This window comes from Nonomuraea sp. NPDC050328 (assembly GCF_044459405.1).
Classification (GTDB): domain Bacteria; phylum Actinomycetota; class Actinomycetes; order Streptosporangiales; family Streptosporangiaceae; genus Nonomuraea.
The window spans coordinates 1,240,606-1,282,495 of the sequence record NZ_JBITIW010000001.1 but is presented as its reverse complement, the minus strand read 5'-3'; the positions used below and the strand labels follow the sequence as shown (position 1 = coordinate 1,282,495).

General features: G+C 69.5%; 46 protein-coding genes, 1 tRNA gene and 2 pseudogenes (1 of these 49 cut by a window edge). 23 read left to right on the top strand and 26 right to left on the bottom strand.

The annotated features are described in order from the left end of the window. Positions 1–150: 150 nt before the first annotated feature. From ACIBG7_RS06085 to ACIBG7_RS06075, 3 genes and pseudogenes are all read left to right on the top strand, one after another. Positions 151–243 (top strand): annotated as a pseudogene (locus tag ACIBG7_RS06085) (hypothetical protein); the annotation flags it as partial. Between the two features lie 111 nt (positions 244–354). After that, positions 355–588: a hypothetical protein gene (locus tag ACIBG7_RS06080; protein ID WP_357915008.1), complete on the top strand. Its 234-nt coding sequence runs from the start codon at positions 355–357 to the stop codon at positions 586–588. Between the two features lie 204 nt (positions 589–792). Continuing rightward, entirely contained in the window at positions 793–1,632 is an 840-nt protein-coding gene (locus ACIBG7_RS06075; RefSeq protein ID WP_397335332.1) for a type II CAAX prenyl endopeptidase Rce1 family protein, read from the top strand. Here ACIBG7_RS06075 and ACIBG7_RS06070 read toward each other — a convergent pair. Beyond that, complete coding sequence (locus tag ACIBG7_RS06070) at positions 1,592–1,930, bottom strand: hypothetical protein (RefSeq protein WP_357915011.1); 339 nt, start codon at positions 1,928–1,930, stop codon at positions 1,592–1,594. The two genes, ACIBG7_RS06075 and ACIBG7_RS06070, sit on opposite strands and share 41 nt — an antisense overlap. Positions 1,931–2,019: 89 nt before the next feature. On the opposite strand from ACIBG7_RS06070, the gene ACIBG7_RS06065 reads away from it, so the two are divergent. The 3 genes from ACIBG7_RS06065 to ACIBG7_RS06055 all read left to right on the top strand — a co-directional run bounded on the left by ACIBG7_RS06065 (position 2,020) and on the right by ACIBG7_RS06055 (position 5,005). Continuing rightward, the gene (locus tag ACIBG7_RS06065; protein ID WP_397335331.1) at positions 2,020–2,421 is read left to right on the top strand and encodes a GNAT family N-acetyltransferase; all 402 of its coding nucleotides are present in this window, start codon (positions 2,020–2,022) and stop codon (positions 2,419–2,421) included. An 883-nt stretch (positions 2,422–3,304) separates the two neighbouring features. Next, positions 3,305–3,784: a hypothetical protein gene (locus ACIBG7_RS06060; protein WP_397335330.1), complete on the top strand. Its 480-nt coding sequence runs from the start codon at positions 3,305–3,307 to the stop codon at positions 3,782–3,784. Positions 3,785–4,366: 582 nt separating this feature from the next. Further along, positions 4,367–5,005 carry a DUF1963 domain-containing protein gene (locus tag ACIBG7_RS06055; RefSeq protein ID WP_397335329.1) on the top strand — a complete coding sequence of 213 codons (639 nt, stop codon included), beginning with the start codon at positions 4,367–4,369 and terminating at the stop codon, positions 5,003–5,005. A 381-nt stretch (positions 5,006–5,386) separates the two neighbouring features. Here the strand turns inward: ACIBG7_RS06055 and ACIBG7_RS06050 are convergent, their stop codons facing one another. After that, on the bottom strand, positions 5,387–5,974 hold the full coding sequence (locus tag ACIBG7_RS06050) for a GNAT family N-acetyltransferase (protein ID WP_397335328.1): 588 nt from the start codon (positions 5,972–5,974) through the stop codon (positions 5,387–5,389). 307 nt (positions 5,975–6,281) lie between these two features. Between ACIBG7_RS06050 and ACIBG7_RS06045 the strand changes: the two genes are divergently transcribed. Together ACIBG7_RS06045 and ACIBG7_RS06040 are read left to right on the top strand one after the other, a co-directional pair. Further along, positions 6,282–6,470, top strand: a complete 189-nt coding sequence (locus ACIBG7_RS06045) for a hypothetical protein (RefSeq protein ID WP_397335327.1) — start codon at positions 6,282–6,284, stop codon at positions 6,468–6,470. Positions 6,471–7,656: 1,186 nt separating this feature from the next. Then, positions 7,657–8,079 carry a hypothetical protein gene (locus ACIBG7_RS06040; protein WP_397335326.1) on the top strand — a complete coding sequence of 141 codons (423 nt, stop codon included), beginning with the start codon at positions 7,657–7,659 and terminating at the stop codon, positions 8,077–8,079. A 132-nt stretch (positions 8,080–8,211) separates the two neighbouring features. On the opposite strand, the gene ACIBG7_RS06035 is transcribed toward ACIBG7_RS06040, so the two are convergent. Both ACIBG7_RS06035 and ACIBG7_RS06030 read right to left on the bottom strand, forming a co-directional pair. After that, positions 8,212–9,009: an inositol monophosphatase family protein gene (locus tag ACIBG7_RS06035; RefSeq protein WP_397335325.1), complete on the bottom strand. Its 798-nt coding sequence runs from the start codon at positions 9,007–9,009 to the stop codon at positions 8,212–8,214. Next, the gene (locus ACIBG7_RS06030; RefSeq protein WP_397335324.1) at positions 9,006–9,875 is read right to left on the bottom strand and encodes a DUF5919 domain-containing protein; all 870 of its coding nucleotides are present in this window, start codon (positions 9,873–9,875) and stop codon (positions 9,006–9,008) included. The genes ACIBG7_RS06035 and ACIBG7_RS06030 overlap by 4 nt, the downstream gene beginning before the upstream one ends. Before the next feature lie 905 nt (positions 9,876–10,780). Between ACIBG7_RS06030 and ACIBG7_RS06025 the strand changes: the two genes are divergently transcribed. From ACIBG7_RS06025 to ACIBG7_RS05985, 9 genes and pseudogenes are all read left to right on the top strand, one after another. Then, positions 10,781–11,506, top strand: a complete 726-nt coding sequence (locus ACIBG7_RS06025; protein ID WP_397335323.1) for a GntR family transcriptional regulator — start codon at positions 10,781–10,783, stop codon at positions 11,504–11,506. A gap of 102 nt (positions 11,507–11,608) precedes the next feature. After that, on the top strand, positions 11,609–12,001 hold the full coding sequence (locus ACIBG7_RS06020; protein ID WP_397335322.1) for a plasmid replication, integration and excision activator: 393 nt from the start codon (positions 11,609–11,611) through the stop codon (positions 11,999–12,001). After that, positions 12,001–12,261, top strand: a complete 261-nt coding sequence (locus ACIBG7_RS06015) for a hypothetical protein (protein WP_397335321.1) — start codon at positions 12,001–12,003, stop codon at positions 12,259–12,261. Before ACIBG7_RS06020 ends, ACIBG7_RS06015 begins: the two co-directional genes overlap by 1 nt. Next, on the top strand, positions 12,258–12,551 hold the full coding sequence (locus tag ACIBG7_RS06010; RefSeq protein WP_397335320.1) for a hypothetical protein: 294 nt from the start codon (positions 12,258–12,260) through the stop codon (positions 12,549–12,551). The genes ACIBG7_RS06015 and ACIBG7_RS06010 overlap by 4 nt, the downstream gene beginning before the upstream one ends. Positions 12,552–12,578: 27 nt before the next feature. Further along, positions 12,579–13,997 carry an FtsK/SpoIIIE domain-containing protein gene (locus tag ACIBG7_RS06005; protein WP_397335318.1) on the top strand — a complete coding sequence of 473 codons (1,419 nt, stop codon included), beginning with the start codon at positions 12,579–12,581 and terminating at the stop codon, positions 13,995–13,997. Next, positions 13,994–15,523: pseudogene (locus ACIBG7_RS06000) on the top strand (replication initiator). Before ACIBG7_RS06005 ends, ACIBG7_RS06000 begins: the two are co-directional and overlap by 4 nt. Next, on the top strand, positions 15,520–15,744 hold the full coding sequence (locus ACIBG7_RS05995) for an excisionase family DNA-binding protein (protein ID WP_397335317.1): 225 nt from the start codon (positions 15,520–15,522) through the stop codon (positions 15,742–15,744). The pseudogene ACIBG7_RS06000 and the gene ACIBG7_RS05995 overlap by 4 nt, the downstream one beginning before the upstream one ends. Beyond that, a complete protein-coding gene (locus tag ACIBG7_RS05990) occupies positions 15,741–15,911 on the top strand; it encodes a hypothetical protein (protein ID WP_397335316.1) in 171 nt (56 codons plus the stop codon). The genes ACIBG7_RS05995 and ACIBG7_RS05990 overlap by 4 nt, the downstream gene beginning before the upstream one ends. Beyond that, positions 15,912–16,868, top strand: coding sequence for a tyrosine-type recombinase/integrase (locus tag ACIBG7_RS05985; protein ID WP_397335348.1), 957 nt, complete (start codon positions 15,912–15,914; stop codon positions 16,866–16,868). Positions 16,869–16,950: 82 nt separating this feature from the next. Here the strand turns inward: ACIBG7_RS05985 and ACIBG7_RS05980 are convergent. Beyond that, positions 16,951–17,021, bottom strand: a tRNA-Gly gene (locus ACIBG7_RS05980). Between the two features lie 83 nt (positions 17,022–17,104). Between ACIBG7_RS05980 and dcd the strand changes: the two genes are divergently transcribed. From dcd to ACIBG7_RS05965, 3 genes are all read left to right on the top strand, one after another. Then, a complete protein-coding gene (gene dcd, locus ACIBG7_RS05975; RefSeq protein ID WP_357915078.1) occupies positions 17,105–17,680 on the top strand; it encodes a dCTP deaminase in 576 nt (191 codons plus the stop codon). Between the two features lie 221 nt (positions 17,681–17,901). After that, complete coding sequence (locus tag ACIBG7_RS05970) at positions 17,902–18,519, top strand: DUF47 family protein (protein ID WP_357915081.1); 618 nt, start codon at positions 17,902–17,904, stop codon at positions 18,517–18,519. Beyond that, complete coding sequence (locus ACIBG7_RS05965; protein ID WP_357915084.1) at positions 18,520–19,551, top strand: inorganic phosphate transporter; 1,032 nt, start codon at positions 18,520–18,522, stop codon at positions 19,549–19,551. A gap of 34 nt (positions 19,552–19,585) precedes the next feature. Here ACIBG7_RS05965 and mshD read toward each other — a convergent pair whose 3' ends face one another. Next, entirely contained in the window at positions 19,586–20,494 is a 909-nt protein-coding gene (gene mshD, locus ACIBG7_RS05960; protein WP_357915087.1) for a mycothiol synthase, read from the bottom strand. 107 nt (positions 20,495–20,601) lie between these two features. On the opposite strand from mshD, the gene ACIBG7_RS05955 reads away from it, so the two are divergent. Further along, a complete protein-coding gene (locus tag ACIBG7_RS05955; protein WP_397335314.1) occupies positions 20,602–22,347 on the top strand; it encodes a bifunctional metallophosphatase/5'-nucleotidase in 1,746 nt (581 codons plus the stop codon). A 47-nt stretch (positions 22,348–22,394) separates the two neighbouring features. Here ACIBG7_RS05955 and ACIBG7_RS05950 read toward each other — a convergent pair whose 3' ends face one another. After that, entirely contained in the window at positions 22,395–22,877 is a 483-nt protein-coding gene (locus tag ACIBG7_RS05950; RefSeq protein ID WP_357915093.1) for a hypothetical protein, read from the bottom strand. Positions 22,878–22,914: 37 nt separating this feature from the next. After that, positions 22,915–23,742, bottom strand: coding sequence for a nitroreductase/quinone reductase family protein (locus ACIBG7_RS05945; RefSeq protein WP_397335313.1), 828 nt, complete (start codon positions 23,740–23,742; stop codon positions 22,915–22,917). Positions 23,743–23,918: 176 nt separating this feature from the next. On the opposite strand from ACIBG7_RS05945, the gene ACIBG7_RS05940 reads away from it, so the two are divergent. After that, entirely contained in the window at positions 23,919–24,854 is a 936-nt protein-coding gene (locus ACIBG7_RS05940) for a DNA polymerase domain-containing protein (RefSeq protein ID WP_397335312.1), read from the top strand. A 108-nt stretch (positions 24,855–24,962) separates the two neighbouring features. On the opposite strand, the gene ACIBG7_RS05935 is transcribed toward ACIBG7_RS05940, so the two are convergent. The 3 genes from ACIBG7_RS05935 to ACIBG7_RS05925 are packed head-to-tail and all read right to left on the bottom strand — an operon-like array spanning position 24,963 to position 27,644. Beyond that, positions 24,963–26,186, bottom strand: a complete 1,224-nt coding sequence (locus ACIBG7_RS05935) for a hypothetical protein (RefSeq protein ID WP_357915102.1) — start codon at positions 26,184–26,186, stop codon at positions 24,963–24,965. 49 nt (positions 26,187–26,235) lie between these two features. Continuing rightward, positions 26,236–26,721 carry a potassium channel family protein gene (locus ACIBG7_RS05930; RefSeq protein ID WP_397335311.1) on the bottom strand — a complete coding sequence of 162 codons (486 nt, stop codon included), beginning with the start codon at positions 26,719–26,721 and terminating at the stop codon, positions 26,236–26,238. Then, positions 26,718–27,644 (bottom strand): DUF5996 family protein, encoded by a 927-nt coding sequence (locus ACIBG7_RS05925; protein WP_397335310.1) that lies wholly within the window; start codon positions 27,642–27,644, stop codon positions 26,718–26,720. Before ACIBG7_RS05925 ends, ACIBG7_RS05930 begins: the two co-directional genes overlap by 4 nt. A 94-nt stretch (positions 27,645–27,738) precedes the next feature. Here ACIBG7_RS05925 and ACIBG7_RS05920 point away from each other — a divergent pair, with 94 nt between their 5' ends. Further along, positions 27,739–28,320, top strand: a complete 582-nt coding sequence (locus ACIBG7_RS05920; RefSeq protein ID WP_397335309.1) for a hypothetical protein — start codon at positions 27,739–27,741, stop codon at positions 28,318–28,320. Here ACIBG7_RS05920 and ACIBG7_RS05915 read toward each other — a convergent pair. The 15 genes from ACIBG7_RS05915 to ACIBG7_RS05845 form a co-directional block, all read right to left on the bottom strand. Continuing rightward, positions 28,295–30,133, bottom strand: coding sequence for an ABC transporter ATP-binding protein (locus ACIBG7_RS05915; RefSeq protein WP_397335307.1), 1,839 nt, complete (start codon positions 30,131–30,133; stop codon positions 28,295–28,297). The genes ACIBG7_RS05920 and ACIBG7_RS05915 overlap by 26 nt on opposite strands. After that, positions 30,126–31,919 (bottom strand): ABC transporter ATP-binding protein, encoded by a 1,794-nt coding sequence (locus tag ACIBG7_RS05910; protein ID WP_397335306.1) that lies wholly within the window; start codon positions 31,917–31,919, stop codon positions 30,126–30,128. Before ACIBG7_RS05910 ends, ACIBG7_RS05915 begins: the two co-directional genes overlap by 8 nt. Continuing rightward, complete coding sequence (locus ACIBG7_RS05905; protein WP_397335305.1) at positions 31,916–33,022, bottom strand: lanthionine synthetase LanC family protein; 1,107 nt, start codon at positions 33,020–33,022, stop codon at positions 31,916–31,918. The genes ACIBG7_RS05910 and ACIBG7_RS05905 overlap by 4 nt, the downstream gene beginning before the upstream one ends. Before the next feature lie 120 nt (positions 33,023–33,142). After that, on the bottom strand, positions 33,143–33,286 hold the full coding sequence (locus ACIBG7_RS05900; RefSeq protein ID WP_397335304.1) for a hypothetical protein: 144 nt from the start codon (positions 33,284–33,286) through the stop codon (positions 33,143–33,145). Positions 33,287–33,300: 14 nt separating this feature from the next. Further along, positions 33,301–33,429 carry a hypothetical protein gene (locus tag ACIBG7_RS05895; RefSeq protein WP_357915126.1) on the bottom strand — a complete coding sequence of 43 codons (129 nt, stop codon included), beginning with the start codon at positions 33,427–33,429 and terminating at the stop codon, positions 33,301–33,303. A gap of 16 nt (positions 33,430–33,445) precedes the next feature. Then, positions 33,446–33,580, bottom strand: a complete 135-nt coding sequence (locus ACIBG7_RS05890; protein WP_357915129.1) for a hypothetical protein — start codon at positions 33,578–33,580, stop codon at positions 33,446–33,448. 18 nt (positions 33,581–33,598) lie between these two features. Beyond that, positions 33,599–33,733: a hypothetical protein gene (locus ACIBG7_RS05885; protein ID WP_357915132.1), complete on the bottom strand. Its 135-nt coding sequence runs from the start codon at positions 33,731–33,733 to the stop codon at positions 33,599–33,601. A gap of 44 nt (positions 33,734–33,777) precedes the next feature. Beyond that, positions 33,778–33,909 carry a hypothetical protein gene (locus ACIBG7_RS05880; RefSeq protein WP_357915135.1) on the bottom strand — a complete coding sequence of 44 codons (132 nt, stop codon included), beginning with the start codon at positions 33,907–33,909 and terminating at the stop codon, positions 33,778–33,780. 14 nt (positions 33,910–33,923) lie between these two features. Beyond that, positions 33,924–34,061, bottom strand: coding sequence for a hypothetical protein (locus tag ACIBG7_RS05875; protein ID WP_357915138.1), 138 nt, complete (start codon positions 34,059–34,061; stop codon positions 33,924–33,926). A 17-nt stretch (positions 34,062–34,078) separates the two neighbouring features. After that, a complete protein-coding gene (locus tag ACIBG7_RS05870; RefSeq protein ID WP_397335303.1) occupies positions 34,079–36,559 on the bottom strand; it encodes a lantibiotic dehydratase in 2,481 nt (826 codons plus the stop codon). A 31-nt stretch (positions 36,560–36,590) separates the two neighbouring features. Beyond that, on the bottom strand, positions 36,591–37,394 hold the full coding sequence (locus tag ACIBG7_RS05865; RefSeq protein ID WP_357915144.1) for a thiopeptide-type bacteriocin biosynthesis protein: 804 nt from the start codon (positions 37,392–37,394) through the stop codon (positions 36,591–36,593). A 45-nt stretch (positions 37,395–37,439) separates the two neighbouring features. Then, positions 37,440–38,456: a hypothetical protein gene (locus tag ACIBG7_RS05860; RefSeq protein WP_397335302.1), complete on the bottom strand. Its 1,017-nt coding sequence runs from the start codon at positions 38,454–38,456 to the stop codon at positions 37,440–37,442. Then, positions 38,453–41,323, bottom strand: a complete 2,871-nt coding sequence (locus tag ACIBG7_RS05855) for an AAA family ATPase (protein ID WP_397335301.1) — start codon at positions 41,321–41,323, stop codon at positions 38,453–38,455. The genes ACIBG7_RS05860 and ACIBG7_RS05855 overlap by 4 nt, the downstream gene beginning before the upstream one ends. Continuing rightward, positions 41,323–41,508: an aroma-sacti cluster domain-containing protein gene (locus tag ACIBG7_RS05850; RefSeq protein ID WP_357915153.1), complete on the bottom strand. Its 186-nt coding sequence runs from the start codon at positions 41,506–41,508 to the stop codon at positions 41,323–41,325. The genes ACIBG7_RS05855 and ACIBG7_RS05850 overlap by 1 nt, the downstream gene beginning before the upstream one ends. Before the next feature lie 12 nt (positions 41,509–41,520). Further along, on the bottom strand, positions 41,521–41,890 hold the 3' portion of the coding sequence (locus ACIBG7_RS05845; RefSeq protein ID WP_357915155.1) for a GAF domain-containing protein. The gene runs 257 nt beyond the window's last position; 370 of the gene's 627 nt are visible here — the last part of the coding sequence; its start codon lies beyond the right edge, outside the window; its stop codon occupies positions 41,521–41,523.

The window sequence follows — 41,890 nt, the reverse complement described above, 5'->3', positions numbered from 1 at the left end:
CCGCAGCCGCTCCCACTCTTCATCACTGAGCTCATGACGCCGGATCACCTCACGATGATCCACCATCTAGATCACCTTTGAAGACAGGCCCTAGGCCTCCTAGCCACCGCCGGCCCCCAGACCTCCTACGAACTCCAACGCAACGTCGAACTCTCCGTCGAGTTCTTCTGGCAGGTCCCCCGCTCACAGCTCTACGCCGAACCCCAGCGCCTGGCCACCCTCGGCCTGGTCACCGCAACGCAGGAGGAAACCGGCCGCCGCCGCCGCACCTTCGCGATCACCGACGAAGGCCGCACCGCCCTGGTCCACTGGCTGGGCCAACCACCCGAACCATCCCAACCACGCGACCCCGCCATGCTCAAGCTCTTCTTCATGGACGCCGCCCCCGAGCTGATCGAACCCCTAGCCCGCCGCCGCACCGCCGAACTCGCCGCCACCGCCCGCTTCCTCGACCACCCCGGCCTGGGCGGCGACCAGCCCAGCCACCGCCGCGTCCTCACCTGGGGCCGAGCCACCGTCCGCGCCAACCTCGCCTTCTGGCAATCCGTCCTGGACGACCTCTCCGCCCCCAACGACCCCTTGCCCTAGCAACGCCCGCGACGACCAGGCCACCGACGCCCACGACGTCCAAGAGCCCCGACGCCCGCCACGACCGGGAGTTGCGCGCCCCTGACGACCTCTCCTCCCACAACACCCGGGACGACCGCGCTCCCGACGCCCCTTTCGCCCGCACGCCCCCGACAACCTGGGCCCCGAGACACCCAAAGGCCCCGCCGACCGAGAAGGACACCCATGACCGCCTGGATTCGCCGCCACCCCTTAGTCGCCTTCTTATCCCTGGCCTACCTGGGCTCCTGGATCGGCTGGAGCCCCTGGTGGCTCTCGGCGAGCGGCCTGGCCGCCCTGCCGTACCAACTCCCCCTCCCAGCCATCGCAGCGATCAATCAACTAGGCCTGTTCGCCGGCCCCTTCGCCGCGGCCCTCCTCGTCACCCACCTGACCGCCGGCCCCGCCGGCCGCCGAGCCCTCCTCCGCCGACTGGTCCACTGGCGAGCCCACCCCGGCTGGTACGCCCTAGCCCTCCTCGCCATCCCAGTCGCAACCGCCCTCGGCTACCTCCTGACCACCCCCACTGCCCCCACCGCAGCCGCCGCCCTCCTACCGATCACCTACGCCACCTACCTCATCGGCGGCCCCATCCAGGAAGAACCCGGCTGGCGCGGCGTCGCCCTCCCGCACCTCCAGCGCCGCCTCCACCCCCTCCCGGCCGCCCTCCTCCTCGGCGTCGTCCACTGCTTCTGGCACGCCCCCCTGTTCCTGATCCGCGAATGGGACACCGCTCGCAGCGACCCCGGCCAACTCCTCGCCTACCTGGTGCTCACCGTCTCCCTGTCCGTGGTGCTGTCGTGGCTCACCAACGGCTCCGGCGGCAGCCTGCTCCTCGCGATCCTCGGCCACAACAGCGTGAACTGGGCCCTCTTCGCAGTAGCCACCCTCACCGGCCACCCCGTCGCAACCACCTGGCCGGCCGCCCTGGGCCTCACCCTGCTAGCCGTGGTAGCCGCCCGTTTCCTTCCAGGTACGGCAAGCGCTACTTCCACAGATAGTCGTAGCGAGACGAAGCAGGCGTGACGAAGACCTCACCGTCCCGCACCTGCCACTCCTCCTGCCCGCCCGCCTCGTGAAACGCGAAGAACAGGCCACACACCCGATCCCCGTCCGCATCCACGGCCGGCAACGCCGCGATCTCCCGCAGCGGACCGAGGACCTCACCGGCATCCCGAACGCCGCGGGCATAACAAACTGCGTCCAGCCACCCACCTTCAGGAAAAGCCCACCCCTTGGTTTCCCCCCGCCGAATGATGCGCTCAGCCGCGGCCCGCTGCCCGTAGAACTCCAGCCACCCGCGCACATAGATCCAGGCACCCATGCCCCCGACCCCTTTCAGCCCAGCAACGGCTCCCATGGCCACTTGATACCTTCGCTCGCTAGATCCGCAGACCGGGAGAACGGCAAGAAATGATCAGCTACACGGACGACATGAGCACCCTCGAAGCCAGCCAGTTGCGCGGCTTCTTCGTCGGCTGGCCCGCACCACCCTCGCCGGAGCAGCACCTCGCCGTATTGCGGGGAAGCTACTACGCCGTCGTAGCCATGGAGGGCGACGGCCGCGCCGTCGGCTTCATCAACATGATCAGCGACGGCGTGCTGACGGCCTTCATCCCCTGGCTCGAGGTCCTCCCGGAACACCAGGGCCAGGGCATTGGCCGCGAGCTGGTGAACCGGGCACTGAAGGCCGCCGAGAGCTTCTATTCGGTCGACCTCCTGTGCGACCCGCAGCTCCAGCCGTACTACGAGAAGCTCGGCATGCGCCCCGTTCCAGGCATGGGCCTGCGTAACTGGTCGGCCCTTCGAGGCTGATCCGGTCCTTCGCCACGTCCAGCCGCCTGCCGTCCTGCTCTATGAGCCGGACGCAGGTCCGTGCCACACCCGGTTCAGGTGCCATATCCCGCTTCCCAGCAAGCGTGGGACTCCAGGCGCAGGATCCCTCGCTCGGCGATCAGAGCTCCACCAAATGAGGAGCTGGTCATGGCGACCAGACAGCAAGAACCGCAGACCGCCCCTTGAGGACTCGCCTTGGCGGAGCGTTTCGGGCCCGACGGCGTCCGGTTGGTGGTCTGGTTCGATTGATGGATCGAGAACGCCATGGGCGTGCGTCTGGGGTGGCTGCTCAGCGGAATTCTCAGCCGGCCACGAGCTGCCACAACGAATGTTCATCATTGGATTGAATCGCGCGCGACGATCAGGGGTTGGACGTGGGGCTCGATAAGGAGATCGCGACCCGAATCGCGAACGAGCATATGGCTGACTGGATGCGACGAGCCACCTACGCGGAGCTCGCTGCGATGGAGGCCGATGGCCAATCCGAGCTCCGGCAGGAAATGGCCGAGGACGGCCGAACGTACAATGTGAGGTCCCACATCCTCCCCCATGGAGACGGCACTCTCCGCCTCGCTGTAGAGGTCGACGATGGTGGCTGGTCGGCCATTCGCCCACTCAGCAGACACGAAATCATGCGCCCCGATGGCTCCTACCTGGAGCGCTGAAGTGCGACCACGCGCGCCTTCCTGCCTGATCGTCCCGCCCGAAGCTGCCGGGACCTGTCCGACTCGGCTTAACCCAGGGCGACGATGGCACGATGGTCAAGCTCCCTCGACCACCTGCGGGCCTCTCACCCAGCTCGGCGATGACCCGGCATTTGGAGTATCCCGTCGGAGGCATGTAATAGGTGATGATGAACCTCATGCCTGACCTGCGTTGGGAAGACGTGAAGTCCCTGTTTGATCTCAAGACGAACGGCGCCTTGCCGGACGTGGTCATCGAGAGAACGACTGTGGACGACTGGCAGACGCTGATTGACCTCGTTCGGACTCGAGGCTGGCGGCATGCATACTCGCTCAGCGGTAAACCGAAAAGGCTTCCCGCGGCTGCCGAAATGGTGGCGGCTGCGGCCGAGGGCAAAGCGTCGGAACTGAGAGTTTGGCCCGTTCCCGACGTGCTGGCAATCTTCAGGGTTTATCGAGCAGTCTCCATCGATTTCGACGTTGATCTGCGGGAGTTGCAGGGTCAGGAGCGTCTGGACATCCTGGTGGCGTTCCTCAAGGCAATCGGGCGCGCCCTTGGGAAGTCGGTGTTGATGACGCCGGAGGGCTGCGGGAGGCCTGATCTGGGTTTCGACGTCGCGGCGGATCGAGCGGTGCGTATGAGCGATCCAAGGGGCTAGATGGTCAGCGAGGACGACCCAAGGATGACGATGGCCTTCTTCCACGGCGGCCCTGACCCAAGCGTCCAACGATCCGAGCAAGTGCGAAGGACGGGAGTATGCACACCCCAAGCAGTGAGCGGGTGGGCCGTGGAAACAACCCGCGCCGCCAGCGCCGGGGATGAATGGATCTTGGCTCGTAGAGGCGTCGGCCTGCGACGGAGGCCGGTCGTGAGTGACGGCGGTTGACCTCTCATAACTCCGGCTGATGGCGCGACGATCTCAATGTGGAGCAAGGCTTCATTCTGTCGGTGGTCTGCTCTACGGTGTGCCGTTACGACGTTCTCCGTTGTGATCGGAGTGGTGAGCATGGGGTTGACGACTCCCTCGGAACCGTTCGACGTAGCGGCTTTCTTTCCTGAGCTGGCAGGGCAACGCAGGACTGCAGTTCGTCTGCATCCGCGTCGAGGAAAGCCTGCTATCATGGACAGCTCGATCGGAGGGCCGTTGTTGTGGCCTGCGGCTGAACCGTGGCCTGTCTGCCCCGTCCCCCAGACTCATGACCCTTCAGAAGGATGGGACCCGCTTCCGCTCGTTTCCGTCATGCAGCTCTTCGCTCGAGATGTTCCCGAGCTGCCCTTCCCGGGTGACGCCGACGCCCTTCAAGTTCTGTGGTGCCCGCTCGATCATGAGCCGTACTTCCAGCCGCACCCGATCGTGCGCTGGCGGAGGGCGGAAACGGTCGGTAATCCTCTCGTCGATGCCCCCGCGCCGGATTCAGACAGCGACGCCTCCTACCTCCCTACGGCTTGCGTGCTATCGCCGGAGCGTGTGCAGGAGTACCCCGCGGGCTGGGAACTCCCCGCTGACCTCGCAAAGCGGATCTGGGCCTGGGAGGACGAATCTCCCAACTCTGACGGCTGGAGCTACTTCTCGCACCTCTCGAGCGCTCCAGGCAGCAAGGTCGGGGGTTGGGTGTCCTGGATCCAAGATCCTGCGCACGTCGAATGCGGTGAAGGTCATGAGATGGCGCATCTGCTGACGATTGCTACTCAGGAGTTCGACATTGAAAGCGGGAAGCGCTGGGCTCCCATCGAGGAGCGTTCTCTGCTTGCTCCACACGCTCCGCTGGAGCTACAGGAGCCCACGGGTCTCATGATCCAGGACGCTGGATCGCTCTACCTGTTCGTCTGCCTGGAATGCCCGGAGCGCCCCGTGGACTCTCTCAGCCAAGGGTCATAAACGTGGCCCGGCGACGCGCATACTGCCGTCTGTCCGCGCCTGTCCGATCTGTGGTCAGCCACCCCTGAAGGGAAGCGGGCCACAGCCCGGGTCCCGCTTGGCTTTGCTCGAGGCGATGGAAAGCGGAGCGACCACGCTTCCACCTAAGCCACCGTGTACTCCCTGCCGGATGCGGTCATCAAACAACGACGGTTCGATGACCGGCCGGCGCTGATGATGTCGTTCCGGCTCAAGGCTGACACCCGGGATCATGGGGATAAGGTGGAGTGCCCACCGGACGAAAGACCGTGGCGCCGTGGCTCCGTTCCGCTCGCCTTGTCTCGGGATGATGGCGGACGGGGTGATCAGGCTTCCACCTCAGCCGTTGACCGGCCCCCTCGGTCAGGCTCGGCGAGCATCTCGGAGCCGGAGTGCCCCCGCCGGAGGCGTCGCCTCCCAGGTGTCTCTGAGCAGTTCGTACTCCACTACTTCCTGCTGTGAGCGGGGAATCTCGGGTTGGTCGATGTGGAACGTGCGCACGTACTGGAGCCCTGCCTTCTCCATCACCCGGCGCGATCCGATGTTGGCTGCCAGGGTCTCCGCGTACACGCGACGGGCTCCCAGCTCGGTGAAAGCCTTCGTGATCAGCGCAACCGATCCTTCGGTGGCATAGCCCTTCCCCCAAGCGATCTTGCGCAACCGGTAACCCAGCTCCGGTTCGTCCTCGGGCTCGCCATGCTTGGCACGCAGGAGAAACCAGCCTAGGAAGTCCCCGGTCGATTTCTCGATCGCGGCGAAGAACCCTTGGTCGCCGGTGTAGCTCAAGATGCGGGGGAGGACCTCGCCGACGATCTTTTCTCGTGATGTCGGCACACCTCCGCTCAGATGGCGCATGACCTCGGGATCACTGTCCAGCTCCACCAGATGGTCAACGTCGTCTGCGGTGATGCGGCGCAGCAGCAACCGCTCGGTCTCAATGTGATTTAGCACTGCGTCACCCTATCCGTATGTCTGACGCCTCTTACCTGCGGATACTGGATGGAAGGGGGCCCCTTGTACGGACCTCACGGGCGAAGATCCGGGAGTCGAAGGGGTGGGCCGGTGCGCGAAGCTCCTTACCCTTTCTGTGGATCTCGGGACCAACGGTCGGGGACGACCCCAACGCCCTCGTCTTCCCAGCAGCCAGGGCGGCCCGATGCGGCGAAGTGGGTTCGACCGAGCGTCCGCCTGGCCGGAAGCCGTCCGGGCCATCGGCGTCCCGAATCTCCACTTCCATGATCTATGTCACACCGGCAACATGTTCGCCGCCGCTTCGGGAGTGGGCCTAAAGGACCTTATGGGCCGGATGGGGCACGACAACATCCGCGCCGCGATGATCTATCAGCATGCCGTTCGCGGGGTGGACCAGGTGATCACGGACGCGATCGACCGCCACATCACCGGCCCCGACGAGGAAGACCCGCCTGCGGCCCTAATTGCACGCTAATTGCACGGAAGATCATCCGACCCCAGGAACAACGAAAGCCCAGTCTCAGGACCATCACCCTGAGCTGGGCTTTCAACATGAGAGCGGGTGACGGGAATCGAACCCGCGCTGTCAGCTTGGGAAGCCGCTAACGATCTTGGCCGCTGAGCTGGGAAAACGTTGACCTGCGGGGGAGCGCTTCGGCTACCCGTGATTCCCCGCGAGTCCCCTTTGATCACTCTTCTAACGGGCACGCAACGGGCACGACGGCCGAGCTCGGACCGCTTCCTAATCAGCACGATCATTCACCGTGTAGTACCGCTCCCATCCCACTCGACAGTCGAGTGTGGGTGCTGTTGTTTGGGACCGCTGCCGTCAACGGACGACCTCTCTCGAAGAGGTTGCTGCTAGCTCTGGGGTGGCTTCGAAATGAGAATGGCCCACTTGGCCCCCTTGGGCACCTCCACCTGGATGCTTCGGACAGCCGGCTTGTCAGGGACCGTACTGATCCGAATGCTGTTGGGCCCGCCAGAGCATTGGTGAGGCAATCGAGACTGATCAATGAGGACAGTCATCGCCCCACTTGCTTCTACGCAGTCGACGGAGAGGAGAAACGACGTCCCCATCTTGAGCTTCGTGCTCCAGGCGGTGTTCTGCCCCTCCCTATCGACGTGATGAAGGAGCACCTTTCCTTTGACTCCTCGCGCAAGATCTGTGAGGGCACGAGTGACTGCGGGTGGGTCAATCAGGCCGCGAGACATCGATTCGGAACCCGAACCATGGTGGTCACGGATCGAAACTGCGCAACCGCCCAAGAGCGAGATCGCGACGATGGCCACGATAAATATGCGCACATCGAACCCTTCAGTGATCAAGTCTGGACAAGGTTATGGCAGCGATATCTCCCGCACCAGTCCACCGACGCCTGATCTTCCCGTCTGCCTCGTCCACCCGTACGGCAAGCGGGCCAAGGCCATGGGGTCAAGGTGGAGCTCCCCCGTTGGAAGAACGACCTTGGCCCCATGGCCCTGGGCTGCTCGGCTTGTCCCGGGACGATGGCGGACGGCATGATCAGGCTTCCACCTCAGCCCTCTACGGACCCCAGACTCAGCACGGCGATCATCCCGGAGCCGGAGTACCCCCGCCGGAGGCGTAGTGCCTGTACCGCTGCCCCGCTAGCCGGAAACCTTAAGGAGTAGGTCAGCCGATGGACAGGCTTGAAAGGACTGGTGCTGCTCTCGCGGCAGGACTCGTCTTATCCGTGTTGATGACTGGTTGTCGGCCCGGATGCGAGGCAGCGGCCAACGCGGACATCAGAGATCTCAAGGAGATCGTGTCGGGGCTTCTCCCCGAGGCTGTTGCCGTCACTCTCGAAGAGGGGAATGACTGCGACTCTGGGTCCGGTGGCTTTATCTCATTCACGGCGAGTGTACGGATGGATAGTGAACAGATCTTCCAGAAGTTCCTAGTCAAGGGGTGGAGCCGGATCGACGAGCCGCACGATGAGCAGTGCGTCATCTGCGTTGATGGCCTCGACGGCGTGTCCACCGATTGGGAGGGCGAAGTCGTTTACCTCATGGCCAGCAAGCGTGACGACTCGACCATGGATATCTTGGCAGCCTTCCAGTAGGTCGCGGCCCGAGTGGCGGACCGTGCGCGAGAACGGCCCCCAGGCCGCACGCGCAGTGTGCGGGCCGCAAGCTCGGACCGCGTGGTGGCGCGCAGCGCCGCCCTTGATCTCTACAAGAACAATTCGGCAGTGCTAGGCGCCTGCTTCGTTGAGTACGGCGATGACTTGGGCAAGGACTGCGGGTGCTGCGGCGATCGTGGCTCCTGACCGCATGGTGTGGGATCGTCCGGAAGCGTCGGTGACGAGGGCGCCGGCTTCGCGGGCGATGGTCACGCCTGCAGCGGTGTCCCAGGGGTTGTTGGAGAGCATGATGCAGGCGTCGGTCTTGCCTTCGGCGACCCAGGCCAGGTCCACGGCTGCTGAGCCGTACATGCGTACGCGTTGGACGCGGGCGGCGAGCTGGTGGTTCAGTGGGATGCGGACGCGGTTCTTCTCCTCGGCGTCGATCCCGACGGCGTAGTCGCCGATGGCGACGATGGCGGCGTCCAGGTCGGTGGTCTTGCTGGCCTCGATGGGATGGCCGTTGCAGGTGGCGCCGTCGCCGTCGACGGCCGCGTAGAGCATGTCGAGGAAGGGGAGGTCGATCACGCCGAGGATGGAGCGGTCGCCGTCGACCAGGCCGAGGGAGATGCCGCACAGTGGGATGCCGTGCATGAAGTTGGCGGTGCCGTCGATGGGGTCGAGCGCCCACATCAGGCCGCTGCCCTCACGGATGACGGGGCCTTCCTCTTCGCCGAGGAAGCCAATTTCGGGGGTCTCCTTGGCGAGGAAGTCGCGTACCGCGTGCTCGACCGCAAGGTCCACCTCGGTGACCATGTCCCGGTGTCCCTTGAACGAGATCGTCTGAGGAACCCGTGTGCACACCAGCTCGTGGGCGATGGCCACGGCGCGTTGCGCGATCGGCAGAAGTGCTTTGGTGTCGGTGGTCATGCCGGTCGGCTCCGCTCCCATAGTGACGTGAAGACCTGGTCGAAGACGGGGAAGAGGCCGGTGGACGCGGTGTTGTCGTCGATGACGAAGGTGGGCGAGTCCACGCCTCGGGCCTGGGGGAGGTACGGCTGAACGACACAGGTCGTGCGATCCACGATGAGGATGTTGAACCGGATCGTCTCGTCGTAGACCGCGATCTCCAGACGCTTGGACGCGTCCGGAGTGAGTTGCCCGCGGAGCCGGGTCAGCAAGTTGATGTTGAGCGCGGTCAGGGCGGTGAGGGTGGAGTCGGTGTAGCCTTCCTCCGCCTCACGAGCCTTGATCGCGAGACCGTTGGGATCGAGGAAGAGGCACTGGATGCGTGTCCCGCCTTCCAGCAGCCGCTTGAGCTGGTGGTCGGGGTAGCTCTGGCAGATCAGGTTGAGCGAGAGTCCCGCGGCCTGGATCTCCGAGGCGTCGTCGAACAGCTTCGAGGGCGGGTAGGTCGCAGCGAAGGCGGATCGGCTGCTGAACACCGCTGTCACGTCAGCGAGTTGCCCGACGCCGGCAGTGGGAGCGGGAACCGGGGCTGCGGCCGCCGGCTCGGCCCGGACCGGGGAGAACAGTTCCTCGGTGCTCCGGCCAGGGAACATCGCCTCAAGCACACGGCAGTGATCCCCGTACGGCAGGCCCTTGAGTTCCCCCGACAGCCACCGATGGAGCTGCGTCCGGCTGGGTGGTCGCCCGACCAAGGACGCGTCGACCTTCTGCGCCGCCTTGTCGTACTCCTTGCAGAAGGTGTTGTACGTCTGCCAATGCTGCTGCCGCAGTAGCACCTTCAACAAAAGCGGCTGCTCGCCCGTCGTTAACTGCGCCTGTCCAGCCATCGTTTCCAGAGTAAACACCAAGACGGCACAGGGACGAAACAAGGCGGAACAATCCGCAAGAAGGCGGCACGCACAAGCCGTCGAGACGGGACAACACCCGGCGCGATTCTCTCCTCATGGCTGATGGTTGCGAGCACTGTCAGGGCCGGTCGTGGAAATACGTGAGTTCCCGGCGCGGCCTCATCGCCGATGCGCCCCCGCAGGGCGGACGGGTGAAGGCGCCCTGCCTCCACTGTCGCGGCACCGGTCGTGCGCTGGGAGACCGCTGATGGCCCGGTCCGCGGCCGATGCCGCAGAGCAGCTCAGGGCGGAGTTGGGACGACGTGGGCTGCCGGCCAGCGTGCACACCGGATATGGGCTCGCCGTCCTGTCCCTTCGGGAGGAACTTCTCGTCTGGACGAACGGGTGCTGGTTCCGCTGGCGCTCCATGACGGCGCTCGGCGAGCCTCGCCTGGTCTTCGCGTTCTCTCCCGCTGACGACGTGGTGACGACCGCTCGCCGGATTTCGGACGCTCAGCCGAGAAGGGATTAGAGCGGATGTACTCGGTGCCCATTCTGTTCTGTCTGCACCCGCCGGCCAGCGAACAACACATCCGCGCCTGCATCGATTCATATTTCGGCTCGATAGAGCAGGCAATGAATACCGAGGACGGTCGGGCCGTAATTGCCCGCTACCTCGCCCCCCACAGTCGGGGTGAAGTGGTGGTGACGTCCGCGCAGGCGCAGGTGCGCGAGAGCACGCCACTTCACCCTTAGGAGTACGGCAGCGCGGTGATTCTCCAGCCTTCCGGGTGTGCAGGAGAGAGCCCGCATCCCGCGCTGCCGTACCCCTCCCGCACTCCAAGGGAGACAGACGACCAACCCGCGGCTAGTCTTAACGACAAGTCGAGTTGTTAAGAGGAACGATGTCGTCTGACGAGTACGCGCCCCCGAAGTACGCCCAGATCGTCCAGGCGATCAGGCGGAAGATCGACGACGGCACCTTCCCGCCCGGCTCGCTGCTCCCGTCCGAGACCCAGTTGGTCAGGGAGTTCAGCGTCTCCCGGCCCACGGTCGTCCGTGCCCTCCAGGTGTTGCAGCTCCGCGGCATCATCGAACGCGAGCACGGCAAGGGCTCGTTCGTGAAAGCCGTCCCGCCCTCGGCGGAGGAGGTGAGCCGTCCAAGCCGTGCTGTCCTCGACCGCATCGAAGCCGACGAACCGTGCACGGTGGTCGAAGCCACCCTTCACGAGGCGCCGGCAGTGGTGGCCGACCTGCTCGACCTTCCGGAGAAGGTTGAGGCCCTCATGCGCCGGCTGCTCTTCACCGCCGACGGCCGGCCAAGTGAGTTGGTGACGCTCTGGCTTCCGGCCGACCTCGCCGACGACAGCAGCCTGACCGCCCCCGCCCCGTTGTCGACCGGCGTCCGTCGCGCGCTGGAGGCGAGAGGCGTCAGGCTGACGCACGTGGTCGAGCGTATGACCGCCCGCCACCCCCGCCGCGAGGAGGTCCGCCTCCTCGGCCTCAAGCCCTCGGCGCCCGTGCTGAACATCGTCGCCAAGGTCTCCGACTCCGCCGGCCGCCCCGCAGTGATCGTCGATCTCGTCATGCCCGGCAGCCTCCACGAGCTGGAAGACGCCTACGCTCTGTAGTGTGATCTGAGTCACAGCAACTCGACTTGTCAAGCAAGCGAATCGCGGGTTACCTTCCTAGCAACTCGACAATACGAGTTATCGAGAAGACAAGGATCGATCATGGCACTCCAAGGCCCCATCCCCGTCCACTTCCACCAGCTCTTCCCGCACGGCTGCTACGCCGTCGGCGACATCGAGCCCGTCAAGGACTTCGACGCCTCCACCCCCGATCGCTTCGTCCAGTCCCGCGACAAGCAGACCGGCGAACCGGTCTGGCAGATCCCTGTCATGGACGGGGACCCGAGCCTCAAGGCCGCGCAGAAGACCGTCGCGGTCAAGCTCATCGCCCCGACCCAGCCGGCCGCGCCCGCGCCGATGCCCGGACTGCCGTTCACCCCGGTCGAGTTCGACGGCGTGACCGTCACTCCGTACGTCAACGCCTCCGGTCGCCTGGCGTACTCGATCAAAGCCCGCGAGATCCGCCCACCCCGTGCAGGAAAGGACACCGCTTGATGTCGCGCCGCCGTACGCCGCGCACCAACGCCCTCCGCTTCGTCACCGGCCGGTCGGCGCGCACCCTGTCCCACCCGTACGCTCTGCACCCGCCGGTCCTCGGGCTCGACTTCGGAGCCGTCTCCGTCCTGATCACGACCGACTCGGTGATCACCACGGCCGACCTCTGCTTCGCCCGCCAGCTCGCCCGGCAGGCGGCGCTGTACGTCCTGGCGCTCGAACGCCACCTCTCTGCCACCCGCAAGGAGAGCGCCGCGTGAGCACGAGAAAGGCCCCGTACACCTACGCCACCCTTTCGGCAACCTCCGGCCGGCCGCCGGCCCTGTCGATCTCCTTCTACGACAACGACCTGATGTGCCTGGCAGACGTCCTGACCGGAACGCGTCCTTGCCTGATGATCACCAACCGCGAAGCCACGGTCGCCATCTCCACCACCGGCGCCGGTCCGGTCACCGAGGCCGACGTCGCCGCCGCCCGACTACTCCACGAGGCCGCGGTGCGCTACCTGGCCGACTGCGAACGCCTGCTCAAGGCCGAGAAGGCCGCCTGACCGACCCACTCGTCACAAGAGGTGCCCATGTTCCGCAAGCTCCCCGGCGACGAGACCAGAAACCTCGTCTCCACCACCCCCGAAACCGCCGTCGTCTTCCGCCCCGCGATCATCAGGACCCCGGCCGCCGTCACGCTCGTCATCTGGGCGTGGCGGACGCTGATCGCCCTGATCCGCACCCTCTACCGCCACCCGATCGCCTGCCTGCTCCCGCTCGCCCTGGGCTTCCTCTGCGTGCAGTACGGCTGGCGCACCACGCTCCTCCTGACCGCCCCGGCGCTGACCGGGCTCACCGCCTGGGCGATTCTCGACCCGGCCGGCTTCAACCGGTTGCTCGGCCGCCGTCTGCTGGCCTGGTGGCGCCTCATGGCCAACTACCGCCGCCACTGGAACGCGGTCATGGACGTCTCCGGCCTTGCCCGCCGCATCCACGGTCGCGACTACCAGCCCCGGCTCCTGCGCGTCCGCTGCGACGACTGGGCCGACCTGGTGACCGTCCGCATGCTCAAGGGCCAGACCGCCCGCGACTGGTCCGACCGCGCCGACAACCTCGCCCAGGGCTTCGGAGCACCCACCTGCCGCATCACCCACCAACGCGGCGACCGCCTCTTACTCACCTTCTCGCGTACCGACCCGCTCGCCACCCCCATCCCGGCCCGCGCCCTCCCGCCTATCCCCACAGTCGGCCCGATCGACATCGGCATCCGGGAGGACGGCCACCCCTGGACCCTCGACCTCCACGGCACCCACGTCCTCATCGCGGGCGCCACCGGAGCCGGCAAGGGCTCCGTTCTCTGGTCCGCGATTCGAGGCCTGCTGCCTGCCGTACACGCCGGTCTGGCCGAGATCTGGGCGCTAGACCCGAAGCTCATGGAGCTGTCGTACGGCAGGCCGCTCTTCGGCCCGCGCTACGCCGCTGACCCGGCCGACTGCGCCGACCTGCTCGACGACGCGGTCAAGGTCATGCAGGCCCGCGCCGCCCGCTTCGCCGGCCACAGCCGCACCCACATCGCCACCGTCGACGACCCCTTCGTCCTGGTCGTCGTCGACGAGATCGCCTTCCTGACCGCCTACCAGGCCGACCGGGACCTCAAGCGCCGCATCTCCGCCGCGCTCGCCACCCTCACCACCCAGGGCCGTGCCGTCGGCGTCGGCGTCATGGCCGCCCTCCAAGACCCACGCAAGGAAGTCATGAACATCCGCAACCTCTTCCCCGACAAGATCGCCCTGCGCCTCGACGAGTCCGAGCAGGTCGACATGGTCCTCGGCGACGGAGCCCGCGATCGTGGCGCCCTGGCCGACCACATCTCACCCGTCCCGTACGTCGGCGCCGGCGTCGGCTACGTCCGCCTCGAAGCCTCGCCCGATCCCATCCGCGTCCGCGCGGCGTACGTCAGCGACGCCGACATTCACGCCATGGTCGCCGAGTTACGGCAGGCCGCATGACCCAACCCCGTGCCGTACGGCAGGCCATGCCGCAAGCCCGCGAAGTCCTCGAAGAGGTAGCCAGGCGCTACGGCGTCTGCGTCCGCCCCGTCCCGATGAAGCGCCTGGACACGACCACCGGCCGGACCGACCTCATCGACGTCCCGTGCGGAAGCACCCTCGACGCCAAGTGCGAACCCTGCGCCACCCGCAACCGCCACCTCCGCATCGCCCAGTGCCGCGAAGGCTGACACCTCGACGAGGAACCGGCGACCGCGCCCCGCGAGACCACCGACGAACAACGATGGCTGATCGAGTTCCGCGCCGACCTCCAAGCCCGCCTGGAGACAGCCCCCGAACCGGAGCGCTCCGACTGGCAAGCCGCCATCGAAGCCCTCGACGAGGAGGTCAACTCCGCCGGCATCCGCGGCAACGTCCTCGCCAGGACGACCACCAGGCGAACCCGCTCCACCCGGCGTCGCCAGGACGCCCCCGACCTGACCCGCCGTACAAGATCTGCGACCACCCTCGGCCGCACCTACAACGGCTACCGCCCGTCCCTCTTCGTCACCCTCACCCTCCCCTCCTACGGCAAGGTCCGGGACGGCCGCCCTGTCGACCCGGACGTCTACGACTACCGCCGCGCCGCCCGAGACGCACTCCACTTCTCCAAGCTGATCGACCGCTTCATCCAGAACCTCCGCCGCGTCGCCGGCTACGACGTCCAGTACTTCGCCACCGTGGAGCCGCAGAAGCGCCTGGCCCCGCACCTGCACATGGCCATCCGCGGCACCCTCCCGCGCGCCGAGATCAAACAGATCATCGCCGCCACCTACCACCAGGTCTGGTGGCCCCAGACCGGCGACCCCATCGACTACCAGCCCGTCTGGGCGGGCGACGGCTACCTCAACCCGTCAACCGGCGAGTACCTCCCCACCTGGGACGAAGCCCTCGACCAGCTCGACGAACCGTCCCACGTCATCCGCTTCGGCACCCAGGCCGACGTCAAGGGCGTCCTCGCCGGCACGAAAGACGCCGACCAGTGCATCCGCTACCTGTCCAAGTACCTGACCAAATCCCTCGGCCAGACCGCCGACCCCCACCACGACCACGCCGCCCGCCTGGCCGAAGCCCTCCGCTACGAGCCTTGCGCACCGACCTGCTCGAACTGGCTCCGCTACGGTGTCCAGCCCAAACACGCCAAGCCCGGCCAGGCCCCCGGCCGCTGCCACGGCAAGGCCCACAAGCCTGAGCACCTCGGCTACGCCGGCCGCCGCGTCCTGGTCTCCCGCAAGTGGTCCAACAAGACCCTCGCCGAACACAAGCAGGACCGCCGCACGTGGGTCCTCCAGGCCCTCGGCAACCCCGCCGAACCCGTCGACCCGCACCGCTATGTCTGGCGACCCGTCCCGTCGGGCGACGACAACGTGCCACCCCTGGCAGTGCGCCTACTGAGATCCGTCAAAGACCGCCAACGCTGGCGCGCACACCTCGACCAGCTTCGTTCGGCAACCGAAGCGCCGTTACCGGGCGGGAGGGCGGCATGAGCAATCGATCCAGGCCGGCCGCGGACCGCCTCCTGACGGTCGCCGAAGTGGCCGAACGGCTCGGCACTACCGAGCGATTTCCTCGCCGCCTCCTCGAAGAACGCCGGATCACCTTCGTCCGCCTGGGGCGCAAGGTTCGCATCCCCGAAGCCGCGCTCAATGACTTCATCGCGGCAGGCCTCGTCCACCCGATCACGACCCGCCCCAGGAGGGCAGCATGAGCAAGCGTCGTTTCGGCCGTGTGCGGAGACTCCCCTCGGGCCGCTACCAAGCCAGATATCCGGGGCCTGACGGCATCGACCGGGCCGCGCCGCATACCTTCGCGACCAAGAAGGAAGCCGAGATCTGGCTGAGCAAGAAGGAGACGGAGATCCACGAGTCCGAGTAGATCAACCCGGACCTCGGGAAGGTCTCCTTCAAGGAGTACGGCACTGCGTGGGTCGATGAGCGCCCCGGTCTGCGCCCCAAGGCGGTGCAGTTGTACGAGGGCCTGCTCCGTATCCATCTCATTCCGACTTTCGGCAGCCGCACGATCGCGGAGATCAAGGAGCCGCACATCCGCAAGTGGCGCAAGCAGCGCCTCGACGATGGCGTGGGGCCGGTCACCGTGGCCAAGGCGTACCGGCTCCTGAAGTCCATCTTCAACACCGCCGTCAGCGACGGCCTGATCAAGGCGAACCCCTGCAACATCCGGGGCGCGGGCAAGGAGGACTCACCGGAGCGTCCTGTGCTCACGATCAAACAGGTCTACGCCCTCGCCGACGCGATCGAACCGCGGTTCCGGATGCTGATCCTCTTGGCCACCTTCGCAAGCCTCCGCTGGGGTGAACTGGCCGCACTCCAGCGCCGGAACGTCGACGCGGAAGCGGGCACGATCCGCGTGGTCGGCACCACGACCGAACTCAAGGACGGCTCGGTGACCATCGGCTCGCCCAAGTCAGAGGCCGGCAAGCGCCTCGTGTCCATCCCGGCCATGCTGCTCCCGGACCTCAAGGCCCACATGGAGACCTACGCCGAGAAGGGCGACGTGGGACACGTCTTCGTCGGCCCCAAGGGTGCCAAGCTCCGCCGCGCCAACTTCACCCGCGTCTGGGCCGCGGCCCTGAAGAAGGCCAAGCTCCAAGGCTTCCACTTCCATGACCTTCGTCACACCGGAAACGACCTCGCGGCCCGCTCCGGCGCAAGCCTCCGCGACCTGATGACCCGCATGGGCCACTCGACCACACGAGCCGCGTTGATCTACCAACACACCGCGATGGAGCGCGACCGGGCCATCGCGGACGCTCTCGGGAAGCTCGCGGAGGAGGCCATCAAGAAGCAAGATCGAGACGGATCGGGCACGTAACGGGCACAGAAGATCATCAAGGCCCTCAGAAAGATCAAAAGCCAGGTCGGGAATCATCCCTGACCTGGCTTTTCGCAATGAGAGCGGGTGACGGGAATCGAACCCGCGCTGTCAGCTTGGGAAGCTGATGTTCTGCCATTGAACTACACCCGCATGGCCGGAGCCGCGCCCCCACTCTAGCGGATTCCAGCGCCACCGCGCCAAGCCAACAACTCCCACACGGTAAGTTGCTCACCGTGTTGCTATCCGATCGTGACATCCTCGCCGAGATCGATGCCGGACGTCTGGTGGTCGATCCGTTCGACAAGACGATGGTGCAGCCGTCCAGTGTGGACGTGCGCCTGGACAGGTTCTTCCGCGTCTTCGAAAACCACCGCTACCCGCACATCGATCCGGCGACGGAGCAGCCGGATCTGACCCGGCTGGTCGAGCCGGAGGGGGATGAGCCGTTCATCCTGCATCCGGGGGAGTTCGTGCTGGCGAGCACCTACGAGGTGGTGACGCTGCCGGACGATCTGGCGTCGCGGCTGGAGGGCAAGTCGAGCCTCGGCCGGCTGGGGCTGCTGACGCACAGCACGGCGGGGTTCATCGACCCGGGGTTCTCGGGGCACGTGACGCTGGAGTTGTCGAACGTGGCGACGCTGCCGATCAAGCTGTGGCCGGGGATGAAGATCGGGCAGCTCTGCTTGTTCCGGCTGAGCTCGCCGGCGGAGCACCCTTACGGATCGTCACTGTACGGCTCGCGGTACCAGGGCCAGCGGGGACCCACCCCGAGCCGGTCGTATCTGAACTTCCACCGGACCGTTATCTGAATTCTTGCCGTCCAGAAGATGAACAACAGGTGAACAACAGGCAAAGCGGCTGACGGGAGTGGGTGCCTTGGGCGGGCCGAAACCCCTAAAGGCTCGGCTAAAGAGCGTGTTCAGAAACCACACAGAGGGTAGCCAGGGGTAGAAGAGTGGGTGAAGTTCGCGTTTGCGCGGGCTACCCGTACCCTTCTCTGCGGACCATCCCCGCACATCTGGAGATCGACGTGCGCCTGCGTCTCACGCCCCGTGAGGACAGCTACTACGACCTGTTCGCCGACTCGGCGAACAACCTGGTCACCGCATCGAGGTTGCTGGTGGAGATCATCAGCGACGGCTCGGACAGGGAAGCCCTGGCCGAGAAGATGCGCGCCTGCGAACACGCCGGTGATGAGCGCACTCACGCGATCATGAACCGGCTGAACGAGAGCTTCATCACGCCGTTCGACCGCGAGGACATCTACCGCCTCGCGAGCAACCTCGACGACGTCATGGACTTCATGGAAGAGGCCTCCGACCTCATCGTCCTGTACCAGATCGAGCACCTGCCGAAGGACGTCGTCCGCCAGGTCGAGGTGCTGGAGCGGGCCGCCGAGCTGACCGCCGAGGCCATGCCCCGGCTGCGCTCGATGAAGAACCTGAACGAGTACTGGATCGAGGTCAACCGCCTGGAGAACCAGGGCGACCAGGTCTACCGGCGGTTGCTGGCCAAGCTCTTCAGCGGTGAGTACGACGCGCTCACCGTCATGAAGATGAAGGAGGTCATCGACCGGCTGGAGGAGGCCGCCGACGCCTTCGAGCACGTGGCCAACACGATCGAGTCGATCGCGGTCAAGGAAAGCTAAGTGTCTCTCACGCTCGCCCTCGTCATCGGCGTGGTCATCGTGGCGTTGGTGTTCGACTACACCAACGGCTTCCACGATGCGGCCAACGCCATCGCGACCTCGGTCTCGACCCGGGCGCTGACTCCCAGGGCCGCGTTGTTCATGGCGGCGGCGATGAACTTCATCGGCGCCCACCTCGGCACGCAGGTCGCCCAGACCGTGGGCAAGGGCATCATCACCACGCCCTCGGGCAACCACGGACTGGTCATCGTGGCTGCCGGACTGATCGGCGCGATCACCTGGAACCTGATCACCTGGTACTTCGGCCTGCCGTCCTCCTCCAGCCACGCGCTGATCGGCGGCCTGGTGGGTTCGGCGCTGGCCTCGGCCCTGGTGCCGGCGCCGCCCGGTCAGGAGAGCACGGTGCTGTGGGTCGGCATCCTGGAGAAGGTCGTCATCCCGATGATCCTCTCCCCGCTGGTCGGCTTCACCCTCGCCGCGCTGATCATGATCGGCATCTACTGGGTGTTCCGCAACGCGCAGCCGGGCAAGGCCAACCGCGGTTTCCGCTATGCCCAGACGGTGAGCGCCGCCGCCATGGCGCTCGGGCACGGTCTCCAGGACGCCCAGAAGACGATGGGCGTGATCTTCCTCGCCCTCTTCGTCGGCGGGTACGTCGGGGAGAACGACGCCATCCCGCAGTGGGTCATCCTGGCCGCGGCCGGGGCGATCTCGCTGGGCACCTACGCCGGCGGCTGGCGCATCATGCGCACGCTGGGCCGCCGGATCATCGCCCTCGACCCGCCGCAGGGTTTCGCCGCCGAGTCGGCGGCGGCCACCGTCCTGTACGGCGCGGCCATCGGCTTCGGCGCTCCGATCTCCACCACGCACACGATCACGAGCGCGATCATGGGTGTGGGTGCGACGAAGCGCCTGTCGGCGGTGCGCTGGGGGGTGGCGGGCAACATCGTGACCGGCTGGGTCCTGACGATCCCGGCCGCCGCGTTCGTCGCCGCGCTGGTGTTCTTCCCGCTCTACTGGATGGTCGAATAGCAGCCGGTCAGCCGGGTGGTCGGGTAGCAGCCGGTCAGCGGGGCGTGGAGTACATGACGTCCACGTCCCACCGGCTGAACCCGAGCCCGGTGTAGAGCCGGATCGCCGAAGGGTTGGCCTCGTCCACGTAGAGCATCGCCTGGGCGAGGCCTCTCGACCGAAGGTGGCACAAGCCGGCCACGGTCAGGGCCTTGCCCAGCCCGGTGCCCTGCTGGGACGGGTCCACCCCCACCACGTACACCTCGCCGATCGGCTCGTGGCCGTGCTCGGTGGAGCCGTGGATCTTCGTCCAGTGGAAGCCGACCAGCCGGTCGCCGCGCAGGGCCAGGAAGAACCCGGCCGGGTCGAACCACGGCTCCTGCTCCCGCCGCGCAAGGTCCTCCAACGTCCAGGCGCCCTGCTCGGGGTGGTGCGCGAAGGCCGCGGCGTTCACCTTCAGCCACGCCTCCTCGTCCTGACCGGGCACGAAGGTGCGCAGCCGTACCCCGTCGGGCAACTCGACCGCGCCGAGCGGCGCGTAAAGGGAGCGGCGCATCTGCCACAACGAGCGGACCCGTTCCAGGCCCATCGAGGTGGCCAGCGCCTGCGCGCCGGGCAGCCCGCCGTGCGCCCACAACCGCAACTGCCCGCCGGTCTCCTCCAGCATGGCCCGCAGCAACCGCCTGCCGTACCCCTGGCCTCGGAAACGGGGCCGGATCACCAGTTCGCCGCTCGGGCCCTCGACCTCGTCGGTCGGGTCCACGTGGGCGTAACCGGCCAAGGCGTCCCCGTCGTAGAGCAAGAGCGAGCGCGCCCGGTCGTCGCCGCCGTAGCGCAGGTGCAACATCACGTGCTCGTTGAGCGGCCGGACCCCGTCGCGCTCGGTCGCCTCGTCCACGACACTCAGGACTGCGGCGATTTCCCGGTCATCAAGTCGTTCCCTGATCTTCACGTCTTCTGCCACAGCTCGCACTCTAGGCTGCGGACTGGCAAACATGGCCATAAGCAGCACCGATGAATCGTTACCTTTGCGACGCTTCATGCTTGTCTGGGGGCCGTAACGTCTCCCGCATGATGCCTCGTACCCTCCTCCGGCTCGCCGTGGCCGGAGCTGTGGCCGCTGGCGGGTTCGCGCTCGCGACGGTCCCCGCGACCGCCGGTCCCGCCGAGAAGGCCAAGCCGACCAGGACCGTCCCGGTCCGGCTGCTCACCATCAACGACCTCCACGGCAACCTGGAGGCCCCCACCGGCTCCAGCGGCCGCATCACCGACGAGAACGGCGTCGTCGTGGAAGGCGCCGGCGGCGTCGCCCGGCTCGCGACCAAGATCGAGGAGCTGCGCACCAGGAACACCGCGGTCGTCGCCGCGGGCGACCTGATCGGCGCCTCCCCGCTGATCTCGGCCGCCTACCACGACGAGCCCACGCTCGAGATCCTCGACCAGATCGGCCTGCGCGCCTCCGCGGCCGGCAACCACGAGTTCGACGAGGGCTACACCGAGCTGCAGCGCGTCATGGACGGCGGCTGCCACCCGGTCGACGGGTGCTCGCCGCGCGGTGAGTGGAACGGGACGAGCTTCGACTTCCTCGCCGCGAACGTGCTGAAGGAGTCGACCGGCGACTACGCGCTGCCCCCGGTCTACATCAAGACGATCAACGGGGTGAAGGTCGGCTTCATCGGCCTGGTCACCGCGACCACCCCGACCATCGTGACCGCCGAGGGCATCAAGGGCCTGCAGTTCACCGAAGAGGTCGCCGCGGCCAACAAGGCCTCGAGGTGGCTGACCGCACGCGGCGTGAAGGCCCAGGTCATCCTCATGCACGAGGGCGACCAGGTCACCCAGGGCCAGAGCCCGGACGCCTGCCCCGTCGTGGTCGGCGCCGGCTCGCGCATCGCCAGTGCCGCCGCGCCCGAGATCGACGTGGTCGTCAGCGGCCACTCGCACCAGGCCTACATCTGCAAGACGCCGGACCCGGCCGGCCAGCAGCGCCTGTACACGCAGGGCTCCTCCTTCGGCCGCGTGCTCACCCAGATCGACTTCCAGGTCGACAAGCGCACCCGCGACGTCATCCGTTCGACCGTCACCGCGGACAACCACGTGATCCGCCCGTCGATCACCCCCCACGACAAGATCGACACCGCCGTCTCCTACTGGAAGGAGAAGGTCGGCCCGGTCGCCAACAAGCCGATCGGCAAGATCACCGCGGACCTGTCCAACTCGGTCGACAACACCTCGCCCGCCAAGGCCAACCCGGAGACCCAGCTCGGCAGCGTCATCGCCGACTCGCAGCTCGCCGCGGTGCAGTCCACGGGCGCGCAGATCGCGCTCATGAACCCGGGCGGCATCCGCACGGCCCTGCGCTTCGAGCAGAGCGGCAGCGAGGGCCCCGGTGTGGTCACCTACGGCGAGGCCTTCGCCGTCCAGCCCTTCGGCAACATCGTGCAGGTCAAGACCTACACCGGCGACCAGCTCAAGCGGCTGCTGGAGCAGCAGGTCTGGAGTGTCGCGCCGAACGGCACCGTCACCCACCGCATCCTGCAGGTCTCCTCGTCGCTGACCTACACCTTCGACACCACCAAGCCGGTCGGCCAGCGGGTGTCGAACATCAAGATCAACGGCCAGGACGTCACCCCGACGCAGTCCATCAAGATCGCGGCGAACAACTTCCTGATGGGCGGCGGTGACGGCTTCTCGGTCTTCACCGAGTCCACCGACCTGTTCAGCGGCCCGGTCGACCTGGACGCCTTCTCGGCCTACCTGACCGCCAACTCCCCGGTCGCGCCGCCCGCCGGTGGCCGGATCACCATCATCAAGTAACTCTCGCCCGTGAAGCGGCCCGTGCCCCTGGGGCACGGGCCGCTTTCTCATCGGCGGGTGAAGAACATGTGCCAGTTCGTCTCCCAGGTCGCCCCGCCGTCCGCGGAGAAGGCCTGCTGCCAGTGCGCCGAGTCGCCGGTGATCTCCGACCAGACGAACCGGCACACGATCGGCCGGCCGTCCAGCACGTCCTCGCCGACGAACTCGCCGCGGCCGTCCTCGAAGCGCCCGCGCACCGGCGGCTCCAGGCGCCCGGTCCGGTCGGAGGCCCAGTAGATGCTCCACAACCGGGTCTCCGGCTCGAAGACCCGCACCGTCATCCCCTCGTACGGCAGGCCGTCCGCTCCGGCCGGCGTGGAGAAGGTGTCCACGTTCCCCAGCCCGCCCAGCGTCTGGTGCAGCTCACCCGTCGCCTCGAACTCCAGCCACTCGGTGCTGTCCTGGAGCCGCTTGGCCAGGTAGCGGTTGCGGATGTGCCAGCGCCCGCGCAGGAAGTCGAAGTCGTGCCGGCCGTCGTTCTCGATGCTCATGACCGGTATCCTCGCCGCCGGTCACTGCCATCTTCTGTCAGTGACCGGCCGCGGCGTCCAGGATCGGGATGAGCTGCTCCTCCTCGTAGTCCAGATGCCGCTCGACCTCCCGGGTCAGCCGGGTCACCTCGGCGAGCACCGTCTCCCGGTCCCCGTCGAGCGCCCGCTCCAGCTCGGCCAGGAGCTCGGCGATCCGCCGGTGCTCCTCGTCCAGGCGGTCCATCACCGGTTCCATGTGCGGTCCCTGCGCGCGCATCGCCGGGAACAGCCCCTCGTCCTCCTTGGTGTGGTGGACGTGCAGGCCCTGGCACATCGTCAGGCAGTTGATCCGGAGCTGCGCGCCCAGCGTCGCCCCGCCCGAGGCCGCCACCTCCGCGCGCACCAGCGCCAGCTCGCGCCGGAACCCGTCGTGGATCGTGCGCAGCGCCTCGCCGAACGAGCGGCCCGGCGGCGGGCCGTCGTAGGACACCGCGGTCAGCGCCACCACCGGGATGGGCCGGCCCGCCTTGGCCTGGTACTCCGCCCAGCCCGGGTCGACCTCGACCGCCCGAGCCCAGGCCTGCTCGTGCTCCTCGCCGGACAACACCGTCGCCGCGGCCTCATAGGTGAACAAGCCGGTCTCGACCGTCGCCGTCGGCTCGGCGAGCAGGTTGTGGTACCAGTCCGGGTTGGTCGGCGACCCGCCCGCCGAGGCGATCACCAGGATGCGCTCGGCGCCGTCCGGCAGGAAGCCCAGGGGAGTGGTGTGCGGTGCGCCCGACTTGGCGCCCTTCGTGGTGAGCAGGATCAGCCGGCCGCCCTCGAACGGGCCGCCCACCTGACCGCGGTTGGCGCGGAACTCGTCAATGATCTGTTGGTTGAACAACACTTCTCCATGTCAGAAAGGGGTTATCTCGCTGGAAAGGGAGAAGTGTGTGGGCGGTCCGCGCGCCCGCCGCCGCATCACGCAGCGGCCGGGAACCCGACTCGTGTATGGCCCAAGGCCGACCCGGCAGTCACGTCTTCCACAGTAGCCGCTGATTCACGATCTAGGCTAATGGGATGAGCGGCGATGAAACGCGGGACGGGGTCTCGCTCACCAACCTCGACGGGCCGCTGTTCGACGGGTCCGAGGCCACCAAGCGCGACCTGCTCGACTACCTCGACGCGGCCTCGTCCCGCCTGCTGCCCGTGCTCACCGACCGGCCGCTCTCGGTCATCCGGGTCCGGCCGGGGCAGCCGCCCTTCATGCAGAAGAACCTGCCCAAGTACACCCCCGCCTGGGTCGAGCGGGTGCGGCACTGGGCCGAGACCTCCCACCGCGAGGTTTCCTACGCGCTCTGCAACGACCGGCGGACCCTGCTCTGGTTCGGCAACCAGCGGGCCGTCGAGTACCACCCCGCGCTCTTCCAGGGCGATCGGCTCACGCACCTCATCCTCGACCTCGACCCGCCCGAGGGTGGGGGCTTCTCGCTTGCCGTACGGGCTGCTCATCTGGTGCGGCGGGCGCTCGACGAGGCCGGGCTGGCCGGGGCGGTCAAGACCAGTGGGGCCAAGGGCGTGCACGTCTTCGTGCCGATCACCCCGGGGATCCCCGTCGACGACGTCGCCGCCGCCACCCGAGCCCTCGCCGCGCGGGCCGAGCGCTTCGATCCCGAGCTCGCCACCACCGCCTTCATCCGCGAGGACCGTGGCGGCCGGGTCTTCCTCGACTCCACCCGGGCCGGCGGCGCCACCGTCGTCGCCGCCTACAGTCCCCGGATCCGGCCCGGCTCGCCGGTCTCCTTCCCCGTCGCCTGGGACGAGCTCGACCGGGTCAAGCCGCTTGACTTCACCGTCCACACCGTGCGTGACCTGGCCGGCGACCCGTGGCAGGAGCTCATGCCCGCCCCGCAGGACCTGCCCGCCGACCTCGTCGCCGAGGGCCACACCATCCCCGTCGCCCGGGTGCAGGCCATGCACGAGGGCAAGCGCCGTAAGCGGGCGCGCGGCGAATAATCTCGTACGGCAAGCATGGGCAAGGCCCAGCCACCGACCGTGGCCGGGCCCTGTCCAGGGAGACGGCCGGCCGGTGTGCGTGGCCGGCCGCCGTTACGCCGGACCGGTTCAGGCGTCCGGCGCCACCAGCTCGGGCAGCTTGGCGTCGAACAGCCCCGCGAAGGTCAGCGACGGCATGATCTTGCCCTGCGGCCGGGCCGAGTTGGCCACGTCCGCCGCCCAGGTGGCCGAGCGGAGCCGCTGGTTCGGCGTCCCGTGGTGGCCGTTGGAGGTGAACTGGCAGTCGCCCACCTCGAAGAACGAGCGTGAGGCCGCCAGGAGCCGCTTGCTGTTGATCGCCTGCCCGCGGGCGTGCGTCAGGAAGTACGTGCTGAGCGCGTCGGCCATCAGCTCGGTCCGCCGCGTCGCTTCCGGGCCGGTCAGCGGGCTGTCGAACAGGCCCTTCTCGAACTGGACGTGGTGACCGTACTCGTGGGCCAGGATCGCCTTGGCCGCCATGTCGCCGAGCCCGAGCGCGGTCATCGCCTCCAGCACCCCGTCACCCATGACGATCTTGTCCGGGACGCCCTGGAAGAGCGGGTCGGTCTCGCCCTCGGCGGTGAAGGCGAAGGCGTTGAGGGTGAAGATCGGGTTGTCGCCGTTGCGCAACGTCGGCTGGCTCGCGATCAGCGCGATGATGCTCTGCGCGAGCTGTAGCGCCTGGGCGTCGCCCACGCCGAAGAAGATCTTGACCATCCGGGCCACCCGGTTGACGTCTCGCAGCATCGAGCCGTGCATGGCGACGAGCTGGATGTCGTCGTTGCGGATGTCCCAGAAGCGGCGCAGGTCGCGCATGTTGTGCGTGATCGGGATGTCGTACTCGCCCGAGCGGCCGAAGTGCTGCGGCGTCGCGCTGGTCTCGAAGAGCAGGGCGTCGTAGGTCGGGTAGTCGAGCACGCCGAGCATGAACAGCAGCAACAACGCGCTGGGGTCCACCCCGGCGAGCTGCTGGTCGACGTAGGCCACCAGGGCGGTGTCCTCGCACTCGTAGTCGTCGGGGTTGATCGCCTTGTCGCGCAGGCCGGTGGTCTGGGTGCGTCCGGCCTTGGCCGCGGCCGCCTTCGCCGACGCTTCCCAGCCCGCCGGGAGCTTGGCGAGGACCGCGTCGATGAGGGCCTGCGTGCCGGGATCGGCGGACTTGTACCGGCCCGGGTCGGCCACCGTGCCGGTGGAAACGGTGGTCGCCGCGCCGGCGGGGGCCGAGACGGCTAACAGGCTGGTGGCCGCCATCGTCAGGGCTACGACGGCGGCGGCCAGGGGGTGCCGCCTGCCGTACGGGGAGGGAGACTTCATGGACTGGACACTGCCAGCGCACGTGCGGGTTGACCAGAGTTGACTTGTGTCAGTTTCGTGCCACCGGGCGCCGGAAGGCGTTCACCACGATGGAGATCCCGGTGGTGACGATGACCAGGTCGAAGATCATCTGAACGCTCACGACCGCCCGCGCCGCCTGACCCATCGGGATGATGTCCCCGAACCCGACCGTGCAGAGTGTGACCACCGAAAAGTAGAGGGCGTCCAGCCGCGTCCCGATGCCGTCGAACTGGTCGGCCAGGGTGAAGTAGAGCGCGGCGAATCCCGCCGCGACCACCTGGACCAGTGTGAGCAGCATGGCGATCTGCTCGGCCAGCCCGCCCGCGCCCAGCGCCCTTCTGACCTGGAAGCCGACCAGGCTCACCAGTCCCGCCACGCTGGCCCCCAGCACCACCCAGCGCACCGGCCCCGTCGCGCTCTCCCCACCGCCGGGCAGTGGCGTGAAGAAGTACAGGCCGAGCACGAGCACGGTCGCGGCGAGCGCCCGCCCCCAGATCCGGACCGCGCGCCTCACCGGTGACGCAGATAGGGGTCGGTGACCCCGTCGATGCTCGCCAGCCCCGCCGCGTCGCAGCCGGTCTGCCGCGCGCCCGCCTCGTACGCGCTCTCCAGGAAGCCCAGCACCGTCGCGATCGGATCATCCGCCGCGCGCACGTCGTCGTACTTCAGGACCGCCAGATGGCTGCCGCGCGACGGCATCCACACCGCCCAGTCCGGCCACAGCGGCTCCCGGTCCAGGCCGGCCGGCTCGGGCGCGGTGTAGGAGTAGAACGCCGGCCACGGCCGCTCCTCGTCGCCGAACCAGAAGCCCGCGGAGATCACCTCCTGGCTGTAGGCCTCCCGCGTCACCGGATCCGCCTCCGGCGACACCTCCACCGTCTTGCCGGTGAACCTGGTCACCGCCAGGTCGAAGGTGTGCCAGAAGTGGTGCACCGGGCTGGTCTTGCCGCAGAAGTCCGCCGCGTACCGCTCCAGCACGCTCGCCACCTGCGACAGGATCACCCAGTACCGGTTGACCAGCGCGGCGTCGTAGGCCGCGTGCTTGGTGTCCTCCGCGAACGGCGTGCGATCCGTCAGGTCGAACGGCACCGCCTGGATCTCCACGTCGATCCCGAAGTCGTCGAGGATCTCGAACAGGTTGGCGTGGAAGCTCGCCACCGACTGCCCCACCAGCGCGAACTCCGCACTCCTGCCGTCACCCCTGTCCACCACCAGCCGGTGCCGGACCAGGTCGAAGTCGATGCAGAACTGGTCCGTCGGCCCGCCCATCGGCCGGGTCGTCAGCCCCCGCCCGGTCAGGTGGAAGGGGACGTTCCACCAGTGGTTCCGCCTCGGACTCGCCGCCAGGCGCACCTTGCCCACGATCTGGGTGAAGCGGTGCATGGTGTCCTTGGTCTCCAGCCAGTCTTCGTACGGCATGGCGGGAAAGAGCTGCATGGCGGTCTCCTCGATCGTCCTTCCTGGCCATCGTGCCCAGGTCGCAGGCCTGCCATGCGGTCAGCACCTCGACGGAGCCGTAAACTGCGGCACCATGTCGCGCTTATGGCGGTGGCTGGCGCTGGGGATGGCACTGCTGCTGTTCGCGCTGGCCGTCCCGCAGTTCACCGGCTCGGGCCCGGTCTCCCCGGAGCCGGAGGAGGACTGCGCCATCACGATCTTCGGCGGCGGCGTGCCCTCCGCGATCACGCTGCCTCCGGAGGAGCGCAGGGGGATGTACCTCTGCTTCGCCGGCCGGCGGTTTGGGGAGTTGCCGCCTGAGGAGCTGATCGCCAAGGGGATGGCGTTGTGCGACTCCGCTACGCGGGAGGAGGAGCTGGTCAGGCTGCTGGAGATGATCTGCCCCGGCCTGATGGAGCGCAACGAGCAGGCCTATCAGGCGGCGCGCGACCAGGAGGAGGCGGAGGAGCGCGATCGGCTGGCGGCGGCGAAGGGGACGTGCCCCCGACCGTGGCAGGGGTACGGCCGGACCGGCGTGGTGGAGTTCTTCGGCGACGGCGGGGAGCCGCTGGGCGATGTGACCGTGGGTGGGCCGGGGCGCTACCGGCTGCGCGCCTACGTGCGGAGCGGCGCGCAGCCGGAGGTGCTGATCATGGCGTGGCCGCTGAAGCGCTAGCCGACTCCTGGTAGCCCTTGGCGTGCAGGGTGTACAGGGTCGCGTAGAGGTCCCCGGCGGCCATCAGGTCGGTGTGGCTGCCGACCTCGCGGATCCGGCAGTCGTCCAGCACCACGATCAGGTCCGCGCTGCGGACGGTGGCGAAGCGGTGGGAGACGAACACGGTGATCGTCCCGTCCCCCGACCGCGCGGCGGTCTCCTGGAAGCTGCGGAAGATCTCGTACTCGGCGGCCGGGTCCAGGTTGGCCGCCGGCTCGTCGAGCACGCGGAGCAGCGGGGCCTCCCGCAGGCCGGCCCTGGCCATGGCGAGCTTCTGCCACTGCCCGCCGGACAGGTCGGTGCCGCCGGGGAAGGTGGCGCCGAGCTGGGTCTGCAGGCCCTGCGGGAGCAGGCCGGGGATGGCGGCGGCGCCGGCCCGGTCGAGGGCGCCCTCGACCGCGGGCAGGTCGTCGATCCGGGGCAGGTCGCCGAGCCCGACCGACTCGTGCAGCAGGAACTCGGGGCGCAGGTAGTCCTGGAAACACGCGGTCGTACGGCGGCGCCAGGCCTGGAGGTCGTAGTCGGTGATGTCCCGCCCGGCGTAGGTGATGCGGCCCGAGGTGGGCTGGTACATCTGGCACAGCAGCTTGACCAGCGTGGTCTTGCCCGCGCCGTTCTCGCCCACGATGGCGACGGTGCTCCCGGCGGGCAGGCGCAGGGACAGGTCGTCCAGGATGGGCCGCGCGGCGCCGGGATAGCTGAAGGTGAGACGGTCGAGCACGAGGTCGTGCCCGGGCGGCGGCGGCACGGCCGAGCCGTTCCGCGCCTGGACCACGGCCTTGGCGTGGTCGTCGAGCCACAGGTAGTAGCCCACCGTGCGGACCGAGCGCTGCAGGAACGACAGCATGGTGATCATGCCGGAGACGTTCGAGGTGAGCTGCGAGCCAAGCGACAGCGTGAGCACGACGTCGCCCGGGGTGGCCTTGCCGGCGAGGGCGGCGGAGACGACCAGGTAGAGCGCGCCGGCGAAGCCGAGCCCGAACAGGGTCCAGCCGCCGCTCGTCCACAGCGCGCTCCGCCACTCCGCGCGGCGCTTGGGGCCGTCGACCTGCTCCTGGAGGTCGCGGTGGCGTTCGGCGAGCTCGCCCTGCAGGCCGTAGACGCGGATCTCCTTGGCCGACAGGGGCGAGGTGACGAGAGTGAACAGGGCCTTGCGCAGCCGGTTGGGCTCGGTGGTGTGCTCCTCGGCCCGGGCCGTGGCCCGCTCGCCGCGCCGTACCGCGAGGACGGTCGGGAAGGCGAGCAGCACCAGGAAGAGCAGTTCGGGGCGGACGCTCATCAGCAGCGACACGGTCAGGCCGAAGGTGATGAGGGTGCGCGCGTTCTCCACGATGATGCCGAACGCGCCGCCGAGGCCCTGCCGGTGGTTGCGCAGCAGGTCGAGCCGGTCCTGGTAGGCCGGGTTCTCGTGGTGGTCGAGCTGGGGCAACGAGCCGCAGAGGGTCATGATGCGCTGGTCGAGGACGAGCCCGACGCGCAACTGCAACTGGATGCGCGCCTCGGCGACGAGCGTGCCGGCCAGGAACGCGACGACCAGCGCGCCGGCCAGCAACGCGGCGGCGCTCGTCATGCCGGCCAGGTCGGCGGCGGTCGCCGAGTCCACCATCAGGCGCAACCCGATCGCGGTCACCGCGGCGATGGCCCCGCTCACCGGCGTCAGCGCCAGCACGAGCAGGGCCTTGCGCGGGTCGGCGCGGAAGGCGGCGCCGATCAGCAGGGCGGTGCTGCGCGCCAGCTTGCGCGGGGTCATGCGGTCGTCGACCAGCTTAGACACGATGCGCCTCCCGGAACGGTGCGCTCTGCAGGGTGAACATGTGGGCGTACTGGCCGCCGAGCGCCATGAGCTCGTCGTGCGAGCCGTACTCGACCACCCGGCCGCCGTCGAGCACGCAGATCCGGTCGGCCAGCCGTACCGTCGCGAAGCGGTGGGAGACGAGGATCGTGGTAAGGCCGCGGGTGAGGTCGAGGAAGTGCTCGTAGATCTCGGCCTCGGCGCGGACGTCGAGGTTGGCGGTGGGCTCGTCCAGGACGAGCACCTTCGCGCCGTGCTCAACCGCCAGGAGCGCGCGGGCCAGCGCCACCCGCTGCCACTGCCCGCCGGACAGGTCCGTGCCGCCCTCGAACCGGCGGCTCAGCGGCGTGTCCCAGCCCGCGGCCAGCCGGGGGAGCACCTGGTCGAGCCCCGAGATCGCGGCCACCCGCTCCAGCGCGGCATCGGACCGGTCGGCGTCGAGCCGGCCGAAGCCCACGTTGTCGCGCAGAGGCAGCTCGTAGCGCAGGAACTCCTGGAAGACCACCGCGAGCTGCCTGCGCCACGCCTTGGCGTCCAGCTCGTGCAGGTCCGTGCCGTCGACGGTGATCCGGCCGCTGTCCGGCTCGTACAGGCGCGACAGCAGCTTGACGATCGTGCTCTTGCCCGCGCCGTTGACCCCGACGATGGCCAGCGACGTCCCGGCGGGGATGTCGAGATCGAGCCCCTGCAGCACGGGACGGTCGGGGTAGCCGAAACTGACGTTCTCCAGCCGGATGCCCTGCGCGGGCACCCCTTCCCCGGGCTGTACGGCAGGCCGCCGATGCGCGGCCTCGACGCCGAGCCGCCCGACGGCTACCGCGTGGGGGACGGCGGTGCTGGCATGCGTCAACATCCACTGCACGTCACCCAGGAAGCCCAGCAGCGAGAGCCCGGTGATCGCCTGGAGCGCGACCACGATCGACTCGACCCCGAGCCGGCCGCCGGCGACCGCGAAAGCCAGGTAGAGGAAGATCGCGATGTGCGCGGCCCCGACCAGCGCGAGGCTGGCCGTCTTCACCAGGGTGCTGCCCATGCTCCCCGCCGTGCCGGTGCCCTCGTGCCAGGCCCGGGTGAACCGGTCGAGCAGCCAGTCCTGCCAGCCGAAGACCCGGATCTCCTTCGCGGCGGCGTCGCCGATGGCCAGGTCCCTGGCGTAGGCGGCGTGCCGGAGCAGGGGCATCGTCCCGGAGCTGGCGGCGACCGTCTGCTTCAGGTCGCGCAGCCGCCACCGGGACAGCAGGATCCACACCGCGGCCAGCGGGAACGGCAACCACCACTCGACCGTGGCCAGGGTGATCGCCGCGGCGAGCCCGCCCAGCCGGCTGGAGACCAGCCGCGCCAGCGAGGTCACCGCGTTGCCCGGCGGGTAGCCGGTGTTCAGGCCCTGGGCGAGCTGGATGCGGTCGGAGACGACCGGATCGGTGAGATGCTCGATCCCGATCGGCCGCAGCGTGCCCTCCAGGGTGGTCTGGTTGAGCATCGCGGTGAAACGGCGGGCCAGCGAGTTGCCGAGCGCGGTCTCGACCGGGTCGAGCGCCAGCCGGAGCACGTAGATCGTCCCCAGGGCGGCCAGGTACCAGCCCACCGCGCCCGAGCGCGTCGCCAGCTCCGCCACCAGAGCGCCGCTCGCCAGGATGAAACCCGCGCTGAGCAGCGCGTCCAGCACCACCAGGAACGACAGCGCCGCGGTCAGCCCCGGGGACACCTTGGGCAGCGCGCGGACCACGGCCAGCACGCTGGTGTGGTTCTTGGTCGTGTCGGCGCTCATCGCAGCCCCAGCGTGGCCAGCCATCGGCGGTCGCCCCCCTCCACGGTCAGCAGGGCGGCCAGCACGCCGCCGGCGCCGTTCATCAACGACCAGTCGGTGGCCGCCAGCTCGGCGACCTCCTCGTGCCGGTCGAGCAGGTAGCCGTGCAGGTGGGCGGCCAGCGTCTGGGCTCCGGCGAGCGGGGTGTGCCGGGCGAAGGCGTCGAAGACCAGCAGAACGCCGGCGGCGCCGTGGCAGATGGCCAGGTTCCGCAGGTCTCGCTCGTCGTCGTAGGCGGTGACGAAGGAGGCCGCCGCTTCGAGCGCGAAGGAGGCCAGTTCGGGATCGCCGAGGACCCGGGCGGTCTCCCACACCACCCACGCGTTGCTCGGACAGCCGTAGCACCAGGCCTGGAGCGGGCGGCTCGGGAACTCGACGCCGCTCGCGTGCGGCCAGGCGTAGACGCCGCGGCCGTCAGGGCGGCACTCGGCGATCAGGCGGCCGGCGAGGCGGGCCAGGGTGGTGGCCAGCTCGTCGCTCAGCCCGTCGGCCTCCGCCGCGGCGCACAGGGCGATCATGATGCCGGGGAGGCCGTGCGCCAGGCCGAGGTTGACGTGGCCGATGTTCCACCGGCGCAGGTGGTCGTCCTGCTGCGCGCCGATTCGCAGCCGTGCCAGGTCCGGTGTGGCGCAGAGCCCCAGCAGGTGGCCGGTCAGGGGCGCTCGTACCGAGGCGGGCACCTCCGGATCGGCGGCCAGCGCGACCAGGGTGCCCGACGGGCCCACGATCAGGTCGTAGTCCGCCCATCCGACCTCGCTGTCGCGCCAGGTCGTGGTGGCCAACTGCGCGACCAGCGCCTCGCGTTGCGCGGCGGCGGGTACGGCCAGCTTGGGCAGGGCGGTCGCGGCGATCCGCAGGTTGAGCAGGCGTTCGGCGGACCCGCCGAAGAGGCCCAGCCCTCGCGGGGCGTGCTTCAGCCCGCGCAGCCATGAGGTCAGGGCACGAGTGGCGTCCGGCCCGGACAGCGCCCCGCCGACGATCGCCATGGCCGCGTCGGGTGCGACCTGCGGGAGCTCGCCCAGCAGCCGTCCGAGGCGCGCCAGGCTGGGTGATCGTTCCGTCACGTGGGGCATGGGGGGCCTTTCGCAGAGGATGGCGGCGCAGAGGGGGTGCGCCGCCATCACTTCCTGGGTGGATCAGGGACGGGGCTCAGGGGGTGCCGTCCCTTGGGTGAGGCCGGCTGATCAGATCAGCGAGGTGCGGTGCGGAGGCTGTTGCTTCCGCACCACCACCAGCTCGGGTTCTACCGGCAGTGCGGCGTGGATCTCCAGATCGTCACCGGAGTCCTCGACCTCGGTGTGGTCCTCGGACTTGGTCTGCTCGGCCATCGAGAATCCCCTCATCAGCAGGGACAGGTGTGGGTGCAGTTGTTGGTGTCGTCGCTGCCGACCGGCAGGGCGTGGAGTTCGAGGTCCTCGATGAGCTCGTCGACCTGCTCCTGACCCGGCTCGGACGCGGTGTTCTCGGACACGGTGCGCCTTCCCTGCTCAGCAGTTGCAGGTGTTGGTGACCTGGCAGTCCTCCGTGACGGTGCCGCCCTCGCGGACAGCGTGCACTTCGAGGTCGTCGATGAGCTCCTCGACCTGGTCCTGGCCGGGCTCGGGTGCGGTGTTCTCAGACATGGTGGTTTCCCTTCGGTTTCAGCAGTTGCAGGTGCTGGTGAGGTTGCAGTCCTCGGTGACGGTGCCGCCCTCGCGGATGGCGTGGACCTCGAGGTCGTCGATGAGCTCCTCGACCTTGTCCTGGCCGGGCTCGGGTGCGGTGTTCTCGGACATGGGGTTTTCCTTTCGGTTGTGGGTGTGACGGGGGCTTGGGTGGGCTATCCGCAGTCCCAGGTGAGGGCGGTGCAGTCCCTGGTGAACTCGGACGCGACCGGTGCGGTGGAGTGGGTCTCGAGCTCGTCGATGAGCTCGTCGACCTGCTCCTCGTCGGGCGTGGGGCGGTCTGACATGAGGTCCGCCCCGCTCAGCCCGGCTCGCAGCCCAGGATGGTGACGCACCACTCGACGGACAGTGATCCGCCCTCGCGGACTGCGTGGACTTCCAGGTCGTCGATCAGTTCGTCGACCTGGTCCTCGGGCTCGGGTGCGGGGTTGTCTGACATGACGCGGGTCCTTTCGATTAGCCGAACGGGCAGATCCGGGTGCAGTTGACGGTGGCTTCCTCGATGGCCGGGGAGGAGTGGAGCTCCAGGTCGTCGATGAGGTCGTCGACGTCGTCGGGTTCGGGGGTGGTGGGGTCGGGCATGGGGAGCCTCCTCTGCGGTTGGGCTGACACGGCTCGGGCGGCCAGTTCCTGGGGGGAGAGGTCGTACGGCAGGCGGATCATGAGTTCGGCGGCGACCGGGTCGGTGGCGGCGCGGACAGGGAGGGCGTCGGGGGAGGGGATCATCTCGGTGATGATCAGGCGCCGGGGTTCCGAGTCGGCCTTGGCCAGGGCCTTGAGCATCTGGTCGAGGACTCGAGGGGCGCGGACGCTTTCCAGGTCGCAGCCGACGGGCTGCGTGCCGTACTGGTGGTGGGAGAGGAAGACCCAGCGGGGCAGGCCGAGTTCGGTGCGCAGCCGGTCGAGGGCGCGCAGTTCGGACAGCGCGTCGCCGCCGAGGAAGGCGAGGCGGGCGGGGTCGAGGGACCACTGGGCGGGGGAGACGACGAGGGCGCCGGCCACGGTGATCCGGGGTACGAAGGTGCGGCCGGGGTGGGCGGCGAGGGAGAAGCCGAGCCGCCGGGTGTGCGAGGCCCGCGCCATGGAGTCGGCGTTGAGGATCTCGGTGAGCACGGTCCAGGGCGCGGTGGCGGTGCGGGTGACGTGCTGGACGATGCGCACGGGGCGGCCGGCGTGGGAGATGACGACCCGGCCGTCGGCCTGGTGGACGGTGAGTTCGCCCAGGGGGAGGAAGCCGTCGGGGTCCCAGAAGGGCCAGTACTGCCCGCAGTACGGGTCGCCGGTCCACAGCCTGGTGTAGCGGGGACGGCGGACGGCGTTGGCGGCCCGTTCGGACAGCGGCGGGTAGAGCACCTCCACCGAGGGCAGGCCGGTCAGCCGGTCCAGCTCGTCGAGGAAGGCCCGGTAGTGGTCGGCGGCGGGCACGGAGCCGTGCAGCCAGCGCAGGGCGTCGACGAAGCGGGCGTCGAGCACGCCGGCCGGGCCGGACCCGTCGAGCACCCACCCGCCCGAGGCCAGCGGCCTGAGCATGACGTCGGTCGGCCAGGTGAGCGGCGCCTGCGGGGCGCCCAGCTCGTCGAGGAGGCCGGCGCCGATGTCCACGGGCCCGTCGGCCGCGGCGATCAGCGCGAGGAGCCGGCCGTAGGCCGAGTCGGGGCTGGTCGCGGGCGGCCAGCCGGTCTTGCGTCCGTGCGAGGCCAGCGACTCCTGCTCGACCCGGCCGGCGGCCTCGGCCACGAAGACGTCCATGAGCGGCTGCGGCTGCTCGCCGAGGCGGTCGAGGAAGGCGGGCGGCGTCTGCGGATGCTCGGCCTTGATCAGCGCGTGGATGCGCCGGCACTGCTCGAAGGCGTGCTGCAGCGTCGCCAGGTCGGCCGACAGGGGCTCGTTCGCCCGCCGGTACACGTCCACGAAGCCGGTCTCGGGCGGCGTCTCCTGCTCGGTGATCGTCCGCCAGGGACGGCGCTGCCGGTGCGGGGGAGCCGACACGTCGAGGATGCCGCGCCGGGCGAGCTTGCCGAGGAAGGCGGGCGACACCTGGGGCAGTTCGCGGGTGAGGTCGCCGACGGTGCGGGCGCGCGGGCCGAGGGTCTCGACGATCCGGTCGAGGCCGGCGGCCAGGCGGACCTTGCAGGTCATCATGTCGCGCGAGCCCGGCTTGGTGGTGTCGCGGGTCCAGATGGCCAGGCGGCCGTCGTCGAGCCAGTGCAGCGGGGTGAGCGAGATCAGGTGCTCGGGGTCGAGCGGTTCGGCGCCGGCCAGGTCGACCCGGTGGGTGTGCACGTTCTGCGTCCACTCGACGGCGGCCTCGTCGGACACCGAGATCTGCCCGGCGACGCCGTGCGTCTCCACGTCGGCGAGGTGGAGCAGGGCGACGTGCCCGAGCCAGCCGCGCGGGGTGGTCTTGACCGTGCCGCGGGCGATCATGCGCCAGAGGTACTCGCTGCTGCGCCGGAGCCGCTTGGAGGTCCAGGGCTCGCCGGCGGTCAGGCGGCGGCGGATGTCGGCGGCGATGTCGAAGCTCTCGCGGTCGTGGGTGAGGCGGGCGCCGATCAGGTCCCAGGGCAGGGAGAGCAGGCGCTCGTGCTCGGCGTCGAGGTGGCGGGCGGCCTGCCGGCCGAGGTCGTGGACCAGGCCGGAGAGGCGTTCGTGCTCGTCGAGGGCGGGCTGCAGCGCGTCGGGGACGATCGGGCGCAGGGCGGCGACGGCGGGGTGTCTGCCCTGGTGGAGGCTTCGCCGTACGGACAGGATCAGGCGGCGCTCGGCGACGGCCAGGGCCGGGACGAGCTCGGCCAGCCGGTCGGCGAGCGCGGCGGCGTGCTCGCGGTAGCGGGTCTCGGCCTGGTCCAGCGTGCGGAGCAGGTCGAAGAGGGCGGGGGCCGAGCCGGCCAGCCACGTGCTGATCGGCAGCCCGGCGATCCGGAGCAGGGCGCTCATCCGGCCGCCCCCGCCCGGCAGGTCAGGCGGCTCATACGCTGCCCTCCACGCCACGGATCAGCAGGGCCTCGGTGAGGAGGGACTGCCGGGCGCCGGGGAGCCGCGCGCGGTTCCAGTGGAAGATGATCACGAAGGCGGCGACCTCGCGCGGTCCGATGAGGGCGTGGCCGCTCTCGAAGTACTCCTCGAACCAGCGAGGTCCTTCCTCGCGCACCGCCGCGTCGTACTCCTCTGCCAGCGCGATCGCCTCGGGCGAGAGCTTGGCGGCCAGCTTCTCCCTGGACGGCCAGGCCGAGCGCAGGGCGGCGGCGAGGGTCTTGACCCGGGGGTCGTCCAGCGCGCCGGGGGCGGCACGGCCGTGGCGGCGCAGCCGGTCCCAGACGTCCAGGTCCTCCCAGCCGACCACCTTCAGCGTGGCCAGCAGCGACTGGATCATGAGCAGCGACATCGCCCACGCCGGGCCGGGCGCGTCCAGGCGGTGGAAGCCGAGCCAGGCCAGCGAGTCGGCGGTGAAGACCCGGTGCACGCTGCGCATCGAGGACTCGCCGCCGAACAGGTAGGTCTCCGGCTCGTAGACGCCGTGACGCCACTGCTCGATCAGGCCCTCCTGCTGCCAGCCGGCCAGCCGCTCGGTCACCAGGTCGCCGAAACCGGGAGCGGCCTGGAAGCGGATGCGGAGCCCGGGGGCCTTGTGCATGAAGAAGAACTCGGTCGCCGACCCCTCGGCGAGCGCGGGGCGCGCGAGGGACTCCAGCTCCGCGTACACGTCGCGGTGGGTCTTGAGTCCGTACTGGAGCCAGTGCTCCGGCGGGGCCTTCGGTTCGATCAGTCGCACATGAGTACTGTCGGCCGGGGTCTTTAGAGCCGGGTCATAGTCCGCTCATAGCAGCGACAGCGGGCGGACGCGGGTGCCGCCGGCGGCCTGGTGCAGGCGGGCGAGCATGGCGACCGCGGCCCGGGTGACCGCCCTCGTCCCGGCTCGGTGCTCGAACCAGCGCCAGTCGCCGGTGACGTTGGCTTCGAGGAAGACCGGCTCGCGCGAGCCGTCCAGCAGGAAGTCGAAGGCCGCGTAGGTCAGCCCCAGGGCCTCCGCCAGGCGGCGGGTGGCGGTGGCGACCGGCGGGGGAACCGGACAGGCCGTCACCTCGACCGTCTCCTCGGCGAGCCAGAGTGCTTCGGGGGAGTCCTTGACGACGCGGAAGGCGTGCAGCTCGCCGCGCAGGTGGTAGACGCGCAGCTCGGTGGAGTGGGGGACGTACTCCTGCAGCACCAGGGGCGCTTGCCGGGGCCAGGCACGCACCTCGTCGCGGGGAGCGATCCGGGCGAAGGCGGCGGCCAGCAGGCCGGGGGCGGCTTCGACGGCGTGGCTGTCGAGGGCCTTGGCGACCACCCGGGCGGAGGGCAGCCGGTCGACGTCGGTGGCGGGGTGGGTGGTGACGAGCGTCCGCGGCACCCGGATGCCGAGGTCGCGGGCGGTGGCGAGCTGGTGGAGCAGGCCGGGACCGGTGCCCAGGACGGGCGCTCCGGCGCAGAGGGCGAGCTGGCCGAGCAGGGCGCGCCAGGCGTCGTTGCGGTAGCGGCGCACCCCGGTGGCCGGGTGCTCGGGGGCGGCGCGGGGTGAGAGGTGCCTGAGCCACACGACGGTCGGCCGCATGCCGTCGCAGCGGAGGCCCTCGTCGTCCACCAGGACCGGCGTGTCCAGCCCCGCGCGCAGGGAGGGGATGCCGAGCCGCCACAGCCCGGCCCGCAGCGCGTCCACCTCCGGGTCCCGCTCCCGCGCCAGGAAGACCGGGCACGGTACGGCAGGCGTATCCGCCCCCACGTTGTCGAAGCGGGGCCGCAGGTCGATCACGCGGGACGGGTCGCCGAGTTGGCACTCCAGCGGCGGCCCGTTCACCGGTCCAGGCTCGCCAGCCAGGCGGCCACCCGGCCCGCCGGCAGCGTGGCCCCACGCCCGAGGTAGTGCTCCTCGGCCCGCCGGGCCAAGTCCCGGGCCTCGGCGGTGCGGCCCTGCTCGAGCCGGGCACGGGCGAGCTCGGCCAGGACGTCGCCGCGCAGGCACGGGTCGTCGGTGCCGTCCAGCAGACCGAGGACGGCCTCGGCCTGCTCCCGGCGGCCGGCGCGGGCGCGCAGGCAGCGGGCGACCAGTTCCGCCCGCAGCTCCAGCCCCTCGTCCGGCAGCTCGCCCAGGGGCCGGCCGGCGTGGAAGTGCTCGCGGGCGGCGTACACGCGGAGCGTCTGGGCGGGCACGGGCAGGTCCATCGACTCCAGGGCGCGCGCGGCCTCGCCGTACAGGGCGGCGGAGCGGGTGTGGTCGCCGGCCAGGGAGCAGACCAGGGCCCGCGCCTGGACGACGGCGGTGCCGGCCAGGCTGAGGTTGAGGTCACGGGCGTGCGACGCGGCCCGGTCGAGCAGCTCGTGCGCCGCCGCGATCTCCCCGCGCAGCGCCCGCAGCCGGGCCTCGGTGAAGCGCACCATGACCAGCAGCGCCCGGTCGCCGGCGAACCGCTCGGCCAGCACCGCGCAGAGCGCGAGCCCCTCTTCCAGCGGCGCGGGCGACCACTGCGCCAGCTCGCAGCGCGCGATCAGCAGCCGCTTCTCCTCGTACAGGTCGCCCAGCGCCCGCGCGTGCTCGGCCGCGGCCCGCATGGCCCGCTCGGCCTTGCCGACCTGCCCGGCGGCCAGCCAGGTAAGCGCCCGCACCTGCTGCATCCGGCACCACCCGAGATGGTCGCCGGGGTCGGGTTCGGGCCCGTCGTACGGCCCGGCCGAGCCGTACCGCAGGGCGAGCAGGTGCCGCTGGATGGCGAGCGTGCGCCGCCCGCGCGGGTCGGCGAAGGCGGCGGCGCCGCGCTCCAGCAGTGCGGCGGCCTCCTCGCGGCGGCCGAGCAGCAGGTAGGCGTCGCACAGCCGCAGCACCAGCACCCGGTGCTCGGGCTCCTCGACCGGCATCAGGACCAGCGCCCGTTCCAGCAGGTTGACCGCGGCCGACAGGTCCTTGCGGGCCAGCGCCTGGGTGCCCGCCTCGGCCAGGTGCGCACCGGCCCGGCGGGCGAGCGGCAGGTTGGCCGGGGCGCCGGGCGAGACCTCCCGGGCCAGCAGGCAGGCGGCCTCCAGGTGGTAGGCCACCTCGTGCCCGTCCTCGAGCTGGTCGGCGATGCGCAGGTGCCACTCGCGCCGCTCGGCCTTGGGGCTCATCGAGTAGACGACGTCCCGGGTGAGGGCCTGCGCGAAGCGGAGGTCACGCCCGGCCGGCTCCACCAGGCGGCGGCGTTGCACCTGGGCCAATGCGTCCGGCACCTCCTCCGGCGCGTCGTGCAGCGCGGCCACCCCGGCGCGGCTGAAGCGGCGGCCGAAGGCGGAGGCGCGGGCCAGCACCCGGCGCTCGCGGCCGGACAGCCGGTCGATCCGCGCGGTCAGCAGCGCCTGCACGGTGGGCGGGATGGCGTCCTCCTCGCCCTCGGCCAGCATGTCCATCATCAGCTCGGCGAACAGCGGGTTGCCGCCGCTGGCCTCGGCGACCCGCTCCAGCGCTCCGGCCGCCGAGTGCGCCACCAGGTCGGGTTCCAGGTGCGCCAGGAGCAGGTCGAGCTCTTCAGGCGAGAGCGGGCCCGGCTCGATCGTCACCGCCGACGCCCAGCCGGGACGGGCTTCGAGCAGCTCGGGCCTGGCCACGCAGATCAGCAGTACCGGCAGCCCGGACACCTCGGCGGCCAGCTCCTCCAGCAGGTCGAGCAGGGTCGGCTCGGCCCAGTGCAGGTCCTCGCAGACCACGATCAGGGGGCCGTTCGCGGCCAGCTCGGTCACCTGGCGGCGGACCACCCACGCGATCTCCTCCACGCCGCGGTCGGAGGCGAGGCAGGCGGCCAGGTCCGCGCCGCCGGGCAGCTCGTGGAAGAGCTCGGCGATCGGCTGGTAGGTGATGCCCTTGCCGTACGACTGGCAGTGGCCGGTCAGCACGCGCGCCGCCCCGGGCGGCAGCGCGGCCAGGAACTCGCGCACCAGCCGGGTCTTGCCCAGCCCGGGCACGCCCAGGACGGTGACGACCCGGCACTCGCGCTCGCGCACCACCCGGTCGAAGGCTCGGCGGAGCGCCGCCAGTTCGGCGGCCCGGCCGACGAAGGGCGCGCGGTCGCGCTCGACCGCCGCCTTGCGCCCGGTGACCAGCCACGCCGGCACCGGCTTGGCCTTGCCCTTCAGGGCGAGCGGCGGCATCGGCCGCAGCTCCATCAGGTCCCGTACGGCACGCGCCACGCTCTTGCCGATGAGGATCTCGCCGGCCCCGGCGGCCGACTGCAGCCGGGCGGCGGTGTTGACCGCGTCCCCGACCACCCGCAGGTCGCCGGTGGGCAACGAGGTGGCGATCACCTCGCCGGAGAAGATCCCCGAGTGCACGTCGAGCCCGCCGCCCAGCCCGCGCACGCCCTCGGTCACCTCCAGCGCGGCCCGTACGGCACGCGCCGCGTCGTCCTCGTGCGCCACCGGCATCCCGAAGACCGCCATCACCGCATCGCCGATGAACTTCTCGATCACCCCGCCGTGCGCGCCGATGGCCTCCGTGCACACCCGGTAGTAGCGGTCCATGAGGACGCGCAGCGGCTCGGGGTCGAGCCACTCGGCCAGGGTGGTCGAGCCGATCAGGTCGATGAAGAGCACCACGACGTTCTTGCGGCTGCTCAGCGCGGGGACCTCGGCCAAGCGGGCGCCGCAGTTGCGGCAGAAACGATCCTGCGCCGTGGTCTCCGCGCGGCAGCCGGGGCACATCAGAGCACCTTGACCTCGTGGCCTTCCACGTCGGCGTCGTCGGCCTCCTCCAGCTTGGCCTTGATCGAGTTGAGCACCTCGACCTCGGACTCCGACAACCCGGCGAACACGGCCCGCTGGCCGTCGGTGAGGAACTCCAGCGGGTGACCGGCCTCCAGCAGCGCGGTCAGGGCATCGAACGACATGGCGATCCTTTCCTACAGCCGGCCGGAACTGGTCAGCACGAACTTGCCGAGCGCCTCGAGCAGCTCGTCCACCGCGGAACTGGGCGCGTCGGCCCGGCTGAGCGCCGACTCCAGCCGGTGCAGCGGGGTGACCTCCCGCCCCCGGACCACGGTCACCAGCGCGAGCGTGATCGCGAGCTGGTTGGCCAGCTCGGTGAGCAGGTCGATGGCGGCCAGCTCGCCGAACCGGTCGAGCGCGGGGTCGAGCACCTGCAGCACGCCGATGATGTGCTCGTCGAGCTCCAGCGGCGCGGCCATCAGCGTCTCCGGCACGTAGCCGGTGCGCGCGGCGAACTCGCGGTCGAAGCGGGGGTCCTGGCGCACGTCGCAGACCACGGTCTCG

Coding starts and splice junctions, on each gene's coding strand:
- ACIBG7_RS06080 (WP_357915008.1), top strand. CDS start 355: ATGCTCAAGCTCTTCTTCATGGACGCCGCCCCCGAGCTGATCGAACCC.
- ACIBG7_RS06075 (WP_397335332.1), top strand. CDS start 793: ATGACCGCCTGGATTCGCCGCCACCCCTTAGTCGCCTTCTTATCCCTG.
- ACIBG7_RS06070 (WP_357915011.1), bottom strand. CDS start 1,930: ATGGGTGCCTGGATCTATGTGCGCGGGTGGCTGGAGTTCTACGGGCAG.
- ACIBG7_RS06065 (WP_397335331.1), top strand. CDS start 2,020: ATGATCAGCTACACGGACGACATGAGCACCCTCGAAGCCAGCCAGTTG.
- ACIBG7_RS06060 (WP_397335330.1), top strand. CDS start 3,305: ATGCCTGACCTGCGTTGGGAAGACGTGAAGTCCCTGTTTGATCTCAAG.
- ACIBG7_RS06055 (WP_397335329.1), top strand. CDS start 4,367: ATGCAGCTCTTCGCTCGAGATGTTCCCGAGCTGCCCTTCCCGGGTGAC.
- ACIBG7_RS06045 (WP_397335327.1), top strand. CDS start 6,282: ATGTTCGCCGCCGCTTCGGGAGTGGGCCTAAAGGACCTTATGGGCCGG.
- ACIBG7_RS06040 (WP_397335326.1), top strand. CDS start 7,657: ATGGACAGGCTTGAAAGGACTGGTGCTGCTCTCGCGGCAGGACTCGTC.
- ACIBG7_RS06035 (WP_397335325.1), bottom strand. CDS start 9,009: ATGACCACCGACACCAAAGCACTTCTGCCGATCGCGCAACGCGCCGTG.
- ACIBG7_RS06030 (WP_397335324.1), bottom strand. CDS start 9,875: ATGGCTGGACAGGCGCAGTTAACGACGGGCGAGCAGCCGCTTTTGTTG.
- ACIBG7_RS06025 (WP_397335323.1), top strand. CDS start 10,781: ATGTCGTCTGACGAGTACGCGCCCCCGAAGTACGCCCAGATCGTCCAG.
- ACIBG7_RS06020 (WP_397335322.1), top strand. CDS start 11,609: ATGGCACTCCAAGGCCCCATCCCCGTCCACTTCCACCAGCTCTTCCCG.
- ACIBG7_RS06015 (WP_397335321.1), top strand. CDS start 12,001: ATGTCGCGCCGCCGTACGCCGCGCACCAACGCCCTCCGCTTCGTCACC.
- ACIBG7_RS06005 (WP_397335318.1), top strand. CDS start 12,579: ATGTTCCGCAAGCTCCCCGGCGACGAGACCAGAAACCTCGTCTCCACC.
- ACIBG7_RS05995 (WP_397335317.1), top strand. CDS start 15,520: ATGAGCAATCGATCCAGGCCGGCCGCGGACCGCCTCCTGACGGTCGCC.
- ACIBG7_RS05990 (WP_397335316.1), top strand. CDS start 15,741: ATGAGCAAGCGTCGTTTCGGCCGTGTGCGGAGACTCCCCTCGGGCCGC.
- ACIBG7_RS05955 (WP_397335314.1), top strand. CDS start 20,602: ATGATGCCTCGTACCCTCCTCCGGCTCGCCGTGGCCGGAGCTGTGGCC.
- ACIBG7_RS05950 (WP_357915093.1), bottom strand. CDS start 22,877: ATGAGCATCGAGAACGACGGCCGGCACGACTTCGACTTCCTGCGCGGG.
- ACIBG7_RS05940 (WP_397335312.1), top strand. CDS start 23,919: ATGAGCGGCGATGAAACGCGGGACGGGGTCTCGCTCACCAACCTCGAC.
- ACIBG7_RS05935 (WP_357915102.1), bottom strand. CDS start 26,186: ATGAAGTCTCCCTCCCCGTACGGCAGGCGGCACCCCCTGGCCGCCGCC.
- ACIBG7_RS05925 (WP_397335310.1), bottom strand. CDS start 27,644: ATGCAGCTCTTTCCCGCCATGCCGTACGAAGACTGGCTGGAGACCAAG.
- ACIBG7_RS05920 (WP_397335309.1), top strand. CDS start 27,739: ATGTCGCGCTTATGGCGGTGGCTGGCGCTGGGGATGGCACTGCTGCTG.
- ACIBG7_RS05910 (WP_397335306.1), bottom strand. CDS start 31,919: ATGAGCGCCGACACGACCAAGAACCACACCAGCGTGCTGGCCGTGGTC.
- ACIBG7_RS05900 (WP_397335304.1), bottom strand. CDS start 33,286: ATGGCCGAGCAGACCAAGTCCGAGGACCACACCGAGGTCGAGGACTCC.
- ACIBG7_RS05890 (WP_357915129.1), bottom strand. CDS start 33,580: ATGTCTGAGAACACCGCACCCGAGCCCGGCCAGGACCAGGTCGAGGAG.
- ACIBG7_RS05885 (WP_357915132.1), bottom strand. CDS start 33,733: ATGTCCGAGAACACCGCACCCGAGCCCGGCCAGGACAAGGTCGAGGAG.
- ACIBG7_RS05880 (WP_357915135.1), bottom strand. CDS start 33,909: ATGTCAGACCGCCCCACGCCCGACGAGGAGCAGGTCGACGAGCTCATC.
- ACIBG7_RS05875 (WP_357915138.1), bottom strand. CDS start 34,061: ATGTCAGACAACCCCGCACCCGAGCCCGAGGACCAGGTCGACGAACTG.
- ACIBG7_RS05870 (WP_397335303.1), bottom strand. CDS start 36,559: ATGAGCGCCCTGCTCCGGATCGCCGGGCTGCCGATCAGCACGTGGCTG.
- ACIBG7_RS05855 (WP_397335301.1), bottom strand. CDS start 41,323: ATGTGCCCCGGCTGCCGCGCGGAGACCACGGCGCAGGATCGTTTCTGC.
- ACIBG7_RS05850 (WP_357915153.1), bottom strand. CDS start 41,508: ATGTCGTTCGATGCCCTGACCGCGCTGCTGGAGGCCGGTCACCCGCTG.